This window comes from Amycolatopsis sp. NPDC003676, from assembly GCF_053587275.1.
Genome location: NZ_JBSFNS010000029.1, coordinates 1 through 56,273 on the forward strand (window position 1 = coordinate 1; position 56,273 = coordinate 56,273).

Here is a 56,273-nt window from a genome sequence, read left to right on the forward strand (position 1 = left end):
GGCGACGAGCGCTTTCGGCGCGAAGCCGAGGCCGAACCACAGGATGAAGATCGGCCGCTCTGTGCGCGGGGGTCAGTCTTTCACGCCCTTGACGGCGTCTTTGACCTTTTCTCCCGCCTGCTTGAGGGCGCCCTTGGCCTGCTCGGCTTTCCCCTCGGCTTGCCACTGCTCGTTCCCGGTGGCGTTGCCGAGCGCTTCCTTGGCCTTTCCCTTGATCTCTTCGGCCTTGTTTCCGGCGGTGTCGCTCATCTCGTTTTCCTCTTTCTATTTAAGGTTTCGGGAAAAGCGGTCCCGGCGCTTGCGATAAACGGCGGATACCCGCCTCAGGCACCGGCCAAACCCGTTGTCCCGAGACGGCGGTCGGCCTTCGTCGCGGCGATGTACTGACTGGCCTGGGGGAGAAAGGACAGGACGACGCCGAGCAGCGCGAACACGGCGCTGACGGAACCGACCACCGTCGCCTGGCCCGCCAGCAGCGAGACGACCTGGAGGGCGGTGAGCACTGTGAGCACGATCCTCGCCCAGTTGCGGCCCGCGCGGAGTTTGAACGCGAACAGCAAGTGCAGCAAGGCGAACGCGATCGCGAGCACGGCTCCGACGACGATGCCGATCGTCACCGCCTGGTCGATCTGGGCGTCGGTGAGGCGTGCCGCGTTCTGCCCGTTCGCTCTTCGCATCGCGTCCGCCAGCGCGTCTCGCGAGAAGACCAGGAACACGGCTCCGACGAGGCCGACGAGGGTGGCGGCCACATACGCCCAGAAGGCGCCGGTGACCGCAGCCGGACGCGGCCGCGCTCCGGCGGGATCGGCGGAAGGGGACGGATAAGCAGGGAGATCAGTCATGACGAAAAAGGTGGCACAGCTCGGGGAATCCCGCACGGCAAAGAACGGTAAAGCGGGCCGGAAAACCATGCGGAAGGCCCCGTGGATCTTATTTACCGCAGTTCTGGTTTGCCGCCTCCGCGCGGCGGGTATCCGTTAATATCGCACAGGGGGGAGGTCAAGCGTGAGTGTCGACGAGGCTCAGCACAGCCGTTCGCCCGCGGGAGCGGCGCTCCTGCGCTTGGCGTTGGAGCAGGATTTCGCCATGCTGCGACGGATCCGGGATCGGGCGGCGGCGTTCGTGCGCCGCCATCTCCCGCACGCGGGCGCGGACGCGGTGGCCGACGTGCGCCTGGTGCTCGACGAGATCGCCAGCAACGCGCTGCGGCACGCCCGTCCGCCGTGCGAGCTGACGCTGTCGTTGCGCGGAGACCGGATCCTGATCGAGGTTTCCGACTCTCTCACGGACCTCGCCAGGCACCGGGACGGCTACGAAGGCGGAGGACGCGGTTTGGCCTTGATCGACGCTGTCGCCGACCGCTGGGGCCAGACGCCGCTGCCCTGGGGGAAGACCGTCTGGGCCGAACTGGCGCTTTGCTCCGATTCCCGCCGTCCGGGGTCGCCGGAGCCGAAGTGAAACACGCGCCGTACGGGACAGCGGAATGTCGATTTCGGTCGTGGTTTCCGCCTGCCCTGACTGTCCACAGTGGATTTCGAGGTTAGGCAAAGCGGCTGCGGACTGCGTCGTCGGCGGTCGTCTGCCCGGTTCGGCCCGGTTGGACCGTTACGCCGGTTCAGGGGCGGGTAGCGGAAGCATGACGGAAACATTCCGGTAACACCGCGCGGTTAGCTTGATCGGCCGGACGAGGCGACAAGGAGAGTCCGACCGTGGTCGATACCGGAAGCACGGCGTGGTTGCTGGTCAGCGCGGCGCTGGTCATGCTGATGACACCGGGTCTCGCGCTGTTCTACGGCGGGATGGTGCGCGCCCGGAGCGTGCTGAACGTGATGGCGATGACGTTCGTCTGCCTCGCGACCGTCGGCCTGGTCTGGGTGGCTTACGGGTATTCGCTCGCGTTCGGCTCCGACTGGTTCGGCGGCCTGCTCGGCACGGTGCGGCTGGCCGGGCTGCACGGGCTGGCCGAGCAGACGATCGGGCTCGCCGGGACCCAGGTGCCGCTGTTCGCGTTCGTCGCCTTCCAGATGATGTTCGCGGTCATCACGGTGGCGCTGCTGGCCGGCGCGATCGCCGAGCGGGCCCGGTTCTGGACCTGGACGGTGTTCTCCGTCGTGTGGGTCACCGTGGTGTACCTGCCGGTGGCGCACTGGGTCTTCGCGCCCGACGGGTGGATCGCGGCGAAGCTGCACGCGCTGGACTTCGCGGGCGGCACCGTCGTCGAGGTGAACTCCGGGGCGGCCGCGCTGGCGCTCGCGATCGTGCTCGGCCGCAGGCACGGCTGGCCGAAGCAGGCCGTCCGGCCGCACAACCTGCCGTTCGTGATGTTCGGCGCCGGGCTGCTGTGGTTCGGCTGGTTCGGGTTCAACGCCGGTTCCGCGCTGGCCGCGAAGAACCTCGCGGCCACCTCGTTCCTGAACACCACCGTCGCGGGAGCGGCCGCGGTGCTGGGCTGGCTGGTCGTCGAGCAGTTCCGCGACGGGAAGCCGACCACGCTCGGCGCCGCTTCCGGCGCGGTGGCCGGGCTGGTGGGGATCACGCCGGGATGCGCTTACGTCGAACCGGTCGGCGCGATCGCGATCGGCGTCGCGGCGGGCGTCGTGTGCTCGTTCGCGGTGGGCCTGAAGTACCGGTTCGGCTTCGACGACTCGCTCGACGTGGTCGCGGTGCACGGCCTCGGCGGGTTCGTGGGGACGCTGCTGATCGGCCTGTTCGCGACCGTGAGCGTGGCTCCCCAGGGCGCGAACGGCCTGTTCTACGGCGGCGGATTCGACCAGCTGTGGCGCCAGGCGGTCGGCACGCTGGCGGTACTAGGGTATTCGCTGGCGATGACCTTCCTGATCGGCTGGGTCATGCACAAGTTCATGGGATTCCGGATCGACCGCGAAGCCGAGATCGACGGTGTCGACGAGGCTGAGCACGCCGAAGGCGCGTACGAGCTGGCAGTCCAGGCCGGACGCCGGGGGAGCGCGCCCGCCGGCGTGCCGGGATCGCACCGGCCGGCGCGCGAGGAGAACCGATGAAGCTGCTGACCGCCGTCGTCAAACCGTTCGTGCTGGACGACGTCCGGATCGCGCTGCAGGAACTCGGCGTCGCCGGGATGACCGTCAGCGAGGTCCGCGGATACGGCAGGCAGAAAGGCCACACCGAGATCTACCGGGGCGCGGAGTACGCGGTCGATTTCATCACCAAGTACCGCCTGGAAATCCTCCTCGACGACGACCAGGTCGACGCCGCGCTGCGGACGGTGCAGGACACCGCGCACACCGGCAAGATCGGCGACGGGAAGATCTGGGTCACGCCGGTGGAGACCGTCGTCCGCGTCCGCACCGGAGAGCGCGGCCGCGACGCGCTGTAGGCCCGTGAAGGACTCCTCGATTCCCTCGAGGAGTCCTTCACGGACAGCAGGTCAGGAGCGAGCGAGGTATTCCGCGGCGGCGCGCAGGCTCACGTAGGAGCCGCTGAAGGTGTCGATCCGCGGCCCGGTGCCGGTTTCCGGCCCGGGAACCCCGGTTTCGACCCGGATGTAGTCCACAGTGGACAGACCGGCCAGGAACTCCCGCACCGCCGGATGCCGGTGCGCCTCCCGGGTCACCACGACAACGCTCTCCACCGACGAGGCCTCCGCCAAGACCGTCGAGACGTCGTCGGGGGAGACCGAAAGCGTCCGAGTGCCCGGCACCAGCTCCGCCAGGTGCGCCCCCAGCCCCCACGGCATCGGCCCGGCCGCGATACCCGGTTCGGTCTGCACGTCGACCACGAGCGTGCGGCCCGTGAGCTGCGGCGTACCGGTGACCCGCAGGGCGGCCCGAGCAGCGGACAGCCCGAGCGAGTAGTCCACCGGCTGCACCGTCGCCGCGGCCGGGGCGGTGCCCAGCGAAGCCGTCCGGACCGCGGCGTCGGCCAGCCGCTCCAAGGGAAGCCGGCCGCTGGCCACCGCCGCGACGATCGCCTCCGCGATCCGGTCGAGCGTCTCGGCGTCGAACGGGGCCCCGCCGAGGCACAGCGCGTCGGCGCCGCCCAGGAGAGCCCGGACCGACGCCTCGCCGATCCCGTCGTGCCGCCCGTACGCCCCGGAGATGGCCCCCATCTCCAACGCGTCCGTGATGACCGTCCCGGTGAACCCCAGTTCGCCGCGCAGCACGTCGACCAGCGCGGTCCGGTTGAACGTCGCCGGTTCCTCTCCCCATTCCCGGACCACGAGGTGCCCGGACATGACAGTCCGGACACCAGCCTCGATCGCCGCGGCGAACGGGACCAGTTCGACCTCCCGGAGCTCGGCCGCGGTGCGCGGCAGCACCGGCAGCGAGAGGTGCGAATCCTCGGTCGCTGCGCCGTGCCCGGGGAAATGCTTCGCGCACGCGGCGACGCCGTATTTCTGCATGCCGGTCACGAACGCCGCGACGTGCGGCGAAGCCGTCACCGGATCCGAGCCGAACGCCCGCACGCCGATACCCGGGTCCTCCGCGGCGAGCGTGAGGTCCGCGCACGGCGCGAGGTTGACCGTGACCCCGCACGCCGCGAGCCGTTCGCCGAGCGCGGCGGCGACGGAGGCGGTCAGCTCCGGATCCCCGGCCGCGCCCAGCGCGAGCGGGCCGGGCACGAACGAACCCTTGCCGACGTCGAGGCGGGTGACGTCGCCGCCCTCCTCGTCGATCCCGACGACCACGTCGTCCCGTTCGGACCGCAGCGCGGACGTGAGCGCGGCGACCTGTTCGTCGTCGACCACGTTGCGGCCGAACAGGATCACGCCGCCGAGACCCTCGGCGAGTCTGCGGCGCACCCAGTCCGGCGCCGTCGTGCCGGCGAATCCGGGCAGCAGCACGGCTTCGGCGAGCCTGCGGGGGTCGGACACCTCGGACAGGGGAGCCACCGTCATCCCTTCACCGCGCCGGCGGTCATGCCGGACACGAGTTTCCGTTGCACGATCAGGAAGAAGATCACCGCGGGGATCGCGTAGATCACCGACGCGGCCATGACGCCGCCCCAGTCGATCGAGAACGCCGTCTTGAACGACGACAGCCACACCGGCAGCGTCTGCTTCGACTGGTCCCGCATGAACACCAGCGCGAACAGGAATTCGTTCCACGCCGTAATGAAACTGAACACCGACGTCGTCACGAGGCCCGGTCCGAGCAGCGGCAGCGTGACCCGGCGGAACGCTCCGACCCGGCTGCAGCCGTCGATCATCGCGGCCTCTTCGAGATCGTACGGGATGCCGTTGACGAACCCGTAGAGCATCCACACGGTGAACGGCAGCGACGTCGCGAAGTACACCAGCAGCAGCGACGGCAGCGTGTTCAGCAGCCCGATGTCGCGCATCAGCAGGTACATCGGGATGAACAGCGCCGAGAGCGGGGCCAGCTGCGCCACCAGGATCAGCAGCAGGAACCCCTTGCGGCCGCGGAAGCGGAAGCGCGCGAGCGGGATCGCCGCGAGCACGCCCACCACCAGCGCGGCCAGCACCGCGCCGAGCGTCACGATCAGGCTGTTGGTCAGGTACGTGACGAACCCGGGTTTGGTCAGCGCCGACGCGAAGTTCGACAGCGTCGCCGAGGTCGGGATCAGGTCGTACTTCGGCGACAGCACGTCGCCCGGGGTCTTCAGCGACGTCGTGAACATCCAGTACGTCGGGAAGAGGAACAGCAGCGCCACGAGAATTCCGGCGACCGACACCAGAATCCGGGCGGGCAGGGACTTTCTCACGCGATCTCCCCGTCCTTCGTCCGGACCAGCAGCTGCACGTACCGGCCGGTGACCAGCAGGAGCAGCACCAGCATGATGGTGGCGATGGCCGCGGCGGAGCCGAAGTGGCTGCCCGCGATGCCCTTGAGGTACTGCATGATCGCCAGCGTCGTGCTCGCGCCGTCCGGGCCGCCCTGGCGGATGGCCCACACCTGGGCGAACATGTTGAAGTCCCACAGCATCGACAGGAACGTCACCATCGTCAGGATCGGCCGGATCGCCGGCCAGCTGACCGCGCGGAACGTCTGCCACGGCCCGGCTCCGTCGATGCCCGCCGCCTCGTACTGCTCGCGCGGCACGCCGATGAGGCCCGCGTAGAGCGTGAACGCGACGAACGGCACGGCCTGCCACAGCACCAGCAGCCCGATCACCACGAGCGTGCTCGTGCCGGTGGAGAACCACGAGTACCCGATGAACGAATGGAAGCCCAGTTTGTCCAGCGTCTTGTTGAGGATGCCGTACTGCTGGTCGAAGATCCACTGGAACACCGTGGTGGTGGCGATGACCGGCACCGCCCACGCGAGCACCAGCGAGACCTGCACGAAGATCCGCAGCACCGGGTTGAGGTGGCGCATCAGCACCGCGATCAGCAGTGCCACGAGCAGGGTCCCGGCGACGAGCGCGCCGGTGAAGAGGACCGTGCGGAGCGCGACTGCCCAGAACTCGGGGTCGGACAGCACGTCGGTGTAGTTCTTGAAGCCGATCCACACCATCTTGCCGGTCACCAGCTCGCGCAGGTCGAGCTGACGCAGGCTGATGCCGAGCATCTGAATGGTGGGCCAGCCGAGCAGCACCAGCACGGCGGCGAGCGCGGGAAGGATCAGCAGGTACGGCATGAGCCGCTCGCTGAACCAGCCGCTGCCCCGCTTCCGCGCCGCCCCGACGTGCGCCGGTGCCGGCGGGGTCGCCCCCGCCGGCACCGGAGTGTCCTTCGTCGCGGTCATCCGCCGATGATCTTGTCGAGGGCAGTGTTCGCGTCAGCCGCGGCCTGGTCGAGAGTCTTCTTCCCGGTCAGGTAAGCGGTCAGCATGTCCTTCAGCGGGTTCTGGCCGGATTCGACCTCGCCCCACTTCGGGCTGGCCGGCATCGCGTGGCCGTTCTTCGACGCCTTCGCCATCACCGAGCCCAGCGGGTCCTTGTCGAGCGCGCTGAGGTCGGTGGAGGTGCCCGGCACGTAGCCGCCGGCGGCGAGCTGCGTCATGTACTTGGTGCTGGTCAGCAGCTTCAGGTAGTCCTTGGCGAGGTCCTGGTGCTTGCTGTTGAGCGGGACGACCAGGTTCGAGCCGCCGAGGAACACCGGAGCGCCCTGGCCGGCGGTCTTCGACGGGATCGGGAACGCGCCGGTCTTGGCGGTGATGCCCGGGTCGGTCTTGGCCGCGGTCGCCACTTCGTTCGGGGTGCCGATGAACATGGCGACCTTGCCGGCGGCGTAGATGCCGGCCTGCTGCGGGGTGGCCTCGTCGTTGTCCTTGGGCGCGGTGGTGCCGGAGGTGTCCACGAGCTTCTTGTAGAACTCGAGGCCCGCCTTGGCTTCCGGCGTGTTCAGCGAGGACTTGAAGGACTTGCCCTCGCCCTTGGCGATGTCGCCGCCGTTGTCCCAGATGAACGACGACAGCGCGTACCAGTTCTGGCCGGGCATGTAGAGCGGCTGGAACTGCGGGTCGCTGCCGAATTTCGTCTTCAGCTTGGCGATGTCCGCGAGCCATTCGTCGTTCGACGTGGGCGGCTGGGTGATGCCGGCCTGCTCGAACATGTCCTTGCGGTACATCACGACGCGGTTCGCGGCGTAGAACGGCACGCCGACGGTTTTGCCGTCGTACTGGCCGGACGCCTTGAGCCCGGCGAGCCACTGCCCGCCGTTGAGGTTGTTGACGTCGCCGGAGAGGTCGGCCAGCACGCCCTGCGCGGCGAACGCGGGGGTCTGGGTGTTGCCGACCTCGATGACGTCCGGCGGCGTGTCGCTCGCCAGCGCGGTGGTCAGCTTCTGCTGGATGCCGTTCCACTGCTGGATCTGGTAGTCGACCTTGACGCCGGGGTGGGCGGCCTCGAATTCCTTGTTCAGGGCGGCGGTCAGGCTGTCCGGCGCGGAGCCGGTCATCAGCCAGACCGTCAGCTTGCCGTCCTGCGCGCCCCCAGCGCTCGAGGCGTTCTCACTCCCGCCGGAGCCGGCGCACCCGGCCGTGGCGAGCGTGATGGCGGCGGCTCCCGCCGCCAGCTTGAGCCAGCGCTTCACGTGTCTCGTCCTTTCGGTGCCCGGTCGTCGGCGACCGGGGCTGAATGACAAATGGTGTAGACCAATGTCCTGCAGGGTGGTCCGGACCACAGCCGGTGTCAAGCCGGTTGCCAAGATGTTGCGAAGACGTCTGCCTGGTTGACGCTGTGTGGCCGGGCGATTACCGGCGTCCGGGCGGAAAGTGCTGGTAGCGGCCGGTTTCCGCAGTGCGGGCAAGGGTTTCCGGCGCGGGGGAGTTGTTCGTGAACGGCTCGCCGGGCCGGGCGTGTCGCACCGCCCGGGCGGGTCTCCGGCGGTGCCGGAAGACCGACCTTCGGCCCTTGCGCGATGACAAAACCGGGGTGTCCGCCATTCGGCTCTGCTGCGGTGCTCCGTTCCGGTGGCGGCACTCTGATTACCCACTGCGACGAGTGCCGGGCCCGCTGCCGACAGTGACCCGGGGTGGGTGAGTTTCATCCCGCCCCCGAGCGGCCGTAACCCCGGTGACCTCGGAAAACCTCTTGTGTACCACGCGTCACATCACTCCCAGTGGTTTACAGGCGTCCCGCGTGTCACACACACTGGGGCTCGCCCAGGTGATCCGGTTCCGCTCTTGGGGAAGAGACGCGGACGGCCGGAGCGCTCCCAGGGCGGGAAAAGACGAGGGAGTAGAGGATGACGGGCTCCGGGCGGATAGCGGCTCGGGCGGGTGCGATCGTCGCGGCGGCAGCGGTGGCTGCGGTCGGAGCGCTGGGGCTGCTGCACGCGCCCCAGGCGGTGGCGGCATCCGCCGAGGTGCCGGGCATGGACGTGTCCGGGCACCAGGGCAATGTGGACTGGAAGGGCGCCTGGAACGCGGGCGCGCGCTTCGCCTATGTCAAGGCGACCGAAGGCACCGGGTACCTGAACCCGTACTTCGCGCAGCAGTACAACGGTTCTTACGACGTCGGGATGATCCGCGGCGCGTACCACTTCGCGCGTCCGGACGTGTCCGACGGCGCGACGCAGGCGGACTACTTCGTCGCGCACGGCGGCGGCTGGTCCGCGGACGGCCGCACCATGCCGCCGATGCTGGACATCGAGTACAACCCGTACGGCTCGACCTGCTTCGGCCTGTCGCAGTCGGCGATGGTGTCGTGGGTGCGGTCGTTCTCCGAGCGGCTGCACGCGAAAACGTCGCGCTGGCCGATGCTCTACACCACCACTGACTGGTGGAAGACCTGCACCGGCAACTCGAACGCGTTCGGCGACACGCATCCGCTGTTCATCGCCCGGTACGCGCAAAGCGCTGGGCCGCTGCCCTCGGGCTGGCGGTACTACACGGTGTGGCAGTACTCGGACTCCGGCAACAAGCCCGGCGACCAGGACTCGTTCAACGGTTCGATGGAGCAGTTGATCAAGTTCGCCGGCGGCGACGCTCCGAAGAGCGAGGCCCCGGCCCCGCCGAAGCCGACCACGTCGACGAAGCCGCCGACCTCGACGCCGACCACGAGCGCGCCGCCGAACTCCTCGGCGACCAAGACTCCGACCAAGACTCCGACCAAGACGCCGACGAGTTTGCCCACCACGTCGCCGTCGACGACGACGAAGACGAGCCCGACGACGTCCGGCAGCCCGACGTCTTCGAGCTCCTCGGCGACCAAGCCGCTGACGTCGACTTCCTCGACCACGCCGAAGAAGGACATCAGCGGTCTCGTCTGGGCGGGCGGCAAGCAGGCCAACCCGCCGGGGTCGCTGTCGGACGCCAAGCACGCCGACTCGCTCACCGCCCGGGTCCACGAAGTCGCGAAGGTGACGCCGAAGGCCCCGGAGAAGGTCACGACCAGCCAGCCGACGCAGACCTCCGCGCCGGAAGCTGCCCAGCCGAAGCAGCAGGCCCTGGCGAAGACCGGCGTGAGCACCCCGCGGCTCGCCGTGTTCGGCGCGGCGCTGCTGGTGTTCGGCGCGATCCTGATGACGCTGTCCCGAATGGTGGCCCGGCGCTGATTCCGGCCGGGTCCGCGACTCCGCGCACGGAGCGCGGGCCCGGCCGTTAGGCTCCCAGCGTGACCACCACTCGACCCGAATTGCGCGGTTTCCCCGGCGCGGTGCTCGTCATCCGCTTCCTGACCGAACTGGCGCTGCTCGCCGGTCTCGCGGTCGCCGGTGCGCGGCTCGGCGGGAACGTGTTCCTCGACATTCTCGCGGCGGTGCTGTGGCCGGCGCTGGCGGCGGCGATCTGGGGGCTCGTGATCGCGCCCCAGGCCAAGCGGCGCTGCCCGGAGCCGACGCGGTTCTTCCTGGAGTTCGGGCTGTTCGCGGTCGCGGCGCTCGGGCTGATCGCGTCCGGGCTGCTGGTCGCGGGGATCGTGCTCGGCGTCGTCGGGATCGCGGTCGCGGTGGCCGTGCGCGTGTGGGCGAAGGACGGCTGAGCGGATTTCCGGCGGGGATCGCTTGTCCGGGCAGTGCCGCGATGCGCGACTGACCGGCCGTCTGTCCACTTGGGACAGCGCAAGCTGCCGGCCCGCACCGCGCCGGGGTCTTGCCGCTGCCGGTCCTGCTTGCGCACGCCGCGCCGGTGGATGAGACTCCCGCTATGCCGAGCCCGTTCAGCGCCGAAACGGCGGAAGCGATCCAGCACGCCCGCCAGCATTCCGTCGGGGATCTCCTGCGGCGCACCGCGTTGCGCCTCCCGGACAAGCTCGCGATCGTCTCCGGGCAGCGGCGGGCGACCTACCGCGAGTTCGACGCGGCGGTCAACCGCTGCGCGCACCGGCTCGCCGAACGCGGCCTCGCGAAGGGCGACCGGCTGGCGCTGCTCAGCCGCAACTGCTGGGAGTACGCGGTGCTGGTGTTCGCCACGGCCAAGCTGGGCGTGGTGCTGGTGCCGGTGAACTTCATGCTCGGCGCGGAGGAGGTCGCGTTCATTCTCGGCCACGCCGGAGTGTCCGGGCTGATCGCCGAGGACGCGCTGCTCGACACCGCGGCGGAGGCGCTGAAACGCTCCGGCCGCACCGATGTCCTGCGCGGGCGGATCGGCGGCAAGGGCGACTGGGAGAGCGTCGCGGACTGGATCGACCAGCCCGGTGACGAAACGGCCCCGGCGGTGCTCGTCGAGGACGACGATCCGCTGCGGCTGATGTACACCTCCGGCACCGAATCGCGGCCCAAGGGTGTGCTGCTGTCGAGCCGGTCGCTCATCGCGCAGTATGTATCGTGTGCGATCGACGGCAGCATGACCGGCGACGACATCGAGGTGCATTCCCTGCCGCTCTACCACTGCGCGCAGCTGGACTGTTTCCTGTCGGTCGACGTCTACCTCGGCGCGACGAGCGTGATCCTGCCCGGCCCGGACCCGGCGGCGCTGCTGGCCGCGGTGGAACGCGAACGCGCGACGAAGCTGTTCGCGCCGCCGACGGTGTGGATCTCGCTGCTGCGGCACCCGGCGTTCGACACGACGGACCTGTCCAGCCTGCGGAAGGGCTACTACGGCGCGTCGCCGATGCCCGCCGAGGTGCTGCGCGAACTGTCGCGGCGGCTGCCGGACGTGCAGCTGTGGAACTTCTACGGCCAGACCGAAATGGCCCCGCTCGCCACGATCCTGCGCCCGCACGAACAGCTCGCGAAGGCGGGTTCGGCGGGCCGGGCGTCGATCAACGTCGAGACCCGGATCGTCGACGAGGACGGCCGCGAACTGCCGCCTGGCGAGGTCGGCGAGATCGTGCACCGCAGTCCGCACGCGACGCTCGGCTACTACGAGGACGAGGAGAAAACCGCCGCCGCCTTCGAGGGCGGCTGGTTCCACTCGGGCGACCTCGGCGTGCTCGACGACGAGGGCTATCTGTCGGTCGTGGACCGGAAGAAGGACATGATCAAGACCGGCGGCGAGAACGTCGCGAGCCGCGAGGTCGAGGAAGCGCTGTACCTGCTGGACGGGATCGCCGAGGTCGCCGTGTTCGGGGTCTCGCATCCACATTGGATCGAGGCGGTCACCGCGGCGATCGTGCCGCGCGAAGGCGTCACGCTCACTGAAGCCGAGGTTCTCGCGCACGCCCGGGAACACCTGGCGGGCTACAAGTGCCCGAAGTACGTGGTGTTCGTGGACGCGCTGCCGAAGAACCCGAGCGGGAAGATCGTCAAGCGCGCGCTGCGGGAAGGGCACGCCGGACTGGCGCAGGGGTGAGGTCCGGCCGCGAAAATGAGCTGTGCGCCAGGCGCGCGGCAGGAAGACTGGGCCGATGATCCGTCTCGTCGAGCCTCCTCGTCTTGTCCTGCCCACGGTTGAGGTGCGGACGTCGTACCTGGTCGGCGAGCAGGTGGACTGCCTGTACGAAGGCCGCCCGACCGAATGGCTGGACGCTGCGAGCGTTGACTTCGCCGGGTTCGTCGCCGCGCGGCGCGAGGTGCAGCCGCGCTGGGGAGTGCCTTCCACGCTCTTCTGGTACGTCTCCGGCGAGTACTACCTGGGCACCCTGGTCGTCCGGCACGAGCTCACGCCTGACCTCGCCGAGGCGGGCGGTCACGTCGGGTACCACGTGGTGTCTCCGTGGCGCGGACAAGGCCACGCCACGCGGATGCTGACGGCCGGGCTCGCGGAGTGCCGCCGCCTCGGGCTCGACCGCGTGCTGCTGACCTGCGAGGCGGACAACGAGCGTTCCCGTCGGACGATCCTGTCCAACGGCGGGGTGCCGGACGGCCGGAGGCGCGGCGAGGACCGGTTCTGGATCGAGCTCGACTCGGACGCTGCCGCGTAACCGATTAACGGATGTCTCCCGCTGAGGCACGCGCTGGCACTGGTGCGCGGTTGTCGTACGTGAGGGGAACCCTGAGGCAATCAGATTCCCTCAGGGTTCCCCTCACGGACCCGAAGATCAGGCGAGCGTGGCCCCGTAAGCGGCGAGCACCGGCGGCAGCGGCTGGAAGAAGCTGACCTGGTTGTTCCCGCCGGACAACACCCCGTACCCGACCCCGGCGTAGAACAACGGGCCGCCGCTGTCCCCGGCCCCGACCGGGATGTCGGTGGCGATCGTGCCGACGACCTGCTTGCCGTCGCCGAAGTTCACGGTCTGGTTGAGGCCCAAGACCTTCCCGCACGTCTTCTTCGTGGTCATGCCGCTCCGGCACACCAGCTGTCCCACCGCGGGCGTGCCCGCGCGCAGGATCCGCTGGGTGCTGCCGTCGTAGAGGTCGACCTGGCTGTGCCCGGAGCCGGACGGGTCCTCGACGCGGCCGTAATCGGCCACCGGGAAGTGGCTGTCCACGTTGCGGCCGATGTCTTTCCAATCGAGCCCGTGCTCGGTGCAGTGCCCCGCGGTGAGGATGTACCGGACCTCCTTGACGAGGATCGCGAAACCCGCCGAGCAGTAGTAGGGCTCGCGGCCAGGCCCCGGTGACACGGTGTACATCGCGTCGCCGCCGTTCACCGCCGCACCGGCCGCCGAGGCAGGAGGGCTGACCAGCAAAGCGGCCGCGGCGATCAGCACTCCGGTCAGCGTGCGGCGCGAGCAGCGAAACATCGGCAGGTCCTTCCGTCCACAGGAGACTGGCTACGTGCGGCCAGTCCAGCGCCGGGCGGACGGCGGCACAAACCGAGTCAGCCGACCGTCCCGGGACTGCCTCCGAACGGGTGACAACAACGCTGGCCGGACGCCTGTCCGCACGGCACACTGGCCCGGGCCGCGCGACCGCCGGTGACCTGCGTGAACAGCACGAATGCCCGGGGGAGGTATGACATCGGCGATGTCTCACGATCCGGGACGGGCGCCGCCGTCGTGGTGAATTTCCTTCGGGTTCTTTACTGTCACGTCGTCAAGTAACGCTGATCTGCATAGGGAACCGTTGTCCGACATCCTGTCCCCGGGCGGCGCTGGGGTCCCGGCGGCCGCACCGGCCTCCCGGAATCTGTGGCGCGCGCTGCGGCACGACCGCTGGGCGCAAGCCAGCGCGGTCGTCATCGTGCTGGTGATCGTCACCGCCCTAGCGGCTCCTCTGCTCGCCCTGATCGAGGGCCAGGATCCGTACACCTACCACACCGAACTGCTCAATCCGGCCGACGGCACGGGCGCGGGATTCCTCGGCGGGATCAGCGGAAGCCACTGGTTCGGCGTCGAACCGCTGACCGGACGGGACCTCTTCGCGGTCGTCGCGTACGGCGCGCGCACGTCGTTCCTGATCGGGCTCGCCGCGACCGCGGTGTCGATGCTCCTGGGCGTGCTGCTCGGGGCGAGCGCCGGATACGTCGGCGGCTGGTGGGACACCGTGGTGAGCCGGGTGACCGACGTGCTGCTCGGGTTCCCGCAGCTGATCTTCATGATCGCGCTCGGTGCGGTCGCCCCGCAGTCGATCCCGCGGCCGCTGCTGCTGATCGCGGTGATCGGCCTGTTCGGCTGGCCGCGCGTGGCCCGGGTGGTCCGCGCGCAGACGCTGAGCCTGCGCAACCGCGACTTCGTCAAGGCGGCCCGTGCGCTCGGCGCGGGCGGCGTGCACGTGTTCCGCCGTGAGCTGCTGCCGAACCTGTGGGCGCCGATCATCGTGCTGGCGACGGTGAGCATCCCGGCCAACATCGGCCTGGAAGCCGCGCTGTCGTTCCTCGGCGTCGGCATCCCGCCGCCCACGCCGAGCTGGGGCCGTTCCATCAGCGACGCGATCAACTGGGTGCAGACAGATCCGATGTTCCTCATTTTCCCCGGCGCCGCGCTGTTCATCGCGACGCTGGCGTTCAACATGCTCGGCGACGGGCTGCGCGACGCGCTCGACCCGAAGACGGCGGTGCGCCGGTGAACCGCACTCTGCGTTTCGTGGGCATCCGCCTGCTGGGGATGCTCGGCGTGCTGCTCGTGGTCAGCTTCGGCACCTTCGCGGTGTTCTACCTGCTGCCCACCGACCCGGCGTTCATGTCCTGCGGCAAGCCGTGCACGCCGGAGAACCTGGCGCTGGCCCGGGAGTTCATGGGCTTCGACAAACCGTGGATCCAGCAGTACTTCGACTTCCTCGGCGGCATCTTCACCGGCCGCACGTTCGGCACCGGCGTGACGGCGATCGTCTGCTCCGCGCCCTGCTTCGGGTATTCGTTCCAGCAGAGCGAACCCGTGCTGGCGCTGATCGGGGACCGGCTGCCGATCACGGTCTCGCTGGCGATCGGCGCGTCGGTGATCTGGCTGATCGCCGGCGTCGCGACCGGTGTGTTCTCCGCGCTGCGCCGCGGCAAGTTCGCCGACCGGGCCGCGATGACGGTGACGCTCGCCGGGGTGTCCGCGCCCGCGTACCTGGTGGGGCTGCTGGGAATTCTGCTCTTCGGCTTCACGCTCGACGTGGTGCCGGTGAGCGGGTACGTGACGTTCGCGCAGAGCCCGGTCGACTGGGCGTGGCACCTCGTGCTGCCGTGGCTGGTGCTGGCGTTCATCAACGCCGCGGTGTACGCCCGGCTCTCGCGCGGCCAGATGCTCGAAATCATGGGCGAGGACTTCATCCGCACCGCGCGGGCGGTCGGCCTGCCGGAGCGGACCGTCGTCGGGAAATACGCGCTGCGCAACGTGTTGCTGCCGGTGGTGACGGTGTTCGCGGTCGACCTCGGCGCGCTGCTCGGCGGCGCGGTGATCACCGAGCGGGTGTTCGCGCTTCCCGGTCTCGGCGGGCTGCTCGTCGACGCCGTGCACCAGGTGGACCTTCCGGTGCTGATGGGCGTCAGCCTGTTCGCCGCCTTCTTCGTCGTCCTCGCGAACTTCGCGGTGGACGTGCTCTACGGGGTCCTCGACCCCCGCGCTCGGCTCGGTTCTTGAGAAAGGGAACGGAAAAACGATGGATCGCAGGGACTTCCTGAAGGCGCTGGGCATCACCGCCACGGTCACCGGGGCAGGGGCGTTCCTCGCCGCGTGCAACGCGAACGAGCAGTCCGCCGGCGGCGGCGCGGTCGAGGTGGCGTCCGGCGGGACGCTGTACATCCTCAGCGACACCACGTCGCAGCACCTCGACCCGGCGAAGAGCCAGAACCTGGCGATCACCACGATCAGCCTGATCCACCGGCGGCTCACCGCGTGGAAGACCGCCGCGGACGGCCCGGCCACCGTGGTGCCGGACCTCGCCACCGACACCGGCCGGGCGAGCGCGGACGGCAAGACCTGGACGTACACGCTCAAGGACGGCCTGAAGATGGCCGACGGCACGCCGATCACCAGCGCCGAGATCAAGTACGGCATCGAGCGGTCGTTCGACTCCGCGTTCTCCGGCGGCCTGAGCTATCACAAGAACCTGCTCGCCGGCGGTCCCGACTACAAGGGCCCGTTCAAGGGCGGCGAACTGGCGTCGATCGAGACGCCGGACCCGAAGACCATCGTGTTCCACCTCGCCCGCCCGTACGGCGACTGGCCGTGGATCGCGAGCATGCCCGCGTTCGCCCCGGTGCCGAAGGGCAAGGGCACCGACGCGACCTACGACACGAAGCCGGTCGCGTCCGGCCCGTACCAGGTCGAGTCGTACCAGAAGGGCGTGCAGGTCAAGTTCGTCCGGAACCCGAACTGGGACGGCAAGACCGACCTCGCGCGCACCGGCCTGCCGGACGCGGTCGTGATCCAGATGGGCCAGGACACCGGCGTCGTCGCGAAGCGGCTGCTGGCGAGCCAGGGCAACGACGCGTTCGCGTTCGGCTCGTCGTTCGTGAACCCGGCGCAGCTGGCGCAGATCCGCACGAACCCGGCGGCGAAGAACCAGCTCGTCACGTCGAAGTCCGGCGCGCTGGCCTACCTCGCGCTGAACACCAAGCGCGGCCCGCTGGCGAATCCCAAGGTGCGCCAGGCGTTCCAGTACGCCGTGGACAAGGTCGCCTACCAGGTCGCCGCCGCGGGCAGCGCGGATCTGGCCGGTCCGATCGCCACGACGCTGATCACCGAGGGCATCGCCGGGCGCGAGGTGTACGATCTCTACCCGGCCCCGCCGAACGGCGACGTCGCGAAGGCCAAGCAGCTGCTCGCCGAGGCGGGCTTCCCGAACGGCATCGACAACCTGGACTTCCCGGTGTCGACGGCGAACAACGAGGCGGACAAGGCGCAGGCGATCCAGGCGGCGCTGCAGCGGGCCGGAATCCGCACGAAGCTGCGCCCGCTCGACGACGAGGCGTGGACGACGCTGGTCACCGGCAACGACGGCAACTACGACCTGACGCTGGGTTCGTGGCAGCCGGACTTCCCGAGCGCCAACGCCAACATCGAGCCGCTGTTCGGCACCTCGGAGATCGGCAACGGCGGGTACAACCAGGCGCGCTACTCGGTGCCCGAGGTGGACGCGCTGATCGCGCAGGCGCAGGGCACGGTCGACCCGACCGCGGCCGGGAAGCTGTGGGCGAAGGCGGACAAGCGGATCATGCAGGACTCGCCGGTGGTCCCGCTGATCTACACGCGCAACTCGTTCCTGCACGGCGCGAAAGTCGGCAATTTCGCGATCGGCGCGTTCCCGGCGTACCCGAACTACCTCCAGATGGGCCTGGCGAAGTAATCCCGTGTCCGAGCAGCTGCTGTCCCTGCGCGACGTCTCGATCCGGTTCGGCGACGCCGCCGCCGTTCGCGAGGTGAGCTTCGAGGTGCACCCCGGCGAGGTCGTCGCCCTCGTCGGGGAATCCGGTTCCGGCAAGTCGGTCACCGCGCTGTCGCTGCTCGGCCTGCTGCCGGACACCGCGACGGTGACCGGTTCCGCGGTGCTCGACGGCCGCGATCTGTACACAGTGGACGGTCCGGCGCTGCGCGCGGTGCGCGGCGGCGAGATCGGCATGGTGTTCCAGGAGCCGATGAGCGCGCTGAACCCGGTGTTCCGGATCGGCACGCAGCTCGTGGACGCGGTCCGGGCGCATCGGAAAGTATCCCGGGCGGTGGCGCGGGAACGGGCCCGTGAGCTGCTGGAACTCGTGGAACTGGACGCGCGGCGCGTGCTGCGCGCCTACCCGCACGAGCTGTCCGGCGGGCAGCTGCAGCGGGTCGTCATCGCGATCGCGCTGATCCACGACCCGAAGCTGCTGATCGCCGACGAGCCGACCACCGCGCTGGACGTCACCGTGCAAGCCGGGATCCTGCAGCTGCTGCGGTCGCTGCGGGACCGGCTCGGCACGGCGATCCTGCTGGTGACCCACGACATGGGCGTGGTCGCGGACGTCGCGGACCGGGTCGTCGTGCTGCGCGACGGGCAGGTGGTCGAGCAGAACACGGCGGCCGGATTGTTCGCCTCGCCGCAAGCCGACTACACGCGGGAACTGCTGGATTCGGTGCTGTCACTGGGTTCTGCGCCTGCTGGTGCGGTGCGCCCGACGTCGGCTCCGCTGGTCTCCGTGACAGATCTGGCGGTGACCTACCGGGTCGGCGGCGGCGCTCCGCCAGTGCGCGCGGTCGACGGCGTGTCCTTGACCATCGGAACCGACGAGGTGCTCGGCCTCGTCGGCGAATCCGGTTCGGGCAAGAGCACGATCTCGTCCGTGCTGACCGGATTGGTCTCTCCGTCGGCGGGCACTGTGCAGGTCGACGGCGTGGACATCGCGCGGGCGTCGGCCCGGCAGCGACGGGAAATCCGGCGGCAGATCGGGATCGTGTTCCAGAACCCGGCGTCCGCGCTCAACCCGCGCGCGACGATCGGTGCGAGCATCGCCGAGCCTTTGGTGGTGCACGGAGAACGCGGCGAACACCGGGAGCGGGTCGCGGAACTTCTCTCCGCTGTACGCCTGGATCCGAGCTGGAGCGGCCGGTACCCGCATGAGCTGTCCGGCGGGCAACGGCAACGGGTCGGGATCGCGCGGGCGTTGGCGCTGCGGCCGCGGCTGCTGATCGCGGACGAGCCGACGAGTGCGCTGGACGTCTCGGTGCAGGCTTCGGTGCTGGACTTGCTGGCTGATCTGCAGCGGGAGCTGGCGTTCGCGTGCCTGTTCATCAGCCACGACCTGGCGGTGGTGGAGCGGGTCGCGGACCGGGTTGTGGTGCTGCATCACGGCAAGGTGGTCGAGGAGGGTCCGGTGGCGTCGGTGCTGGGCTCGCCGCGGGAGGACTACACGCGGCGTTTGGTCGCGGCGGCGCCGGTCGCGGACCCGGAACGGCAGCGGGAACGCCGGGAGGCTTGGCGCGCGCTGGCCGGCTGACCGATGAGTTTGCGCCCTTCCGGGAGTCGGTACGGAAAACGGAAGGGACTGACATGGGAAAGCTGCTGTACTCCGCCGCGATGTCGCTGGACGGGTTCATTGCCGGACCGGGCGGGGATATGGGATGGCTCGCGCCGTACACCGAGGACGCTTCGCACGACCTGGCTGCGGAGGTCGGCGCGCTGCTGGTCGGCCGCCGGACCTTCTCCGGCGACGACCCGTATCGCGGCACCGAGGCCGAGGGCAAGGCCTTCGGCGGCATGTGGGACGGGCCGCAGGTGGTGCTGACGCGGGGTGTCGCGCCAGCGGTGCCCGGGGTGACGTTCTGCTCCTCGCTGGAGGAAGGCGTCGCGGCGGCTAGGGCGGCGGCGGGGGAGAAGACGGTCAATGTGCTGGGCGCTTCGGTCGGGCTGGCTTGCATCGACGCTGGTCTGCTGGACGAGATCGAGGTGATGGTGATGCCGGTGCTGCTCGGCGGCGGGGTGCGGCTGTTCGAGCGGCCGGGACCGCCGGTGCGGTTGGAGTTGCTGTCGCAGGAAGGAACGAGCCTTCGGTACCGCGTGCTGCGCTAGCGGTTCTCGAACCGGGTGATCGCCTCGAGAACCGCCGTCCCCATCGACGGGCTCCCGGTGTGTCCGGCGTCCTCGATCACCACAAGCTCCGCGTCTGGCCAAGCCTGGGCGAGCTGCCACGCCTTCCGCAGCGGCGCGCTCAGATCCGCCCGGCCGTGGATCAGCACCGCCGGAATCCCATGCAGCAGATGGATGTCGCGCAGCAGTTGGTCGTCCTCGAGGAACGCGTGGTGGCCGTAGTAGTGCGCGCAGAGGCGGGCGAGCGTGATCAGTTCGTCGTCGGTGCCCTCGCTGAACTGGCCAGTTCGGCCGCCGACCCACTCGTGCGAGATCACCGCGTCTTCCCAGGCGCACCAATTCCGCGCGGCGCGGAGCTGCACGGCGCGGTCCGGGCTGGCGAGGAGCTGCGAGTACCCGGCGAGGAGGTCGCCGTCCGGGTCGGGGGCGCCCGCTCGGAACGCTTCCCATTGCGCGGGCAGCAGCCGCCGGAGGCCGCGGTAGAGCCAGTCGACCTCGTCCGGCGAGGACGTGAACGCGGCGACCAGCAGGATGCCGCCGACGCGTTCCGGATGCCGCTGCGCGTAGGCCAGCGCGAGGGTCGTGCCCCAGGAACCGCCGTAGAGCAGCCATTTTTCGATGCCCAGGCGGACGCGCAGCTTCTCCATGTCGGCGATCAGCTGCTCGGTGGTCTGGTGCGCCAGGCTCACCGCCGGGTCCGCGACGTTCGGCGTGCTCCGTCCGCAGCCGCGCTGGTCGAACACCACGACGTGGAATTTCGCCGGGTCGAAGCCGTTCCGGCCGAAGTCGCCGCCGCCTCCGCCGGGGCCGCCGTGCACGCACAGGACCGGTTTGCCCGCGCCGCTGGCGTCCCAGTAGATCTGCTGGCCGTCGCCGACATCGAGCATGCCGGTCGCGTCGGTTTCGACCGAAAACGGCCGCATCGCGGGCCTCCTCCCCGTGGCGGAAACCCGTCGAGCGTACGGGATCACGCTCGAGGCGGGTTTACAGCGCGGACCGGGGGTCCCTAGGATCTGCGGCGCCGGGAGCGCCGCGGACGCGCGGCCCCGGCGGGGTGGAGGTCTGGATGGGGAACCCGGAGTCCGGCAGCGACCTCGAGTCGGTCGCGAATCTCGTGCGGCTGTCCGAGACGGCGCCGATGCCCCGGATCGACGGCAGCGAACCCCCGCCGTTGGTGCGTCCCCGGGCCGAGAGCGCTGAGGAAACGACCTCGGCGTTCGGCGGGGTCCTCGACGTTTCGACCGGCTCGCCGACCGAACAGCTCGCCAAACGCGGCCCGCTGCCAGCGGCGGACCCGCCCGCGCAGACCGCGCCGCCGCCCGAGCGACGGCCGGTGCGCTACGGCGTCTTCGCCGGTGCGGCGGTGGTGCTGTGCGCGGGGCTGGGCTCGTGGGCGTTGTGGCCGTCGGCGTCCGGGCCTGGCCCGCAGCCGGTACAGCCGCCGCCTGCTCCGGTCCACACTTCGTCGTCGGCGCCGCCCGCGGTGAGCACGCTGAGCGCGTCCCCGGCCCCGGCCAGTGGCCAGGTGCGCGACACGATCGTCCGGGCCAGCAGCCGTCCGGCGACGACGGCACCGCCGCCGCGCGTTCAGCCGACGCAGAATCCGCAGCAGGACAGCGAGAACCAGCCGCGCGACCCGATGGGAGACGCGTTCCGCTCGGCCGTCAGCTCGTATATGGAGCAATGGGGCGACGACAGCGGCGACCGGCCGCGCCGCTGGCACGGCTGAGCGGCGGCAGTACTACTCTGAGTAGGTCACTGCCGACCGACTGCTCCGCGAGGTGTCCATGACCGGCTCGTCGTCCCCGTTGTCGCCCAGCCAGGTGCCGGTGGGGGTGGACCCGAACCGCCCGAGCATCGCGCGGATCTACGACGGGTTCCTCGGCGGGAGCCACCACTACGAGGTGGACCGCGCGGTGATGGAGAAGATCAGCACCGCGGTACCCGAGGCGGTGCACATCGCGCGCGGCAACCGCGGCTTCCACAACCGCGTGCTGCGGATGCTGGCGAGCCAGACCGACATCCGCCAGTTCCTCGACTGCGGTTCCGGCCTGCCGACGGCCGAGAACACCCACCAGATCGTGCAGCGCTACCACCGCGACGCGCACGTGGTGTACGTCGACAACGACCCGGTGGTCCTCGCGCACGGCCGCGCGCTGCTGGAGGACAACGACTTCACGCACATGGTCGAGGCGGACATCTTCGAGCCGCAGGCCGTGCTGCAGCACGAAACGGTGCGCGAGTACCTCGACTTCTCGGAGCCGATCGCGCTGCTGCACATCGGCACGATGCACCACTACGAGGGCGACGGCGCGATCGACGTGATGCGCGAGTACATCGACGCCCTCGCGCCCGGTTCGTACGTCGCGATGGCGCATTTCTACGACCCCGAGGTGCCCGAGCTGACCGCGGTGGCGAAGCGGATCGAGGAGATCCTCGTGTCCGGCCCGCTGGGCGCCGGGCGGTTCCGGACCCGTACGGAGATCGAGGCGATGCTGCCCGGTCTGGAACTTCTCCCGCCGAGCCGTACGGACGGCCCCGGCCTGTCGGTCGCGGACGAGTGGTGGCAGGACGGGCCGAGGCTGAAGCCGCTGAGCGACGCGGCCCGGTGCGTGGCGGGTGTGGTGGGCCGGAAGGTCTAAGCCGTGGTCGGTTGCGGGACTTCCGCGACCGGCGCGGGCTGTCGACGGGCGATCAGGTAGCCGACGAACCCGAACCCGATCAGCACCGCCAAGGTCCCCGCCGTGAACAGCTCGAAGGTCAACCTCGACACGCCCCACGTCGCCTCGAAGTCGTACGGCACCCCGAGCGCCCGGTCGAGCACCCCGGGCACCACGGTCTGCCAAGCGCCGAGCAGGATCCACGCGTAGATCAGCACCGAACTCACCCACAGCCCGATCCGTCCGCCCGGCACCCGGAACGGGCGCTCGACCGACGGGTACTTCCGCCGCAGCACCAGGATCGTCGGGAAGATCAGCAGGTACGACAAGAGCAACGTGCTCACCGCGATATTGAGCACCACCGCGAACACCGCCGAAGCCGAACTGCTCTGCACGATCGTCGCCACCACGGTGAACACAGTCGCGACCACGCCGGAAAGCAGGTTGACCCGCAACGGCGTGTTCAGCTTCGGGTGAAAAGCCCCGAACCACCGCGGGAACGCCCCGTCGACGGCGGCCATCGCCTGAATGCGGTCCGAAGCGATCATCCACGAGCAGCCCTGGTTCAGCAGGACGAATACGAACACGACAGCGGCGATCGTCAGCATCGTGCCCGAAGCGCCGCCGTAGACGGAGAACACCTGGCGCACCGCGTCGAGGAAACCGCCCAGTCCGTTGATCTTGTCCGCGGGCATCACCAGCACGATGCCGAACACCGGCACCAGATAGCACAACGCCGACACGAGGCCCGAAACCCCGACCGTGACCGGGACATCGCGACGCGGGTTGTGCATCTCCTCGGCGGCACCGTTGGGCGCTTCAAAACCCACCAGGGCGAACATCAAAACCGGCACCACAGCGAGGAATCCGCCGATAGTCGGCGAGAAGGCCAGCGAGCCGTGGACGCCGTGGCGAGCCGCATAAATCGCGGCGGTGACCGCGAAAAGCACCACCAAACCCACCTTCAGCAGCGCACCCGCGGCGATGAACCACTTCCCGTACCGCAGGCTCACCACCGCACCGAGGATCGCCAGCCAGATGAAAACCAGCTTGAACGCGTAGTCCGCGAACCCGCCCGGCGACGCGGGAACCAGGTACTGCTGCCAGGTCGCCGCCGCGAGGAAGGTGATCGATCCGCCCAGCCACACCGGATTGGTGATCCAGTACAGCAGCGTGCCGAGCGCGGCGGGCAGCTTCCCGAAGGCGAGCCGCAGCCAGACGAACGGCCCGCCTTCAGCCGGGAAAGCGCTGCCGAGTTCGGCCATGACCAGCCCGTACGGGAACAGGAACAGCACTAGGAGCACGGCGGTCCAGGTGACCGCCTCCGCCCCCGAAGTCGCGATCTGGCCGATGGTGTCCACCGAGATGATGGCCGCGATCGCGAGGAAGATCGAGTCGATCCGGCGCAGATTCCGCCGCAGGTTTCCGGATTCGCTGTTGACGAAGGTGGGTTCGGACACGCTTCACCGCCTTTGGTGAATCGAGAGGGGGAGTCAGGCTTCGGTGTTCTCCAGGTCTTCCTTGTGCAGCAACGGAGTTCCGACGGTCTCGCGCATCGAAAACGCGGCGATCAGACCGACGGCCGCTGCGACCATCAGGTACGGCCCGGGCACGAGAGTGCTGCCGGTAGCGGAAATCAGGACAGTCATCAGATACGGCACAGTGCCGGCGAACAGCGCGGCGGTGATGTTGTACGCGATCGAGAGTCCGCTTTGCCGGGTCCGCGTCGGGAAGATCTCCGCGGACCACACCGCGTAGGTACCGAGGATCGCCGCCAGAATGGCGCCGAGCGCGAGACCGCCGATCCAGGTGCCGACCAGGCCGGTGCGCATCAGCAGGTACGCGGGAGTGGCGAGGACGAACAGCGCCACACCCGCGCCGATCAGGATGGGCCGCCGGCCGACCCGGTCGGAAAGACGGCCGAAGAACGGCACGAGGAACAAGCCGACGAGCGAGATCACTGTGGACAGTGCCGCCGCGCTGCCGGACGAGTGGCCGAGGTAGTCGGTCTCGTAGGTGACCAGATAGGTGAGCACGGCGTAGAACGGGACGTGCATCATGGTCATCAAGCCAGCGGCCTGGAGCAACTGCTTCTTGTTGTGGCGGAACAGTTCCCGGACCGGGCTGCGGGGCACGTTGTCGGTCGCTTCGAGCGCGCGGTACTCGGGAGTGTCCTCGATCTTGCTGCGGATGACGAACCCGATGATGCCGAGCGGCGCGGCGATCAGGAACGGGACGCGCCAGCCCCACGACGCCAGCTGCGCGTCCGTCAAGCCGACCGACAGCAGCAGGAACACGAACGAACCGGCGAGGAATCCCAGCAGCGAACCGACTTCCAGCCAGCTGACGCCGAACCCGCGCCGACGCCGCGGTGCGTACTCGGCCAGGAAGCTGGCCGCGCTGCCGAACTCGCCGCCCGCCGCGAGGCCCTGCAACAGGCGCAGCAGCACCAGCAGGATCGGGGCCGCGATGCCGATCGTCGAGTAGCCCGGCAGCAGACCGATCACCAGGGTCGCGCCGGACATCACGAAGATGACCACCGACAGCGTCCGCTTGCGGCCGATCTTGTCGCCGAGCGGCCCGAAGATCAGCGCGCCGATCGGCCGGATCCCGAACGACACCGCGAAGACGCCGAACACCGCGAGCAGTCCGGCGGTCGAGTTCCCCGCCGGGAAGAACACCGACGCGATGGTGCCGGCGAGGTAGGCGTAGGCGGCCCAGTCGAACCAGTGCACGAAGACGCCGACGGCACCGGCCGCGACACTGCGGCGCAGCGTGGCGGGATCGGCGCTCTGGTCGGCCAGGTCTGGCGCCGGAGAGGCGTCGGGTGCGGTCATGAGTGGCCTCCTTGGACCGGTTCTTCGGGAGGACGCTAAGAGCGGCCCACGGCATCTAACAAGAAGTAATAAGCAAAGCAATGCATCTGTTCGAGTTATGCAAAAGCGCTGAGCTGTGCCGACACGAGGGTCTGACGGCGGCGAAACCCAGCCTTTACGTGCGGGACAGCCCGCCGGTGAGGGCTTGCGGTGTCGTCAGCGCCAGGACCTGGGCGTCGGTCAGCAGTTGCCGTTCCCGCACCAGTTCCAGTGCCGGACGGCCGGTCTGGTGCGCTTCCAGCGCGAGCGTGCACGCGGTTTCGTAGCCGAGCGCGGGGCTCAACGCGGTGACCAGCCCGGTCGAGGTAGCGACGAGGTCGGCCAAGTGTTCTCTGCGCGCGGTGATACCGCGTACGCACTGTTCGGCGAGCACTCGGGCACCGGCCGTGAGGTGGTCGAGCCCGGCGGTCAACGCTCGCGCGATGATCGGTTCGAAGGCGTTGAGCTGCAGTTGCCCGCCTTCAGCGGCGAGCGTGATCGTGACGTCGTTGCCGATGACCTCGAAGGCGATCTGGTTGACCGCCTCCGGGATCACGGGGTTGACCTTGCCCGGCATGATCGACGACCCGGCCTGCCGGGCGGGAAGCATGATCTCGCCGAAGCCAGCCTGCGGTCCGGACGAGAGCAATCGGAGATCGTTGCAGATCTTGGACAATTTGACCGCCACGCGTTTCAGCACGCCGGACAGTTGCACGAACACGCCGACGTCCTGCGTCGCCTCGATCAGGTCGGGCGCGGAGACGAGTGTCGCGATCCCGGTCAGCTCCCGCAGGTGCTCGACGGCTCTCTCCCGGTACCCAGGACGCGCGTTGAGCCCGGTGCCGATCGCCGTGCCGCCGAGGTTCAGTTCGTGCAGCAGAAGACGTGCTTCGGCGAGCCGCTGTTCGTCCTCGCGCAGCGTCGCGGCGAACGCGCCGAACTCCTGGCCGAGCGTCATCGGGACAGCGTCCTGCAGCTGGGTGCGGCCCATCTTGAGGACGTCGGCGAACTCGATCGCCTTGTCCGCGAACGCTTCCCGCAGTCCGGCGAGCGCGGCGAGCAGTTCGGCGAGATGGCGGTCGAGCGCGAGTTTGACCGCGGTGGGGTAGACGTCGTTGGTGCTCTGGCCGAGGTTGACGTGGTCGAGCGGATGCAGACGCGCGTAGTCGCCGCGGGCGTGGCCGAGCAGCTCCAGGGCGCGGTTGGCGACGACCTCGTTGGCGTTCATGTTCGTCGAGGTCCCGGCCCCGCCCTGGATGAGGTCGACGACGAACTGGTCGTGCAGGCTCCCGGCCCGGATCTCCGCACACGCCTGGACGATCGCCGCGGCCCGCTCCGGGGAGAGGACGCCGACCTCCGCGTTGGCGCGCGCGGCGGCTTCCTTGACGGCGGCCAGCGCGGTGACGAGGTGCGGCCGGTCGGCGAGGGTTTCGCGCGTGATGGGGAAGTTGACCAGCGCACGGGCGGTGTGCGCGCCGTAGTAGACGTGGTCGGGCACGCTGATCTCGCCGAGCATGTCGTGCTCGGAGCGGGTGCTGGACATCGGTGTCCTTCCCGGTTCAGGAGGGGCAAGAAGTACGGTCTACGCCGGTCCACGCCAGCGCGATCGCGCCGTCAAGCAGGGCCCGTTCCGCGGTGCCGCCGACGCAGTGCGCGGCGAATTCGCGCTGGTGGTTGATCGCGGGCAGCGACCCGATGCCGATGTAGGGATGAATCGCGGGCACGACCTGCGAGACGTTGCCCATGTCGGTGGACGCGCGGTTCATCCGGGACGCCGTGCCGTCCGAGGCGAACTCCCGGCCGAGTTCGAGCGCGTTCGCACGATAAGCGGCCAAAGCGGTTTCGTCGGCGCGGAATTCGGCGTAGGGCTTGCTTTCCGGCTCCACGCTCAGCTCGCAGCCAGTCGCCAGCGCGCCGGCCTCGAAAGCCCGCATCACGCGTGGCTCCAATTCGGACAGTTCCGCCAGCGTTTCGGCGCGCACATACCACCGGCCGGACGCGTGCTCGGGGATCGCGTTGGGGGCGTCTCCGGCGTGCGTGACGATGCCGTGCACCCGCGCCGAGGCGGGAAGTTGTTGCCGCAGAAGGCCGATGGCGACCTGCGCGACGGTGAACGCGTCGGCCGCGTTGACCCCAGCTTCGGGGTAAGCGGCGGCGTGCGCGGACTTTCCGGTGTAGGAGATCTTCGAGTGGCTGACGGCGAACGGCCGCGCTTCGGCGACGTCCACCGGTGCCGGATGCACCATCATCGCGAGGTCCACGCCAGCGAAAGCGCCGCGTTCCAGCAGTTCGATCTTCCCGCCGCCGCCCTCTTCAGCTGGGGTTCCGTAGACCTCGACGGTGATCCCGAGGTCGTCGGCGACGGTGGCGAGTCCTAGGGCGGCGCCGATGGAACTGGCCGCGATGAGGTTGTGCCCGCAGGCGTGGCCGAGGCCGGGCAGCGCGTCGTACTCGGCGCACAGCGCGATCCGCTGGGGACCGGAGCCGAAACTGGCGTGGAACGCGGTGTCCAGGCCGAGGTACTTCGACGTGACGGCGAACCCGGCCCGGTCGAGCAGCTCCGGAACCGCGGCAGCGGCGCGATGCTCTTCCCACGCGGTCTCCGGGTCGGCGTGCAGCCGCTCGGACAGCTGGATCAGCTCGTCGGCGTGCCCTTCGACCGCGGCGCGGGCCGCCGCTTTGGGTGCGGCCATCACTCGTCTCCCGGCACGCCGTAGGACGGCGCGGCGGCGGGGTTCAGACCGCGGGTGACGTAGTCGTCGCGCTGGGGGAGCCAGACGTCGACGAGTTCGGCGAGCTGCTCAATCGGCTCGTCCGCCCAGTCCACGCGCAGATCCGTGACCGGCCACTCCGCCGCGGACACCACGACGAGCCCGGCGGACCGCACCGGGCCTTCCTCGCCGCCCGCCGCGAGCCCGGCCCGCATCGCCGCGACGAGGCGCTGTTCCAGCTCGCCGGTCGCTTCGGCGAAAGCGTCCACCATGGACTGGGGAATGTGCTCGCCAGCCAGCATATTGCCCGCCACGACCACGCCGTCCGCCGTCGCCGACGCGTGCGTGCCCAGAGTTTTCGAGCCGCTGTAAGCGAAACCAGGCCCGTTCTGGCCGAGAACAGTCAGCTGCCGGTACTCGATGTGGTCCGCTGCCGACGTGACTTCGGCAAGCGCCTTCTCCGGATCTCCGTGCTCGGCGAGCCGGTCCAGCAGGCGTCCGCCGAGGCGCGGGTCGGTGACGTTCTGCGAGGCCGCCGCGCCGAGACCCGGACGCAGGTGCGCGACCCGGGCGACGACTGCGGGACTGGACGAACTGGCCGCGATGCCGAACCGGACGGTGCCGCCGGACGTGTCGCGGGCGACTATCGAAAAGGTCACTTCTCCTCCTCCGGGATCACCGCGATGGCGTCGATCTCGCACAGCCATTCCGGTCGGGCGAGCGCGGACACGACCACGCCGGTCGAGATCGGGTGCACGCCCTTGGTCCAGCGCCCGACGGTGCGGTAGACGGCCTCGCGGTAGCGCGGGTCGACCAGGTAGATGGTGAGCTTGACCAGATGTTCCATCCGGCTGCCCGCTTCTTCGAGCAGCATCTTGATGTTCGCCATCGCCTGTTCGGCCTGCGCGGCGACGTCGCCGATGCCGACCGATTCGCTCGTGTCGAGGTCCTGCCCGATCTGGCCGCGCACGTAGACCGTGCCGTTGGCGACGACGGCCTGGCAGAGGTCGTTGTCGAGGTTCTGCTCGGGGTAGGTGTCCCGCGTGTTGAACGGGCGGATGCGACGGTGGACAGTCACTGCGTGGCCTTCCCTGCGGCGGTCGTCGGACGCCTCAGCCTGACCGCGCGGCCGAGGTTCTGTCCAGTAGATCTTTCCGGACCAATGCATCGGTTCTTCTGATGCACGTTGCATCGCGAAAACAGATCTTGAGTGCCGGAAACATCTGTTGGACACGAGCAGTGCGGGCCGTGAGGATCCGGAGAGACGGCGCTGAACCGCGCCGGAGCCGGAGCGGAGGTCTGGGATGTCGAGCGAACAGGTGGAGGCCCTCGTCGTGGGCGGGGGGCAGGCCGGCCTGGCGATGAGCGAGCACCTGAGCGAATGCGGCGTGCCGCACGTGGTCCTGGAACGGAACCGGATCGCCGAACGCTGGCGCTCGCAGCGGTGGGACTCGCTCGTCGCGAACGGCCCCGCGTGGCACGACCGGTTCCCCGGCCTGGAATTCCCGGACGTGGCTCCCGGCGAATTCGCGTCGAAGGATCAGGTCGCGGACTATTTCGAGGCATACGCGGAAAAGATCGCCGCGCCGATCCGCACCGGAGTCGAGGTGACGTCCGTGCGGCGGCACGAGGGCAGGCCCGGATTCCGCGTCGAAACCTCGGACGGAACCATCGACGCCCGGTTCGTCATCGCGGCCACCGGTCCGTTCCAGCGCCCGGTGATCCCGCCGATCGTGCCCGCCGACGCCGGTCCCGTGCAGCTGCACTCCAGCGGCTACCGGAACCCCGAGCAGCTCCCCGAAGGCGCGGTGTTGGTGGTCGGCGCGGGCTCGTCGGGCGTGCAGATCGCCGAGGAACTCCGCCGCGCCGGACGCGAGGTGTACCTGTCCGTCGGCCCGCACGACCGTCCGCCGCGCAGCTACCGCGACCGCGACTTTTGCTGGTGGCTCGGCGTTCTGGGCAAGTGGGACGCCGAAACGCCGCCCGCCGGGGCGGAACACGTGACCATCGCGGTCAGCGGCGCGCGCGGCGGGCACACCGTGGACTTCCGCGCGCTCGCCGGACTCGGCATCACGCTCGTCGGCATGACCGGCGCGTACGCCGACGGCAAGCTCAGCTTCGCGACGGACCTGGCGAAGAACATCGCGGCGGGCGACGAGAATTACCTTGCCCTGCTTGACGAAGCCGACGCCTACGCGGCGCGCAATGGGCTCGACTTGCCGGAGGAACCGTCCGCCCGCGAGCTGGGACCGGACCCGGCATGTGTCACCGATCCGGTGCTGGAACTGGATCTGGCCGCGGCCGGAGTGACGTCGATCGTGTGGGCGACCGGCTTCGCCGTCGACTACAGCTGGCTGCAGGTCGACGCCTTCGACGAGAACGGACGGCCGAAGCACCGGCGCGGGGTCTCTGTGGAGCCTGGGGTGTACTTCATCGGCCTGCCGTGGCTGGCGCGGCGGGGGTCGAGTTTCATCTGGGGTGTGTGGCACGACGCGAAGTTCGTCGCCGACCACGTGGCGATTCAGCGCGGGTATCAGAGCCATTCCGTGACCGCGGACAGCCAGCGATCCGGTGCCCTGGAATGAATCCGGTGCCCGACGCCGATCGTCACCGTTTTCGCCTCCGGTAATGCCTGTTCGAGCAAGGCGTACCGGGATTGGTCGAGGTGACTCGTTGGTCCGCCCGCCAGGATCAGGGTCGGGGCGCTGATCGACCCGAGGCCGGTCCACCACTCGGGCTGCGGAGCGCGAAGGCCGGCGAGCACGTCCCTCAGCATCGCCGGATCGAACTGCTTGCGGCGGAGGAAGGCGAGCGCGCGCAAGGCAGTCCGGCGTCGCGACGGCGGCAGGTCGTCTCCGTCGCGCGGGGGTACCGGCATCTCTTCGAGGACGAGCCGCTCGATCCGGTCCGGCTGTTCGGCGGCCACCATGGATGCGACGAACGCGCCGAGCGAATGCCCGACGAGGGTGAACCGCGCGAGTCCGTCCAGTGAGCGCAGGACTTCGTCCCGGAACGACGTCAGCGGATAGGACCGGAGCCGTGCGCCGCCGCGATGGCCGGGCAACGCCGGGGTGTGCAGGCGGAACCCGAGCTCGGCCAGCCCGGGCCGCAGCGGCTCCCACGTCGCCGGGCTGCTCGCGGCGGCATGCAGGCAGACCAGGTCTTTCACGGACAGGCCACGACCTGGCCCGCCCACGAGAGCCCGCCGCCGAAGGCGAAGAGCAGCACCGGCTCGCCCGGCGGCAGCTCGCCGCGCGAGACCATTGTGGACAGTGCGAGCGGGACGGACGCCGCCGACGTGTTCCCCGAATCGACCACGTCCCGGCCGATCACCACGTCCTCGCGCAGGTCGAGGCGGCCGGTCAGCGCCTCGATGATGCGCAAGTTGGCTTGGTGGGTGACGACTCCGGCGAGGTCGGTGGTGGCGATGCCCGCGCGGCGGCAGGCTTCCGCCGCGACGGCGGGCAGTTCCTGCGTGGCCCAGCGGAACACCGCCTGGCCGTCCTGGGCGAACGCGGGCTGCCATTCGTCCACGAGCCGGACCAGGTTCCGGCGTGCCGGGTCGGAGCCCCAGACGACCGGCCCGACCGCCGGGACGTCGGCCGCGCTGAGGATGGCGGCACCCGCGCCGTCGCCGAGCAGGACGCAGGTGCTGCGGTCGGTCCAGTCGGTGACGTCGGACATCTTCTCCGCGCCGACGACCAGCGCGTGCCGGGCGGCTCCGGCCTGGATGGCGTGGTCGGCGGTGGCCAGCGCGGTGCAGAAGCCGGCGCAGCCGTTGTTGAGGTCGAAACAGACCGGGGCCGGGATGCCCAAGCGGCCCGCGACCTGCGCGGCGATCGACGGGCAGCGGTCGATCGCGCTGCAGGTGGCGACTACGACCAGGCCGATCTCGCCGGGTTCGAGCCCGGCCGCGGCCAGCGCCTTCGCCGCGGCCTCGGTGGCCAGATCGGCGACCGACCCGTCCGCGAGGTGCCGGGTGGCGATGCCGGTGCGGCGGCGGATCCACTCGTCGGTCGTGTCGACCATGCCTTCCAGGTCGGTGTTGGTCAGAACGCGGGCGGGCCGGTGGTGGCCGAGCGCGGTGACGCGGGAGCCGGGCATCTGTCCCTCCTCAAGGTCTGGTCGCACTATAGCGACCGATCGTTCGTAATCTATAGTGATGCCATGAGTCCCCGGAAGTCCGTCGCCGAGTCCCGTTCGACCCGCCAGCGCATCCTCGACCTCGGCCTGGTGACCGCCTCGGCGGAGGGCTTGGAGGGACTGACCATCGGGCGCCTCGCCGCCGAACTGGGGATGAGCAAGGCGGGCGTGATCGGGCACTTCGGCACCAAGGAGAGCCTGCAGCTCGCGGTCGTCGAGGCCGCGGCCGAGCTGTTCGTCCGCGAGGTGCCCGAACACGCCCGCGGAGTGCCGCGCGGCCTGCCGTATCTCCGCGCGGCCTGCGAGGCGTGGATCTCCTACCTGGAACGCGAACTGCTGCCCGGCGGCTGCTTCTTCACCGCGGCAGCGGCCGAGTTCGACGGCCGCGACGGACCGGTGCGCGACGCCGTCGTGAGGATGAGCGCGTTCTGGCAGCGGGAGCTGCGCGTCAACATCTGGCGTGCGGTGAGCCTGGAAGAGCTGCCCGCGGACACGGACATCGACCAGCTGCTCTACGAGATCGTCGCGATCATGTTGGCGCTCAACCATTTCCTGCAGCTGCACGGCGACCGCCAGGCCCCGGCCCGCGCGCGCCATGCGCTGGAGCGGCTGTTGTGATGCCGGATCAGGCTCCCGGGTCGGAGTACAGCACGCGGCACAGCTCCCGGAATTCCTGCGCCCGCCGAGTAAGCCGCACCCCGCGCATAGCGGCCAGGACGATCTCCAACGACGGAACGTCATCCGTCAGCGCAAGCGGCACCACGCTCGCCCCCGCGTAAGTCGTGTCGTCCGGCGGACGCTGGTTGAGCAACGCGAACCCGTGCCCGGAAGCCACCAGCGCCCGCACCGTTTCGTACCCGCTCGTCCGATGCCGAACCCGCGGCGCCACCCCAGCGTCGCTGAGGATCGACTGCAGATACTCCCGGCTGTGCGGCAGATCGAGCAGCACCATCGGCTCCTCGGCCAGCTCCTGCAGCGACACCTTCCGGCTCTTCCGCCGAGCGAGCCGGTGGTCCTCGGAGACAAGCGCGTACGGCGCGGCAGTCCCGACCACCTCGCGGTCGATGTCGTCGTCGAGGTCGTAACCGTACAGCATCGCCAGCTCGGTCTCGCCCGCCCGCAAAGCACTCTTGAGCGCCTTGTGCTCACCCTCGCGCAGCGACACGTGGACGCGCGGATGCCGGGACTCGAACTCGGCCAGCAGGCTCGGCAGGCGGAACGGCGCGAGCGTGGTGAAGCAGCCGACGGTGAGCGTCCCAACCAGATCGGTGCCGGATTGCCGGGCCGTTTCGACCAGCTCCGCGCCGTGTGCGAGGAAATCCAGCACCCGCTTGTAGAACTCCTCGCCGGCGGTGGTCAGGCTCAGCCCGCGGGCGTGGTGGCGCAGCAGGAACTGCACGCCCATTTCCTTCTCCAGCTGCGCGATCGCCGTCGAAACAGCCGACTGCGACACCATCAGCTCCTTCGACGCGGCAGTCATGCTCAAGTGCCGCGCCGCCGCCTCGAAATAGCGCAGCTGCACGAGGGTGAAGGAAGGCTCGCTCATGCCGACATCCTGCCTCAGTGACAGCAATCCGGATGCTGCGGTTTCGGCGCGGGCGTGTCCAGCGCGGGGTTGGCGTCGAAGAATCCGCTCGGCTTGAGGGTGAATCCGGTGTGGTCGACGGGCATGATCGGCCAGTCCTCGGTGCGCGGGTAATGCGTGAGGCCGAAGGTGTGCCAGACGACCAGGTCGGTGCCGTCGAGGTTGCGGTCGGCCTGGATCCAGGTGTCGATGCCGGTCTTGCCGTCGTTCTGGTTGACGTACTCGCCCGCCGGGAAACGCTCGTCCTCGGCATACGCGGTGACCCACAGGTGCTTGCGCGTGAAGGCGGCGCGGCGGGCGATGGACGACGCGTCGTCAGCCAGCAGCGGCGGCAGGCCCTCCGGGTGCAGGGTGTAGCCAACCGGCTGGCCGAGCGCATTGCGGGACTCAGGGTTGCTGATCCGCCAGGTGCGGCCGAGGTTGCCGTCGGCGAGCCGGGCGGCCTCGGATTCCTTGGCCAGCCTGGTGATCTTGCGGGTGAAGGCGTTGCCGTACGGGTTGTCCGGGCCGATCGGGACCCGCTGCACGTCGATCTCGTCGACGGCGTTGGCGAGACCGTCGACCATCATGTCCAGCCGCGCGGAGAACAGGTGCTGATGGAACGGCGCGCCGATGCCCGGGGCGATTTCGGTGGCCCACGGATACTCCGGGTCATCAGCGGGGAACGCCGAAGTGAAGACGATGCCGGTGGCCTTGCACTCGAGTTCGATGGTGCCGTCGAGGTACAGATACCAGTAGAAGCCGTAGTCGTAATTCCCGACCGTCACGAAGAACGAAATGACCAGCCGTCGCTGCCTGCGGGTCGAAACACTCCCGTTGTAGTGGTCAGTGTGTTTCCACAGCACGCCAGCGTCTTCCTCGTGCAGGCAGATCGCGTTCGTGATGGTGTGCGGCTGCCCGTCGTCGTCATGCAGGACCGCGTCGAAATAGCGGATCTCGCCGAGACAGTCGCAACCCAGGGTCAGCGAGTTGGCTTCCTTGCCCAGCGAATACTCGCCCGCGTCGAAGTAGTTCTGCCAGAACCGGACCGGGCTGGGATCGCCGTAGGGAACGACCATCTCGGCCACCGAAGCGCGATAGACCACCGGACGCAGCCGTTCGCCGTCCTGAAAGCCGATTTGGTGCAGGGTAAGGCCTTCGACCGCGTTGAAGCCGATCCGGAACTGCCATTTCTCCCACGTGACGACGTCGCCGTCGACGGTGAAGCTCGGGCCCTCGGGCTGGGTGATCACGATGGGCTTCTGCGTGTCTCGGGTCGGACCGTCGAGGTGGTAGTCGTAGGCGGCGCGCGGGATGTCGGCCGGACCGTCGTCGATGAGGTCGTGCACGCGGCCAGCGATCAGGTCGACGTAGGCCACGACGCCGTCGATTGGGTGCGCCCAGAGATTGTCGTCCTTGTTCAGCTGCAAGAACGCGAGGCAGCGGACGAGCCGGAGCCCGGTTTCGCCGGGGATGTCGAAGCACCCGGCGCTCAGCGCGGAGATCCGGACCGAGCGCGGTTCGTCGATGCCGCGGCGACGCATGGCCGCGTTCCACGCCTCGTCCTCCCACAGGATCTTCTCGACCAGGTCGAACTCTTCGTGCAGGATCGGCGGCTGCCCCTCGGCCACGACGTCCACCGCCCGATCGGCCGCGACTTCGCCGCTGGTCAGCGACACGACCACCTCGCGCACGGCCCCGGTCTGCCGGTCGAGCAGCAGTGAACGGACACGCCGGTCCACCGGGTCGCCCGGCTGCCAGGCGAGCACGGCCGCTTTCGCCGGTTCGAGCAGCGAAACGAGCGCGAACCGGGTGCTCTCGGTCGCGATCCCGGCCTCGGCCAGCAGCGCGCGGTTGCGGGCGACCTCGTCTTCGGTCAGGCGCGAGAGGGGGTGGGCCATGCGCGTCTCCTCATTCTTTGCGGTCTGTCGCAAAGAATGCGTCCTGCCGGTCCGCCTGGCAAGGCCCTTACGGGGTGGGTTCTCCGGAACCAGTGCTGGGTTTTTCGATGCACGTCATCAATAATCCTGGACGTGGCACGACCCAAGGACCAAGCGCAGCGGCGCGACGAGCTGGTGGCGGCGGCCGGGCGCGCGATCCGGACGCGCGGGCTGGCCGGCCTCCGCGTGCGCGACGTTGCCGAGGAGGCCGGGCTGTCGGCGGGCTCGGTCAGCTACTACTACCCGGATCTCGACGACCTGCTGTTCGAGCTGCACCGCGACGCGGTCGACCGGTTCTACTGGGCGCGAGCGCGCGCGGCGGAGGCGGAGGACGACCCGGTCCGGCGGCTCGTGCGGCTGGTCGACGCGGGGCTTCCGGCCGGGGAGGCGGATCCGCTGAGCCGGGTGCTGTACGAAATGCACGTCCACGCGGCGCGCAATCCGGCGCACGCGGTGCTGATGACGGCGCTCTGGGATCGCGAGGTGTCGCTGTACTCGGCGGCGCTGGCGCACGGCCGGGACACGGGCGCGTTCCAGTTGCGGTCACCTGCGGCGGACATCGCGGCGAACGCGGTAGCCCTGGAGGACGCGTACGGTTTGCACCTCGCCGGGCGCAACACCAGTTTGTCCGCGGCCAGGGTGCGGGCGCTGGTGCTGGGATATCTGGCCGCGGAAACCGGGCGGGACCTCGGTCAGTAGGCCGTCCAGACCGTCTTGAGGCCGGTGTACTTGTCGAACGAATGCAGGGAAAGGTCGCGGCCGAAGCCGGACTGCTTGAAGCCGCCGAACGGGGTCGCGGTGCTGAGTGCGTCCACTGTGTTCACCGAGACGGTCCCGGCGTGGATTTCATCGGAGACGCGGTGCGCGCGGGCAAGGTCGCGGGTCCAAACTGACGCGGCGAGGCCGTACGGAGTGTCGTTCGCCAGCCGGATCGCGTCCGCTTCGGATTCGAAGGTTTGCGTGGTGAGCACCGGTCCGAACAGTTCTTCGGTGACGAGCGGGTCGTCGGCGGCCAGATCGGTGACGATGGCCGGGTCCAGGAACGCACCCCGGCGGGTGCCGCCTGCGACGACAGTTCCGCTGCTCGCTTCGACGGCGGCCAGCACCCGGGCGGCTGCGGCCTCGTCGATCATCGGACCCAGTTTCGTGGCCGGGTCCAGCGGATCCCCGGGCACCCACGCGGCGGCTTTTTCGCGTAGCCGGACGAGGAATTCGTCGGCGATCGGCGCTTGGACAAGCAGGCGGGTGGTAGCAGAGCAGACCTGCCCGGAGTTCGCGCAGAAACCGAACGCGACCAGATCGGCCGCGGCGTCGAGATCCGCGTCGGCGAACACGACGACCGGGCTCTTGCCGCCGCATTCGAGCCAGACCTGCTTGAGGTTCGACTCCCCGGCGTAGCGCAGGAAGAGCCCGCCGACCGGCGTCGATCCGGTGAAGGCGAGGACGTCGACGTCCGGATGCCGCCCGAGGGCCTGTCCCGCGGTCTCGCCGAAGCCCGGCACGACGTTGAGCACCCCGTCCGGAATCCCGGCCTCCACGGCCAATTCCGCCAACCGGAGCGCGGACAGCGGGGATTGCTCGGCGGGTTTGAGCACGACGCTGTTGCCCGCGGCCAGCGCCGGGGCGAGTTTCCACCCGGCGATGTCGAGCGGGAAATTCCACGGCACGACCGCGCCCACCACCCCGAGCGGCACGCGCCGGATCGCGGCGAAGTTGCCTGGCGGAGTGGGCGCGACCTCGTCGTAACGCTTGTCGAGAGCTTCGGCGTACCAGGCGAAACACTCGGCGGTCGCGGGAACGTCCATGCCGAACGTGTCGGAGATCGGACGGCCTACGTCGAGGGTGTCGCAGAGCGCCAGTTCCCGTCCGTGCGCACCCACGAGGTCGGCCAGCTTCAGCAGGCGCTTCTTGCGTTCCGCCGCGGCGAGCCGGGACCAGCGTCCGTCCTCGAACGCCCGGCGAGCGGCCGCGACGGCGGCGTCGATCTCGTCTTCGCCGCCCTCGGCCACGTGCGCGACTGGGTGCCCGGTGGCCGGGTTGACGTCGGCGAAAGTCTTGCCGGACTTGGCATTCAGCCAGTCACCGTCCACAAAGGCCGCGGTACGGGGCCGCAGCTGCGCGGCCTCGCGCACCCAGTCGCCGTGGTTCATTCTCGGAACCGCCTCTCGTCGATTCCGTTCACTATCGCCAGCCGCAGTGGTCCGCGAAAGCAGAGCTTTTCGCTGCGCTGCATCTGGCGGATCGATGCAAGGTCACTGCGTCAGGTTCCAGAGGGAGGCCCACTGTTCGGCGGTCAGATCGCGAGGGAGCGCTTGCGGCGACAGTCGTTGCCGGGCAAGCCAAGCCCGGGCCGCGCGGCCGCTGAGGCGCCCGGTGCGCGGCAGGATCCCGCCGAGTCCGCGACCGCGTCCGGTGAAGACTTCGCGGACGAACTCCTGGTAACTGGCCTGGTTGGGGACAAGCGGCTTGGGGCGGCGGGTGATCACGAGGATCCCGCCGTCCACGGCCGGACGCGGCCGGAACGCGTGCGCGGGGACCCGGGCGGGTACCGCGAACTCGAACCACGGCCACCAGGCGGCGGTCATCTGGGACGCGCCGCCGATTCCGGCGCGGCGGCGGGCGACTTCCCATTGCACCAGCAGCACCGCGAGTTCCCAGTGCTGCTGCCGGAACAACCGGCGCAGCGTCGCGGTGGTGAGGTGGAAAGGAAGGTTGCCGACGACCGTGTGCGGGACCCCGGGCAATCGGTGCCGGAGCAGATCGCCGTGGACGACCTCGACGTTCTCCCCGGTCCGCTGCGCCAGGCGGCGGGCGCGGCGGGGATCGAGTTCGACGGCGGTCAGCGCACGGCCGGTGCGGCTGAGCGGGACGGTCAGCGCGCCGTCGCCCGCGGCGAGTTCCACGAGGGGACCGTTCGTGCGGTTGGCGGCGGTGCAGACAGCGGCGATGACGGCGGGGTCGGCCAGGAAGTTCTGGCCGAGCTCGTGCCGTCCGCCGAAGGGCTGGACAGACATGGGGGTGCGGACTCCGCGCATGAGGAAGCGACCCGGGCGCCAGGAACGGCGGCCCGGACGGACAACGGGAGAGCGCGACGGAGCGGTGAGCTTCCGGCGCTCAGGCGTTGCGCAGGCGAGTCAATGCGTACGCGGCGAAAGTGGCACCCATGGGCGGGAGCCTAGCCGACCGGCGCGTCCGGCCGCATCCTGGTTTTCCGGCGGTGTCCCGAAATACGCCGCAGCCTTTCCTGATCCGGCGGCCGGGCAATTCTTCTCCCATTTCGCCGGACCGAGTCGCGAACGGTCCTCTTGCGACAGAAGTACCCGCCGATTCCGGGTCGCAAACTGACACGAAACGGGGTCGCTCGGCTGAGGGGCATGAAGCTTGCGCGGCCCTGTGACCAGCCGGACAGTGGGACCCGGAGAAGTGATTCCGATTCGGGGAAATGGAGTGGATCCATGGTACGCGCAATGCAGCCGCAAGATCTCGTCGACAGCACCGTGGTGGACAATTCGGGCAGCAAAATCGGCAAGGTCGGCACGGTGTATCTCGCCGACGACACGCGGCGGCCGGAGTGGGTGACGGTGAAAACCGGGCTGTTCGGCCAGAAGGAGAGCTTCGTGCCGCTGTCGGGGGCGGGCATGGAGAACGACGGCTTGCACGTGCAGGTGGCGAAGGACCAGGTGTCCGACGCGCCGCGCATCGACGCCGAAGGCCACCTGTCCGAAAAGGAAAGCGTCGAGCTGTACAAGTACTACGGCTTGCCGGCTCCGCGGGCCGGGAACGGCGAAAACGTCGGCGGCGGCCGGAACACCGGGCGCGACATGGCGGCCGGCGGTATGGCTGCTGGCGGTGCGGCAGGCCAGGGCCGCGATGCGGCGGCAGGCGGCACCGCGGGCAAGGAACACGCGACCGGCCATGACACCGCCGCGGCCAAGGGCGGCCGCCACGAGACGACCGACACCGGCGACGTGGTGCGCTCGGAGGAGCGGCTGAGGGTCGGTACCGAGGAGGTCGAAACCGGCCACGTCCGGCTGCGCAAGTACGTGGTGACCGAGGACGAGCAGGTGACCGTGCCGGTCACGCACGAGGAAGTGCGCGTCGAGCGGGAGCCGATCACCGACGCCAAGGCCGCGGGCAAGGCCGAGATCGGCGAGGCGGAGCAGGACGTCGTGCTGCACGCCGAGAAGCCGGTGGTGCAGAAGGAAACCGTCCCGGTGGAGCGGGTGCGCCTCGGCACCGAGCAGGTGACGGAGGAACAGACCGTCCAGGGGAAGGTCCGCAAGGAGCAGATCGACATCGACGACGACACGCGACGGGGCAAGAAGTCCTGACCCTGCCCGCGCTGCTGCTGTCTCCCGCCGGAGCGTTTCCGGGCGGGAGACAGCAGCGCGGTCACCGCCGCGAGCGGCTGGCTTTCATGAACTCGCGGTTGAGGTTCGCGATGCTCGTCAGCGGAATCCCCTTGGGGCACGCGGCGACGCATTCGCCGGTGTTCGTGCAGCCGCCGAAGTCCGCCGCGTCCATGGTTTCCACCATGTCGAGCACCCGCTGGGCGCGTTCGGGCTGCCCCTGCGGAAGCGAGTTCAGGTGCGCGACCTTCGCCGAGGTGAACAGCATTGCCGACCCGTTCGGGCAGGCCGCCACGCACGCGCCGCAGCCGATGCAGGTCGCGTTGTCGAAGGCGAGGTCCGCGTCCGGCTTGGGCACCGGCGTCGCGTGCGCTTCGGGGGCGCTGCCGGTCGGGGCGGTGACGTAGCCGCCCGCCTCGATGATCCGGTCGAACGCCGAGCGGTCCACCACCAGGTCCTTGATCACCGGGAAACCCTTGGCGCGCCAAGGTTCCACGTCCAGCACGTCGCCGTCGCGGAAGGACCGCAGGTGCAGCTGGCAGGTCGTGGTGCGTTCGGGGCCGTGCGCCCGGCCGTTGATCACCACGCCGCACGAGCCGCAGATGCCCTCGCGGCAGTCGTGGTCGAACGCGATCGGCTGCGCGCCGTCCTCGATGAGGTGCTGGTTGAGGACGTCGAGCAGCTCCAGGAAGGACATGTCCGGGCTGGCGTCGTCGACCGGGTATTCGACGAGCCTGCCGTCGTCGTCCGGGCCGGACTGGCGCCAGACCCGCAGGGTGAGTTTCACGTGTAGCTCCGCTGGGTGGGGTGGACGTGCTCGAAGTTCAGGATTTCCTGGTGCAGCACCGGCTTCTCGCCGTATTCCCAGGCCGAGACGTAGGAGAACCGCTCGTCGTCGCGCTGGGCTTCGCCGTCTTCGGTCTGGTGTTCCTCGCGGAAATGGCCGCCGCACGATTCCTCGCGCACCAGGGCGTCGAGGAGCAACAGCTCGGCGAGTTCGAGGAAATCGGCGACGCGACCGGCCTTCTCCAGTTCCTGGTTCAGCTCCGCCCCGATGCCCGGGACGCGGACGTCGCGCCAGAATTCCGCCCGCAATTCCGGAATCCGGTCGAGTGCTTTCCGCAGGCCCTCGGCGGAGCGGGACATCCCGCAGTGGTCCCACATGAGGTGGCCCAGCTCGCGGTGGAACGAGTCCACGCTGCGGGTGCCGCGCACCGACAACAGCCGTTCGAGCCGGTCGCGCACGGCGGTTTCCGCTTGCGCGACGTCCGGATCCGCCGGGTCGAGCGCGGGGAAGCTGCCGCGGGCGATGTAGTCGTTGAGGGTGGCCGGGAGCACGAAATAGCCGTCGGCGAGGCCCTGCATCAGCGCGGACGCGCCGAGCCGGTTCGCGCCGTGGTCGGAGAAGTTCGCCTCGCCGATCACGAACAGGCCGGGCACGGTGCTCTGCAGGTCGTAGTCGACCCACAGACCGCCCATCGTGTAGTGGATCGCCGGGTAGATCCGCATCGGGACCTCGTACGGGTTCTCCGCGGTGATCCGCTCGTACATGTCGAAAAGGTTGCCGTACTTGGCTTCCACCGCCGGACGGCCCATCCGCTCGATCGCGTCCGCGAAGTCGAGGTACACGCCGAGCCCGCCGGGGCCGACGCCGAACCCGGCATCGCAGACGTTCTTCGCCGCCCGGGAGGCGATGTCGCGCGGCACCAGGTTGCCGAAGCTCGGGTACATCCGCTCGAGGTAGTAATCCCGCTCTTCCTCCGGGATGTCCTGCGGCGGCCGAGGGTCGCGCGGCTGTTTCGGAACCCAGATCCGGCCGTCGTTGCGCAGCGATTCGCTCATCAGCGTCAGCTTCGACTGGTGTTCGCCGGACCGCGGGATACAGGTCGGGTGGATCTGCGTGAAGCACGGGTTCGCGAAGTACGCGCCGCGCTTGTGCGCCCGCCAGATCGCGGTGGTGTTGGAGCCCTTCGCGTTGGTGGACAGGTAAAAGACGTTGCCGTAGCCACCGGTCGCGAGCACGACGGCGTCCGCGAGATGCGTCGTCACCTCGCCGGTCACCAGGTCCCGCGCGACGATCCCGCGCGCCTTGCCGTCGGACACGATCAGGTCCAGCATCTCCGTTCGCGGGTGCATTTCCACGCCGCCGGCGTCGATCTGCCGGGCCAGCGCCTGGTACGCGCCGAGCAGCAGCTGCTGACCGGTCTGGCCGCGCGCGTAGAACGTGCGCTGCACCTGCACACCGCCGAACGAGCGGGTGTCGAGCAGCCCGCCGTACTCCCGGGCGAACGGCACGCCCTGCGCCACCGCCTGATCGATGATCTGGGTGGACACCTGCGCCAGCCGGTACACATTGGACTCCCGGGACCGGAAGTCGCCGCCCTTCACCGTGTCGTAGAAGAGCCGGTAGACCGAATCGCCGTCGTTGCGGTAGTTCTTCGCCGCGTTGATGCCGCCCTGCGCGGCGACCGAGTGCGCGCGCCGCGGCGAGTCCTGGAAGCAGAACTGGACCACGTGGTAGCCCTGTTCGGCGAGTGTCGCCCCGGCGGACGCGCCCGCGAGACCGGTGCCGACCACGATGATCCGGTGCCGCCGCCGGTTGGCCGGGTTGACCAGCTTCGCGCCGAAGCGGCGGCTGTCCCAGCGGTCCTCGATCGGGCCGTCCGGCGCCCGGGTGTCGGCGATCGGCTCGCCGAGCGTGTAGTCGCTCATGTCAGGCCACCCATCCCGCCATCACGGCGATCGGCACGATCAGGAAGCCGCCGGTGATCACGACGGCGAGGACGGAGCCCACGGTTTTCAAGGCGCGGTCGCGGGTTTTGCTGGTGATGCCGAGGGTCTGCGCCGCGCTCCAGAAGCCGTGGTTGATGTGCAGGCCGAGCATCAGCAGCGCGACGATGTAGATCAGGTTGACCCACCAGACCTGGAAGTCCGCGACGATGTTGTGGTACGGCTGGCCGTCGCGGAAGTCCTGGTTGGCCACGCCGACCGTGAGATCCAGGATGTGCCACACGATGTAGAGCGCGAGCGTCGCGCCGCCCCAGCGCATGGTGTGCGTCGCGAAGCTGGCCTTGCGTCGCTGGCCGTGCGCGTACTTCACCGGGCGCGCTTGACGGTCCCGTTTGGACAGTTGCACCGCGGCGACCACGTGCAGCACCAGCGCGATCAGGAGCACGGTCCGCTGGATCGAGAGGTACCAGGCGTTCTGCAGCACGGGTTCGCCGATGGTGCGCAGCCAGGCCGCGTAGTCGTCGAAATGCCGCGGTCCCAGGAAAACCTTCAGGTTCCCGGCCATGTGCACGAACAGGAACGCGACGAACATCAGCCCGGTGACGGCCATGACGGCCTTCTTGCCGATGGTCGAACGCCAGAACGTCACGAGCGCCGGGCGACGGCGGGGCGGAGCGGGTGCGAGTGCCACGGAACCGACGGTAAGTCGGCGCTGACGAGAGGGCAAACACATGATTTCTCTCGACAAGATAGCCACCGCCTATGATGGCTCTCATGCAGTTCCAGCAGCTGGCGTATTTCCTGGCAGTGGCCGAGACGCGGCATTTCACGCGGGCCGCCGAACGCATGCGTGTGGCGCAGCCCTCACTGTCCCAGCAGATTCGCGCGCTGGAACGGGATGTCGGCGCGGGGCTGTTCCACCGGATCCGCGGCAACGTGACGCTCACCGAGGCGGGGGAGACGCTGCTGCCGATCGCGCGCCGGATCCTCGCCGAGACGGAGACCGCGTACCGGGCGATCCGCGAACTGGACGAACTGGGCCGCGGCCGGGTGCGGCTCGGCGCGACCCCGAGCCTCTGCACCGGCCTGCTGCCGGCGATGCTCGCCGCGTTCCGCCGGGACTATCCGGGAATCGAGCTGGTGCTGCACGAAAGCGGGTCGCGGGATCTGCAGACCGCGCTGTCGGAAGGCGGCCTGGACCTCGCGATGATCGTGGACAGCCGCGTCCACGACGATTCCCGCCTGGAGAGCCGGGCGCTGTTCGTCGAAGACCTCGTGGTGATCTCGCCGAAGGACGCGCCCGCCCCGGTGCGCGGCCGGATGCCGATCGCCGCGCTGCGGGACCGGCCGCTGGTGATGTTCCGGCAGGGCTACGACCTGCGCGAGGCGACTGTGACCGCTTGCCGCGCCGAGGGGTTCGACCCGCTCTTCGCGATCGAAGGCGGTGAGATGGACGCGGTGCTGGAGCTGGTGCAGGCAGGGCTGGGCTTGGCGGTGGTGCCGAGCACCGTGGTCGGGGACCGGTTCCGCCGCACGCGGTTCACCGAACCCGGGCTGAGCCGGGTGGTGCGGCTGGCGTACCGGCGGGACGTCGAGCAGCCGCGCGCCGTGCGGGCGCTGCAGGAGGCGGTGGTGCGGTATCTCGGCGGCGGGGAGGCGCAGCTGCCGCCGGGCACGCGTCCGCTCGTCGGCGGATGATCAGCAGGCCAGCGAGTCCAGCACTAGGTCGATCAGCCGTTGTGCCTGCGGTTTTTCGCAGTGCTGCGCGGAATACGCGACGCCGCCGATCAGGAGCAGGACGTCCTCGGCAGGCACATCGGACCGGAGCGTCCCGTCTTCCGCTCCTGCTTCGAGGAGGTCGCCGACGGCGTCGAGGAGCATTTTTCGGCTGTCCGAATACGGATCGACGCCGGACGCGATGACCGCGTTGAGTGCCTCGGACATTCCGTGCTTCGCGCTGACGTACGCGAGGAAATGCGTCAGCCACTCCCGCAGCGCTGCTGCGGCCGGGTGCTGCGTCAGGAGGGCTGCCGCTTGCTCGCAGACTCCCGCGAGCTGATGCCGGTAGGCGGCGTCGATGAGCGCTTCGCGGGTGGGGAAGTGCCGGTACAGCGTGCCGACGCCGACCCCGGCCTGCTTGGCGATCGCGGCCGGTGCCGCGTCGAGGCCTTGTTCGGCGAAGGCCTGCGCGGCGACCTCAAGGAGCCGGGCACGGTTCTCGAGCGCGTCTCTCCTGGTGCGGCGCGGGGCGTCGGCCATCGGTTCCCTCCGAGGTTGCTAACCGGAATTCATTCCGGTTACGCTAAGCGGAACGAATTCCGGTTAACCTTACCTCGGGGAGATCCCGTCATGGCCGCACGGCATTGGTTCGTCACCGGCGCTTCCGGCGGTTTGGGCCGTCAGCTGGTCGAAGAGGCGCTTCGCCGCGGCGAATACGTCACCGCGACCGTCCGGCGGCCGGACGCGCTGCCCGCTTCGCCACGCCTGACCGTGGAGCGACTCGACCTCACGCACCCGGCCGACGTCTCCGCGGTGATCGAGCAGACCTTGCGGCGGCGACCAGTGGACGTGGTTGTGAACAACGCCGGGTACGCCGTCGTGGGCGCGGCCGAGGAGATGACGCCCGAGCAGATCCGGGACCAGATCGAGGTGCTGCTGCTCGCCCCGATCCTGATCACCCGCGCGTTCCTCGGCCCGATGCGCGCGCGGGGCGGCGGGCGGATCATCCAGATCTCCAGCATGGGCGGTCAAATCGGCTCGCCGACGCACAGCGCCTACCACGCGGGAAAGTGGGGGCTGGAGGGGTACACCGAGAGCGTCAGCCGGGAAGTCGCCGAATTCGGCATCCACCTGACCTTGGCGCAGCTCGGCGGGACCCGGACCGGATTCGCGTCCGCGCTGCGGTACACCGCCGAAACGGTGCCCTATCGCGACAACGCGGTCGGCCGGACCCGCCGCTATCTCGAATCTCTCGACGACAGCGCCCTTACCGGCGACCCGGCCAAAATCGCCGCGCTGCTGTACGAGACCACCCTCCAGCCGGATCCGCCGCTGCGCCTCTCGCTGGGCTCGGACACCTACGACGCCGTCCACAATGCGCTCACCGAACGGCTGAACCGACTTGAGTCCCAACGGGAACTGGCCGCTTCGATCGCTTTCTGACTACATCCCCACGGACTGCCGTTCCGGCTCGATCAGGCCGACCACGCGCACCTGCTCGCGCGTATACGGCTGCCCGATGTACTTCTTGGCGACCGCGTCGACGATCTCCCAGGCCGGGTCGCCCTCGATCCATTCGGCCACCCGGCCGCGGATGGTGACCGGCTCGAACGGATTGTCCGGCGGGGTAAGGGAAATCGCCACGCGGGGGTCGTGGCGGAGGTTGCGGGCCTTGCGGCTGTCCGGGCCGGTGAGGAAAACGATCCGGTCGCCGTGCGTGCCGATCCACACCGGCACGACGTGCGGCGAGCCGTCCGGGAGGACGGTGGCCAGGTGGGCGATCGGAGTGCCGTCGAGGATGCGGCGGACATCGGGGTTCAGCATGGGGGTTTCCTTTCAGCGGATGATTTCGTAGTGAAGATGAGTGACGCCGGGTGCCGGGACGGCCTCGACCAGCCTGAGCTGGACGTGCTCCGGCAGCTCGCCGAAGAAGCTCCGCCCGCCGCCCAGCAGAACCGGGACCTGGTGGAGGACGACTTCGTCGACCAGCCCGGCCTTGATCGCCTCGGTGACCAGAACCCCGCCCATGAGCGCGACGTCCTTGTCGCCCGCCACCGCCCGCGCGCCGGCGACAGCCTCTTCGACGCTGGTCGCTTGCGTCTGCGCCGGGCTCAGCTCCGGCACTGGCTGGTGGCTGACCACGAACAACGGAGCGGTCGGATGCGGACCACTACCGCCGAAGTGGCTTGAATGGTCGTAGGTCGTGTGCCCGACCACCGACGCCCCGACCCGCGCGGCGAGCGTGTCGAAAACCCGCGCACTGGGTTCGGACAGGGTGAACCCGTCGAGGACTTTGCTCGGCGTGTCGCCGGTGAAGTACCAGTCGAACAGCTCTCCCGCGTCGCCGAGCCCGCTTCCGACCTCGTCGGCCCCCTCCGGGAGGAGGCCGCTGATGTAGCCGTCGACCGAGACGGAGAGGGCGCTGAACACTTTGGTCATGACGATCCTTAATAGTCGCTTACAGTGCCTGGGGAAAGTCGAAAACCCGATGCGGGTCGTACCTTTTCTTGAGCGCCGCGAGCCTGGGGTAGTTGCCCGCGTGATACGCCCCGGCCGGATCCTCGAGCGCGAGATCGGGAAAGTTCGCATACACCCGGCCGGACCCCTCCGCGTGCGCCGCGCGCCACGCCTCGTCCACCCACGGATCGCCCGGATCGCCAGCCTGCTCCAGCAAAAACCGCGCACCCCGATGAGCGAACGCGGTCTCCGCCTCCGCGACCCGGTTGTACGCCCCGCCCATCGCCGTGAACGCCAGCCGCCGATTGCCGGTGAGCCCCTTGAGTAGTTCACCCGTCGTGCACTCCGACATCGCGCCCGCGAAGAACTCCGACCGGCTCCGGCTCGTCGCGCCCGGGTCGATCCCGCTGAATGTCGGCTTCACCATGCTGTAGGGAACATCCAGTCGGATGTCTATTGCATACAGAACACCGGCCCGCGCGGTGAACTCCCTGAGCAACTCCCGGGTCACCCCTGACGGCAGGGTGGAGGCCCCGAAAAGCCTGGCGTGTCCGGCTTGGACATCGAGGTTCACCGTCATCCCGTCAGGCACGTCGGGTGCCCAGTCCTGCCACGCCTTGACGACGACTTCTTGGTCTTCCCAGCGCCCCTCGATCCGGCAGACCGACGGCTCCGGCACAGTCGCGAACCGCAACTCCGTGACGATGCCGAACTGCCCGCCGCCCGCGCCGCGCAACGCCCAGAACAGGTCAGATTCCCGGTGCTCGTCAACCTCCACGACACTCCGGTCCGCGAGCACCACCTGCGCGCCCACCAGCCGATCGCAAGTCAGCCCGTACTGGCGGCCGAGGAGCCCGATCCCGCCGCCGAGCGTCAGCCCCGCGATGCCGACGGTGTCGCCGCACCCGGCCGGAATCGTCCGGCCGCGCTCGTGCAACGCCGCGTACACCGCCCCCAGCCGCGCACCGGCACCGACGGTTGTCACTCCGTCGTCGTCGACCGCGATCCGGTCCATCCCGGACAGATCCACCACGATCCCGCCGTCCGGGCACCGGTCCACGAAACAATGCCCACCACCACGCGGCACGATGGGTTTGCCGGTCTCGGCCGCGTAAGCCATGACCTGCACGACATCCGAGACCGAATGACAACGAACGACCAGGCTGGACCTCGGACTGGCCTCGTAACCCGGCGAACCGGGGGAGATGACGTCAAGCGCGGTCAGGTCGATCACGGGGACGACGCTACGGAGTCCGAGGCCGCCGTTCTTGAACAAAACGCGCACAGGAGGCGGTCAGGTCTGGACGACTCCGAGGGGCGCGGGATGGGGAATGTGCGTGCAAGTGCACCGGGGTGGGCTAGCGCCGAAGCCTTGGAACCGCATCGCCCGTCGGAGGCCACCCTTGGGATTCCTTCTCGCCCGTCGGAGCCCCCTCGGGATTCCTTCTCGCCGGGCGCAGACACCGCCCCGCGCGCGTGAGGGATGGCGGGTTGGTCGTGCCTGCACACTCCGGGCGGGCCGGGGCGTGAGCTCCGGGAGCCGCATCGTCCGCCGGAGTCCCTTCGGGACTGACTCCCGCCGCGCGGAGATGCCGCTTTGGTGAACACTTCAGGGTGGCTGCGAGTGTCGAATTGATCGTGCCTGCGAGTGTAGGGAGGGTCAGTGCGTGAACTCCGGGAGTCGCATCGTCCGCCGGAGTCCCTTCGGGACTCATTCCCGCAGCGCGGAGACACCGCCCGCGCCGGAGAACGCCTCTAGGCGTCAGGCGACAGTGGGTTGATCGTGCCTGTGCGGCTCCGGGTGGCCCAGTGCGTGAACCCCGGGAGTCGCATCGTCCGCCGGAGCCCCCCCAGCGCTCATCCCCACCGCGCGGAAACACCCGCATGCACCGGAGAACGCCTCCGCGTAGCCAAAAACGGCGCGTACGAAGCGGAATGATCATGCCCGCAAGCACACCGGTCAAGGTCGCCCCCGAGCAGCTGTCTCGGCGTCACCCCGGTCAGCCGAAGACATTCGCGGCTGAGATGAGCCTGGTCGGCATAACCGGCGTCGACCGCCAGGCTCGCCATCCCGTCCGCGCCCCGCCGTCCGGACGCGATCGCACCAGCCTGGGCCAGCGCGAGAAAACCTTGGAACCGCAACGTCCGCTGGAGCACCTTCGGGCTCATCCCGACCGCCTGCAGACACCGTCGGCGCAGCTGGCTCGCCGAGAGCGCGAGGTGCGCGGCCACCGCGTCGACGCCGACCGGATCCCACGGCATCAGCACCTGCACCGCTTCCCCGACCAGCGGGTCCAGCCCGCCGGTCCGGCGGAATTCCCGCACGAGATGCGCCTGCAGCGCGGCCAGCCCGAGTTCGGGCGTCGCGGCGAGGGCGACCGCCTCCACGAGCCGGTCCGCGGTCCGGCCCCACAAGTCGGCCAGTCCGAGGTGCTGATCGGCCAGCTCGTCGAGCCCGGCGGGCAGGGGCGGCGCGGCCCCGGGCCGGAACCGCACCCCGACGACAGTCGTGTGCGCCGGAATGACCTCGATCCGCGGCCCGGTCAACGGCCCGAGCAACTGCGGACGCCCACCGACCGGGAAATGGATCTCGACACCGCCGGTCGGCAGATGCCGCTGCACGTACGGCGCGTCGCCGGTGCGCTGGATCCACACCGTGCGCACGACTCCCGCCAGCCCCGGCACCGGCGGACGCTCCACATACGCGTTCATCCCCGTACCGAAGCGTCCCGCCGGACGCACGTCAAGCACCGGCCGGGATTGTCGGCCCCTTCTTTTGTCCGGAAATGCTTTTCCCAGTGAGAACGCAGTTCGGGAAAGTGTCGCCGAGGTGGTCGTTCGCCCGCAGGCGCCGGGTCACAAGTCCCTGGACCGGAAGACCTTCTCCCGTAGTCGCCAGACGCCCGGCCCGGGATTCTCGCTGTCTAAAGCTGGGAAACAGCGTGCTACCGAAGGAGGCGCCCGGTCATGCCGACGTTGCTTATCATTCTGCTGGTCCTGGGCGCGGGTCTGTTCGTGGGAGGACTGCTGGACAGAGTGAGCCAGACCCACGCGCGGTACAGCAGCTACCGGCAGCGCACCGCCACCGGCCTGGTCACCTGGGTGCGCAGCGCGGTCGCGGCTGTCTTCGGCGTCGCCGGGCTGCTGGTTTTCCTTTATGTCGTGGTGACTTTCTCCTCCGCGCGGTGACCGCCCGCCCTGACGCTCACAGCAAGCGACGGCGTCAGCCCGGGTTTCCCGCCGACCGGCGAATCCGGCACCGGGACGCGACGGCCCCAGCACCGGGGCAGCCGCTGTCCCGCTGCTGCGCCCGGGAGGTCCGGGCCCGGGACGCGACCGGCTGGGCACCGTCGCCACCCCGCGACCGTCCCGGCGTCGGCACCAGGCCCTGCGTCAGCACCGGGACCGGTTCCGGGCGCCTGCGTCAGCATGGGGGCCTCGCATCGGCATCAGTGCCAGGCGCCCGCATCGGCACAGTCACCGACATCGGCTTCACCGCGGGCATCTGTGCCGGGCATCTGCATCAGCATCGACACCGGCCCCGTCGCTGGCATCTGCTCCAGCACTTCCACCGACACCCGCCCTGGCACGGGCGTCGACACCTGCTCCGGAATGGACCCCGTCACGCAACTGCCCCGGAGCCCAAACCCCGGAACCCGGAACCCCGCATCTCCGGAGCCCAACCCCCCGGACCCCCGGAACCAAGACCGCAGAGAATCCTGTCCACTGTGAACCACAGCCACCATTCAGCCGACCGGCACACCAGCGACTAAATACTGCATACAAAATTCTGCCGAACGAAGACCGTAGACCCGCCTCAGATGTACCCGCAGACGTCCATCGCCGCGACGACCTTCCGGAACCCGGCGATATTCGCCCCGCTCACGTAGTCCCCGGCGACCCCGTGCTCGTCGGCGGTTTCGAGGCACGTCCGGTGGATGTCGGTCATGATGTCGCGCAGCGTCCGGTCGGTGCGCTCGAACGTCCACCGCTCGCGCGCCGCGTTCTGCTGCATCTCCAGCGCCGACACCGCGACGCCACCCGCGTTCGCCGCCTTTCCAGGGCCGACCGCGACCCCAGCCTCGCGGAACACCTGCAGCGAACCAGGCGTGCACGGCATGTTCGCGCCCTCGGCGACCGCGCGGACGTTGTTCTTCACCAGCCGCAACGCCGACTGCTCGTCCAGTTCGTTCTGCGTCGCGCACGGAAGCGCCAGATCGCACGGCACATCCCATGGCGTGCCATCCGTGACAAATTTCGCCGACGGCACATGATCGACATACTCCGAAAGCCGCCCGCGCCGCGCGACCTTCAAGTCGTGCAGCACTTCCAGGTCGATCCCGCGCGGATCGTGGATGTACCCGCCGGAATCCGAGCACACGATCGGCCGCGCCCCGAGTTCCTGGAGCTTCGCGATCGCGTGATAGGCGACGTTGCCCGAACCGGACACCACCGCGGTGCGGCCGGAGAACGAGTCGTCGCGCGCGCCGAGCATCGCTTCGAGGAAGTACACCGTCCCGTAACCGGTGGCCTCCGGGCGCGCCGGAATGCCGCCCAGCAACGGGTTCTTGCCGGTGATCGTGCCCGCGTCGTAGCGGTTGGTGAGCCGCTTGTACTGGCCGAACAGGTAGCCGATCTCGCGCCCGCCGACGCCGATGTCGCCCGCCGGCACGTCGGTTTCCGGGCCGATGTGCCGGACCAGTTCGGTCATGAACGCCTGGCAGAACCGCATGATCTCGCCGTCGCTGCGGCCGGCCGGGTCGAAGTCGGACCCGCCCTTGCCCGCGCCGATGCCGAGCCCGGTGAGCGCGTTCTTGAAAATCTGTTCGAAGGCGAGGAACTTGACCGTCCCGAGCGTGACGTCGCCGCGGAAGCGCAGCCCGCCCTTGTACGGTCCGAGCGCCGAGCTGAACCCGACCCGGAAACCGCGGTTGACGTGCACCGCGCCCGCGTCGTCGGTCCAGACCACCCGGAACATTACTTGCCGCTCAGGCTCGCACAGCCGCTCCAGCATCGCCGCGTCGCGCAGGTCCGGATCCCGCTGAAGAGCGGGCCGGATCGCTTCGAGCACCTCGAACACGGCCTGGTGGAACTCCGGCTCGGCCGGATTCCTCCGGACGATGTCCTCGTACACTTCGCGCGATGTCTGGTCGAGAGCCATCCGCCGATGATGCCGTCCGGATGCCGGATTTCGCACCCCCAACGGGGTTTGCGAAGTTAGGGGTGACGAGGCTCACGCATCGAGCACTACATCGGTAGTGGGTACTGCCTGGCAGGCGAGGCACTGGTCAGCGGGCACATCGTCGGCGACAGCGACCAGGTGCGCGACCGTTCCGTCGAGCACCGGCACCGCGCAGCTTTCGCACTGTCCGAGCCGGCATCCGCTGGGCAGCGCGACGCCGGAAGCCTCGGCGAACCGCAGCAGATCGCCATCGCCCGCCCGCCAGGTGACCTCGCGGCCGGACCGCGCGAACCGCACGGTGGCCGTGGCGCCGTCCGGGATCTGGACCGGGGCCGCCGCAGCGTGGAACTTCTCGGTGAAGATGTCGAAGCGCGGCACGCCCCGCTCCACCAGGTCCGCGGTGAGTTCGTCCAGCATGTTTTCGGGGCCGCACAAGTAGAACCGGGCCCGCCGCCGGATCAGGTCGGCGTCGACCCGGTCAGCGGTGATCCGGCCGGTGAAAGCGCAGTGCTCCTCCGGACCAGGACGGCTGTAGTGGTCCACGATCTGGACACTGGGCAGACGGCCCGCCAGCTCGGCGATGCGCTCGCGGAAGGCGTGCCGAGACCGGTCGCGGCTGCCGTGGTGCAGCACGATCTCCGGTGCCGACGCCGCGTCGAGGGTCTCCAGATAGCTCAGGAACGGCGTGATCCCGATCCCGGCGGCCAGCAGCACGATCGGTCGCGAATGGACAGTCGGCAGCGCGAACCCGCCGGACGGAGCCGTGACCAGCAACCGCGTCCCCGGCTCAACCCGGTCGTGCACCGCGGGCGAGAACTGCCCGCCCGGCACCCGCCGCACCGCGATCGCATACCCGTCGTCCGGCGCTTGAGCCGACCCGGTGAGCGAATAACTGCGGGTCAGCCCAGGTGCGTCCGGCCAGGCGACGGTGATGTGCTGCCCGGCGCGGAACTCCGGCACCGACTGGCCGTCGACCGGCTTGAGGTGCACCGACCGGATGTCCTCGGTCTCGAACTCCGCGCGCTCGACCGCGAACTCCCGCTGCCCGGTCCACGGCTCCGCCTCGTCGGGCTGGACGTCGCAGAACGTCGAGCGCAACGGGACCGACCCGCTCACCGGGTCGTGGGCGTCGTCGCCGACCAGCAGGTTGTAGTTGGTCCCGCCGTCCTCGAGCGGGTCCGAACCGGGCAGGGCGAGGTCGGGTGCCGGCTGCCACCAGCCGTACTCCGCCACGACCACGTCGCGATGCAGCGCGGGGTCGATTCGCGCCCGCATCCGGACGTCCGCGGCGGCCGTCGTGATCCGGACCCACTGTCCGTCCTCGATGCCGCGCTCGGCCGCGAGTTCCGCGCTCAGGTCGACGGCCGGTTCGGGAGAACGCTTGCGCAGCGACGAAATCCCGCGATGCTGGCTGTGGCAGAAGTACCCGTTCTTCGCGCACGTCAGCACCAGCGGATGCCGAGGATCCGGCGCGGGCGGCTCCGCGTTCGGGACCGCGGGCTGGCCATGCTCGGCGAGCCGCTCCGAGTACAGCTCGACCCGACGGGTCGGCGTCGCAAACCCAGTCACCGCGCCATTTTCCGCGCACCGAGCGTATTTGCGATACTCAGTCTGCAACGGCAGATCCAAGCCGCCAGGCCGCTCGCGCAACTCCGCAGCGGTGAGGCCGAGCGGGGCCAGCTGATGATCCCAGCCGTCCTCGATACGGCCGTCGAAAAACTCCGCCCCCAGTCCGAGCCGCTCGGCCAGTTCGAACACGACCTCAGTGTCCGAACGCGACTCGCCGATCGGATCAGTCATCCGCGGTCGCAGCTGCACGTGCTCCTGCGCCGCCCGCGTGATCTCGAAACCCGCCTTGACCGCCTCGTGCTCCCAAGGCGTCTGGACCGGCAGCAGAAGGTCGGCGAACCGCGCCGTCGGATTCTCGAACAAGTCGAGATGAACCGCGAACTCCAAGCGCCGCAACGCCTCCGCAGTCCGCCGGGGATCCGGTTGCGACAACAGAAGATTCCCGCCGAACGACACCAACGCGCGGACTGGATAAGGCTCCTCATCGAGAACCGCTCGGCAAAAGTCGCGCGCAGTCACCCAGCCCTGCGCAGGCGGTCCGAGCGGAAACTCTTGAATGCCAAGGGCTTTCGCGCGCTGCTCAGGCGCGAGCTGATCCGGCGAGGTGACCGGAGCGACCGGCAGTTTCGGCAGAACGACGTTGCCGCCGGGGGAGTCGTAGCTACCGGTGAGCGCGTAGAGAGTGGCGATCGCGCGCTCGGTCTGCGTCGCGTTCGCGTGCTGGCCGACGCCCGACCACGCCGCGTACGTCACGGACTTCGCCTCGGCAAGATCAGCCGCGAACGCTTCGATCGCCGCGCCCTCGACGGTCGTCACCGCCTCGGTCCGGGCGAGCGGCCACGCGGCACAAGCCTGCGTGTAATGCTCGAACGCGGGAACACACTCGACCGAACCGGCCAACGTACGCACGTGGCGTTTTCCGTGCAGCGCAAACCTTTCCGGCCCGTTTGCTGGATAATGCGTGTCGTACGGCTCAGCTTGACCCGCTGCTTCGTCCCACACCGCGAACCCGGCCGCCGCGGGGTCAATCTCGGCCGCCCGGAGAAATCGCCCCGTGTCGACGCGGACCAGCAACGGAGCGTTCGTCCACGACCGCACGAACGCCTCGTCATGCCCACGACGCTCAAGCAACGCCCGGGCGACCCCGAGCGCGAGCGCACCGTCGGCGCCCGGCCGGACCCGGAGCCAATGTTCGGCCTGCACAGCGCTGGCGGTTCGCCGCGGATCGACAACGGCAAGCCTCGGCGTCCGCGCCCCGGCCAGCGCGGCAGACTGCGCGAGCCACGCCTTGGCCGGATTGTGTCCCCACAGCACCGCGAACTCCGTGCCCGTGTAATCCGGCGCGGGCAATCCCGAACCGAACGTGAACGCGTGCGCGAAATCCTTGTGCCAGTTGCAGATCTCGGTCGAGTACAGCGTGTTGGGGCTGCCGAAGAGCCGGATGAACCGCTCGACCCAGTCGATCGAATCGGACATCGGCGTGCCACTGGGGGAGGTCACTGAAAACGCGACCGCCTCCGCCCCGCTGGCCGCGCGGATGTCGCCGAGCCGCGCGGCGATCTCGGAAAGCGCTTCGTCCCAGCTGATCTCGCGCCACTTCGGATCCGGATCGGACTTCGGCGTCGTGCGCCGCAACGGCCTGCGCAGCCGTTCGGGGGAGTGCACCAGTTCAGGCGCCGCCCGCCCCTTCGGGCACAGCGCGGCCCCGGTCGGATGCGCGGAATCCGGCCGGACGCCGCGCAGCGAGCCGTTCTCGATCGTGTAGACCGCGCCGCAGCGCGACCGGCACAACGTGCAGTAACCCCGGACCTCAGGCATTAGTTACTCCTTAGTAACCGGCTACCGGTTACTCCGGTACGATGCTGGACGGAAGCGGGCGAAGTCAAGCCCGCGAGAGCGGAGGAGCGCCCCGTTGACGCAGCTGCAGCGCACTAACCTGCGCGAACAAGTGCTCGAAGTGGTGCGGCAGGCGATGGTGTCCGGCGAGCTGCGCCCCGGCGACATCTATTCGGCCGCTGCCCTCGCGACGCGCCTGGGCGTGTCGAGCAGCCCGGTGCGCGAGGCACTGCTGACGCTGGTCAACCAGGGCCTCCTGGAGCCGGTCCGCAACCGCGGCTACCGAGTCGTCGCGATGACCGAACGCGACCTCGACGAAATCTACGAAATGCGGCTGCTGCTCGAGGTCCCGGCGACACTGTCCGCCGCCGCAGCCGCAGGCCCCGACGACCTCGCCCGGCTGGACGGCCTGGCCGCCGAGATCGAGGCCGCAGCTGAGGACGGTGACGTGGCGCGCTTCCTGGAGGCGGACCGCCGGTTCCATCTGGACTTGCTGTCCCTGGCGGGGAACGGACGGTTGACGGACGCCATCGCGAACCTGCGCGACCAGACACGGCTGTACGGCTTGGAAAAGCTCGCCGAGCATGGCCGGTTGACGGATTCGGCCCGGGAGCACCGGGAGATGCTGGCGACGGTGGCGGCGCGGGATTGGGGCCGGTTGGAGGGGCAGGTGCGGGCGCATCTGAAGCATATTCGGGCGGATTGGGCTTCTGGCTGAGCCAGGTTTGCTGGGCATCGCTGGGTTTCTAAGGCAGCCGGATGCGGGTGTCGTTGCGGTTGCGAGGAGCGTTGGCTCGGGGCGGCTCGCTTGGCACCGGGGCCTGGGCTGGACGATGCGAAGCCGGGATTGCCGGGGGAGGTTTAGCGTCTGCGAGCGAAGCGGTGGAGGCAGAGTCGGGGGTTGCCAGGTGTGGCGTTGTGTCTGCAA

At 69.5% G+C, this 56,273-nt stretch carries 53 protein-coding genes; 22 read left to right on the plus strand and 31 right to left on the minus strand.

Annotation, left to right across the window (positions count from 1 at the left end; all coding sequences use genetic code 11):
• Positions 1-72 precede the first annotated feature (72 nt).
• Together ACWDNU_RS19065 and ACWDNU_RS19070 are read right to left on the minus strand one after the other, a co-directional pair.
• Positions 73-249: a CsbD family protein gene (locus ACWDNU_RS19065; RefSeq protein ID WP_354734829.1), complete on the minus strand. Its 177-nt coding sequence runs from the start codon at positions 247-249 to the stop codon at positions 73-75.
• Positions 250-323: 74 nt separating this feature from the next.
• Positions 324-842: a hypothetical protein gene (locus ACWDNU_RS19070; protein WP_449669839.1), complete on the minus strand. Its 519-nt coding sequence runs from the start codon at positions 840-842 to the stop codon at positions 324-326.
• A 163-nt stretch (positions 843-1,005) separates the two neighbouring features.
• Here ACWDNU_RS19070 and ACWDNU_RS19075 point away from each other — a divergent pair, with 163 nt between their 5' ends.
• The 3 genes from ACWDNU_RS19075 (at position 1,006) to ACWDNU_RS19085 (ending at position 3,355) form a co-directional block, all read left to right on the plus strand.
• Positions 1,006-1,458 (plus strand): ATP-binding protein, encoded by a 453-nt coding sequence (locus ACWDNU_RS19075; protein WP_370936838.1) that lies wholly within the window; start codon positions 1,006-1,008, stop codon positions 1,456-1,458.
• Between the two features lie 251 nt (positions 1,459-1,709).
• Positions 1,710-3,020, plus strand: a complete 1,311-nt coding sequence (locus tag ACWDNU_RS19080) for an ammonium transporter (protein ID WP_449669840.1) — start codon at positions 1,710-1,712, stop codon at positions 3,018-3,020.
• Positions 3,017-3,355 (plus strand): P-II family nitrogen regulator, encoded by a 339-nt coding sequence (locus ACWDNU_RS19085; RefSeq protein WP_344275778.1) that lies wholly within the window; start codon positions 3,017-3,019, stop codon positions 3,353-3,355. The genes ACWDNU_RS19080 and ACWDNU_RS19085 overlap by 4 nt, the downstream gene beginning before the upstream one ends.
• 51 nt (positions 3,356-3,406) lie before the next feature.
• On the opposite strand, the gene ACWDNU_RS19090 is transcribed toward ACWDNU_RS19085, so the two are convergent.
• Genes ACWDNU_RS19090 through ACWDNU_RS19105 form a run of 4 tightly spaced genes read right to left on the minus strand, consistent with a single transcriptional unit; the run spans position 3,407 to position 7,975 of the window.
• Positions 3,407-4,876, minus strand: coding sequence for a glycoside hydrolase family 3 protein (locus tag ACWDNU_RS19090; RefSeq protein ID WP_449669841.1), 1,470 nt, complete (start codon positions 4,874-4,876; stop codon positions 3,407-3,409).
• The gene (locus ACWDNU_RS19095; RefSeq protein WP_370936841.1) at positions 4,873-5,703 is read right to left on the minus strand and encodes a carbohydrate ABC transporter permease; all 831 of its coding nucleotides are present in this window, start codon (positions 5,701-5,703) and stop codon (positions 4,873-4,875) included. Before ACWDNU_RS19095 ends, ACWDNU_RS19090 begins: the two co-directional genes overlap by 4 nt.
• Positions 5,700-6,686, minus strand: coding sequence for a carbohydrate ABC transporter permease (locus ACWDNU_RS19100; RefSeq protein ID WP_370936842.1), 987 nt, complete (start codon positions 6,684-6,686; stop codon positions 5,700-5,702). The genes ACWDNU_RS19095 and ACWDNU_RS19100 overlap by 4 nt, the downstream gene beginning before the upstream one ends.
• Positions 6,683-7,975: a sugar ABC transporter substrate-binding protein gene (locus tag ACWDNU_RS19105; RefSeq protein ID WP_370936843.1), complete on the minus strand. Its 1,293-nt coding sequence runs from the start codon at positions 7,973-7,975 to the stop codon at positions 6,683-6,685. The genes ACWDNU_RS19100 and ACWDNU_RS19105 overlap by 4 nt, the downstream gene beginning before the upstream one ends.
• A gap of 654 nt (positions 7,976-8,629) precedes the next feature.
• Between ACWDNU_RS19105 and ACWDNU_RS19110 the strand changes: the two genes are divergently transcribed.
• From ACWDNU_RS19110 to ACWDNU_RS19125, 4 genes are all read left to right on the plus strand, one after another.
• Positions 8,630-9,940, plus strand: a complete 1,311-nt coding sequence (locus tag ACWDNU_RS19110; RefSeq protein WP_449669842.1) for a lysozyme — start codon at positions 8,630-8,632, stop codon at positions 9,938-9,940.
• A 59-nt stretch (positions 9,941-9,999) separates the two neighbouring features.
• Positions 10,000-10,365, plus strand: a complete 366-nt coding sequence (locus ACWDNU_RS19115; RefSeq protein ID WP_370936845.1) for a YrdB family protein — start codon at positions 10,000-10,002, stop codon at positions 10,363-10,365.
• Positions 10,366-10,529: 164 nt separating this feature from the next.
• Positions 10,530-12,116 (plus strand): acyl-CoA synthetase, encoded by a 1,587-nt coding sequence (locus tag ACWDNU_RS19120; protein WP_449669843.1) that lies wholly within the window; start codon positions 10,530-10,532, stop codon positions 12,114-12,116.
• Between the two features lie 55 nt (positions 12,117-12,171).
• Positions 12,172-12,687, plus strand: coding sequence for a GNAT family N-acetyltransferase (locus ACWDNU_RS19125; protein WP_370936847.1), 516 nt, complete (start codon positions 12,172-12,174; stop codon positions 12,685-12,687).
• Positions 12,688-12,804: 117 nt separating this feature from the next.
• Here ACWDNU_RS19125 and ACWDNU_RS19130 read toward each other — a convergent pair whose 3' ends face one another.
• Entirely contained in the window at positions 12,805-13,449 is a 645-nt protein-coding gene (locus ACWDNU_RS19130) for a S1 family peptidase (RefSeq protein WP_449669844.1), read from the minus strand.
• 322 nt (positions 13,450-13,771) lie between these two features.
• Between ACWDNU_RS19130 and ACWDNU_RS19135 the strand changes: the two genes are divergently transcribed.
• From ACWDNU_RS19135 to ACWDNU_RS19155, 5 genes are read left to right on the plus strand one after another with little or no spacing between them, the layout of a single operon-like run.
• Positions 13,772-14,713 (plus strand): ABC transporter permease, encoded by a 942-nt coding sequence (locus ACWDNU_RS19135; protein WP_449669845.1) that lies wholly within the window; start codon positions 13,772-13,774, stop codon positions 14,711-14,713.
• Positions 14,710-15,711: an ABC transporter permease gene (locus ACWDNU_RS19140; RefSeq protein ID WP_344275740.1), complete on the plus strand. Its 1,002-nt coding sequence runs from the start codon at positions 14,710-14,712 to the stop codon at positions 15,709-15,711. Before ACWDNU_RS19135 ends, ACWDNU_RS19140 begins: the two co-directional genes overlap by 4 nt.
• Before the next feature lie 19 nt (positions 15,712-15,730).
• Entirely contained in the window at positions 15,731-17,419 is a 1,689-nt protein-coding gene (locus tag ACWDNU_RS19145) for an ABC transporter substrate-binding protein (protein ID WP_449669846.1), read from the plus strand.
• Positions 17,420-17,423: 4 nt separating this feature from the next.
• Positions 17,424-19,040, plus strand: a complete 1,617-nt coding sequence (locus ACWDNU_RS19150; RefSeq protein ID WP_370936852.1) for a dipeptide ABC transporter ATP-binding protein — start codon at positions 17,424-17,426, stop codon at positions 19,038-19,040.
• 53 nt (positions 19,041-19,093) lie between these two features.
• On the plus strand, positions 19,094-19,612 hold the full coding sequence (locus ACWDNU_RS19155) for a dihydrofolate reductase family protein (protein ID WP_449669847.1): 519 nt from the start codon (positions 19,094-19,096) through the stop codon (positions 19,610-19,612).
• Here the strand turns inward: ACWDNU_RS19155 and pip are convergent.
• The gene (gene pip / locus ACWDNU_RS19160) at positions 19,609-20,553 is read right to left on the minus strand and encodes a prolyl aminopeptidase (RefSeq protein ID WP_449669848.1); all 945 of its coding nucleotides are present in this window, start codon (positions 20,551-20,553) and stop codon (positions 19,609-19,611) included. The genes ACWDNU_RS19155 and pip overlap by 4 nt on opposite strands.
• A gap of 143 nt (positions 20,554-20,696) precedes the next feature.
• Between pip and ACWDNU_RS19165 the strand changes: the two genes are divergently transcribed.
• Positions 20,697-21,359 (plus strand): hypothetical protein, encoded by a 663-nt coding sequence (locus ACWDNU_RS19165; protein ID WP_449669849.1) that lies wholly within the window; start codon positions 20,697-20,699, stop codon positions 21,357-21,359.
• 58 nt (positions 21,360-21,417) lie between these two features.
• Positions 21,418-22,272: an SAM-dependent methyltransferase gene (locus ACWDNU_RS19170; protein WP_449669850.1), complete on the plus strand. Its 855-nt coding sequence runs from the start codon at positions 21,418-21,420 to the stop codon at positions 22,270-22,272.
• Here ACWDNU_RS19170 and ACWDNU_RS19175 read toward each other — a convergent pair.
• The 6 genes from ACWDNU_RS19175 to ACWDNU_RS19200 all read right to left on the minus strand — a co-directional run bounded on the left by ACWDNU_RS19175 (position 22,269) and on the right by ACWDNU_RS19200 (position 28,934).
• Positions 22,269-23,750 carry an APC family permease gene (locus ACWDNU_RS19175; protein WP_449669851.1) on the minus strand — a complete coding sequence of 494 codons (1,482 nt, stop codon included), beginning with the start codon at positions 23,748-23,750 and terminating at the stop codon, positions 22,269-22,271. The genes ACWDNU_RS19170 and ACWDNU_RS19175 overlap by 4 nt on opposite strands.
• A 33-nt stretch (positions 23,751-23,783) precedes the next feature.
• A complete protein-coding gene (locus ACWDNU_RS19180; RefSeq protein WP_449669852.1) occupies positions 23,784-25,127 on the minus strand; it encodes an MFS transporter in 1,344 nt (447 codons plus the stop codon).
• Between the two features lie 154 nt (positions 25,128-25,281).
• Complete coding sequence (locus ACWDNU_RS19185) at positions 25,282-26,688, minus strand: aspartate ammonia-lyase (RefSeq protein WP_449669853.1); 1,407 nt, start codon at positions 26,686-26,688, stop codon at positions 25,282-25,284.
• 16 nt (positions 26,689-26,704) lie between these two features.
• A complete protein-coding gene (locus tag ACWDNU_RS19190; RefSeq protein WP_449669854.1) occupies positions 26,705-27,838 on the minus strand; it encodes a M20 family metallopeptidase in 1,134 nt (377 codons plus the stop codon).
• A complete protein-coding gene (locus ACWDNU_RS19195) occupies positions 27,838-28,515 on the minus strand; it encodes a DUF1028 domain-containing protein (protein ID WP_370936861.1) in 678 nt (225 codons plus the stop codon). Before ACWDNU_RS19195 ends, ACWDNU_RS19190 begins: the two co-directional genes overlap by 1 nt.
• Entirely contained in the window at positions 28,512-28,934 is a 423-nt protein-coding gene (locus tag ACWDNU_RS19200) for a RidA family protein (protein ID WP_037805786.1), read from the minus strand. The genes ACWDNU_RS19195 and ACWDNU_RS19200 overlap by 4 nt, the downstream gene beginning before the upstream one ends.
• Positions 28,935-29,160: 226 nt before the next feature.
• Between ACWDNU_RS19200 and ACWDNU_RS19205 the strand changes: the two genes are divergently transcribed.
• Positions 29,161-30,441 carry a flavin-containing monooxygenase gene (locus ACWDNU_RS19205; protein ID WP_370936862.1) on the plus strand — a complete coding sequence of 427 codons (1,281 nt, stop codon included), beginning with the start codon at positions 29,161-29,163 and terminating at the stop codon, positions 30,439-30,441.
• On the opposite strand, the gene ACWDNU_RS19210 is transcribed toward ACWDNU_RS19205, so the two are convergent.
• Together ACWDNU_RS19210 and ACWDNU_RS19215 are read right to left on the minus strand one after the other, a co-directional pair.
• Positions 30,390-31,025, minus strand: a complete 636-nt coding sequence (locus ACWDNU_RS19210) for an alpha/beta fold hydrolase (protein ID WP_449669855.1) — start codon at positions 31,023-31,025, stop codon at positions 30,390-30,392. The genes ACWDNU_RS19205 and ACWDNU_RS19210 overlap by 52 nt on opposite strands.
• Positions 31,022-31,960 (minus strand): beta-ketoacyl-ACP synthase III, encoded by a 939-nt coding sequence (locus ACWDNU_RS19215; RefSeq protein WP_449669856.1) that lies wholly within the window; start codon positions 31,958-31,960, stop codon positions 31,022-31,024. The genes ACWDNU_RS19210 and ACWDNU_RS19215 overlap by 4 nt, the downstream gene beginning before the upstream one ends.
• Positions 31,961-32,023: 63 nt before the next feature.
• Here ACWDNU_RS19215 and ACWDNU_RS19220 point away from each other — a divergent pair, with 63 nt between their 5' ends.
• The gene (locus ACWDNU_RS19220) at positions 32,024-32,617 is read left to right on the plus strand and encodes a TetR/AcrR family transcriptional regulator (protein WP_449669857.1); all 594 of its coding nucleotides are present in this window, start codon (positions 32,024-32,026) and stop codon (positions 32,615-32,617) included.
• A gap of 7 nt (positions 32,618-32,624) precedes the next feature.
• Here ACWDNU_RS19220 and ACWDNU_RS19225 read toward each other — a convergent pair whose 3' ends face one another.
• Positions 32,625-33,545 carry a LysR substrate-binding domain-containing protein gene (locus tag ACWDNU_RS19225; protein WP_370936866.1) on the minus strand — a complete coding sequence of 307 codons (921 nt, stop codon included), beginning with the start codon at positions 33,543-33,545 and terminating at the stop codon, positions 32,625-32,627.
• A gap of 14 nt (positions 33,546-33,559) precedes the next feature.
• On the minus strand, positions 33,560-35,497 hold the full coding sequence (locus ACWDNU_RS19230) for a primary-amine oxidase (RefSeq protein WP_449669858.1): 1,938 nt from the start codon (positions 35,495-35,497) through the stop codon (positions 33,560-33,562).
• A gap of 99 nt (positions 35,498-35,596) precedes the next feature.
• Here ACWDNU_RS19230 and ACWDNU_RS19235 point away from each other — a divergent pair, with 99 nt between their 5' ends.
• Entirely contained in the window at positions 35,597-36,202 is a 606-nt protein-coding gene (locus ACWDNU_RS19235) for a TetR/AcrR family transcriptional regulator (RefSeq protein WP_449669859.1), read from the plus strand.
• On the opposite strand, the gene ACWDNU_RS19240 is transcribed toward ACWDNU_RS19235, so the two are convergent.
• Together ACWDNU_RS19240 and erm are read right to left on the minus strand one after the other, a co-directional pair.
• The gene (locus ACWDNU_RS19240; RefSeq protein ID WP_449669860.1) at positions 36,196-37,653 is read right to left on the minus strand and encodes an aldehyde dehydrogenase family protein; all 1,458 of its coding nucleotides are present in this window, start codon (positions 37,651-37,653) and stop codon (positions 36,196-36,198) included. The two genes, ACWDNU_RS19235 and ACWDNU_RS19240, sit on opposite strands and share 7 nt — an antisense overlap.
• Positions 37,654-37,755: 102 nt before the next feature.
• Positions 37,756-38,517: a 23S ribosomal RNA methyltransferase Erm gene (erm, locus tag ACWDNU_RS19245; RefSeq protein WP_449669861.1), complete on the minus strand. Its 762-nt coding sequence runs from the start codon at positions 38,515-38,517 to the stop codon at positions 37,756-37,758.
• Between the two features lie 441 nt (positions 38,518-38,958).
• Here erm and ACWDNU_RS19250 point away from each other — a divergent pair, with 441 nt between their 5' ends.
• On the plus strand, positions 38,959-39,834 hold the full coding sequence (locus tag ACWDNU_RS19250) for a DUF2382 domain-containing protein (RefSeq protein ID WP_449669862.1): 876 nt from the start codon (positions 38,959-38,961) through the stop codon (positions 39,832-39,834).
• A 61-nt stretch (positions 39,835-39,895) separates the two neighbouring features.
• Here the strand turns inward: ACWDNU_RS19250 and ACWDNU_RS19255 are convergent, their stop codons facing one another.
• The 3 genes from ACWDNU_RS19255 to ACWDNU_RS19265 are packed head-to-tail and all read right to left on the minus strand — an operon-like array spanning position 39,896 to position 43,273.
• A complete protein-coding gene (locus ACWDNU_RS19255; RefSeq protein WP_449669863.1) occupies positions 39,896-40,639 on the minus strand; it encodes a succinate dehydrogenase/fumarate reductase iron-sulfur subunit in 744 nt (247 codons plus the stop codon).
• A complete protein-coding gene (locus tag ACWDNU_RS19260; RefSeq protein ID WP_449669864.1) occupies positions 40,636-42,564 on the minus strand; it encodes a fumarate reductase/succinate dehydrogenase flavoprotein subunit in 1,929 nt (642 codons plus the stop codon). The genes ACWDNU_RS19255 and ACWDNU_RS19260 overlap by 4 nt, the downstream gene beginning before the upstream one ends.
• 1 nt (position 42,565) lies before the next feature.
• A complete protein-coding gene (locus ACWDNU_RS19265) occupies positions 42,566-43,273 on the minus strand; it encodes a succinate dehydrogenase cytochrome b subunit (protein ID WP_370936873.1) in 708 nt (235 codons plus the stop codon).
• A gap of 83 nt (positions 43,274-43,356) precedes the next feature.
• On the opposite strand from ACWDNU_RS19265, the gene ACWDNU_RS19270 reads away from it, so the two are divergent.
• Complete coding sequence (locus tag ACWDNU_RS19270; RefSeq protein WP_449669865.1) at positions 43,357-44,280, plus strand: LysR family transcriptional regulator; 924 nt, start codon at positions 43,357-43,359, stop codon at positions 44,278-44,280.
• Here ACWDNU_RS19270 and ACWDNU_RS19275 read toward each other — a convergent pair whose 3' ends face one another.
• Positions 44,281-44,841 carry a TetR/AcrR family transcriptional regulator gene (locus tag ACWDNU_RS19275; RefSeq protein ID WP_449669866.1) on the minus strand — a complete coding sequence of 187 codons (561 nt, stop codon included), beginning with the start codon at positions 44,839-44,841 and terminating at the stop codon, positions 44,281-44,283.
• Positions 44,842-44,931: 90 nt separating this feature from the next.
• On the opposite strand from ACWDNU_RS19275, the gene ACWDNU_RS19280 reads away from it, so the two are divergent.
• On the plus strand, positions 44,932-45,744 hold the full coding sequence (locus ACWDNU_RS19280; RefSeq protein ID WP_449669867.1) for an SDR family NAD(P)-dependent oxidoreductase: 813 nt from the start codon (positions 44,932-44,934) through the stop codon (positions 45,742-45,744).
• On the opposite strand, the gene ACWDNU_RS19285 is transcribed toward ACWDNU_RS19280, so the two are convergent.
• From ACWDNU_RS19285 to ACWDNU_RS19300, 4 genes are all read right to left on the minus strand, one after another.
• Positions 45,745-46,125: a PPOX class F420-dependent oxidoreductase gene (locus ACWDNU_RS19285; protein ID WP_449669868.1), complete on the minus strand. Its 381-nt coding sequence runs from the start codon at positions 46,123-46,125 to the stop codon at positions 45,745-45,747.
• 12 nt (positions 46,126-46,137) lie between these two features.
• On the minus strand, positions 46,138-46,740 hold the full coding sequence (locus ACWDNU_RS19290) for a dihydrofolate reductase family protein (RefSeq protein WP_449669869.1): 603 nt from the start codon (positions 46,738-46,740) through the stop codon (positions 46,138-46,140).
• A gap of 19 nt (positions 46,741-46,759) precedes the next feature.
• A complete protein-coding gene (locus ACWDNU_RS19295; protein ID WP_449669870.1) occupies positions 46,760-47,992 on the minus strand; it encodes an FAD-binding oxidoreductase in 1,233 nt (410 codons plus the stop codon).
• 623 nt (positions 47,993-48,615) lie between these two features.
• Positions 48,616-49,509, minus strand: coding sequence for a DUF6597 domain-containing transcriptional factor (locus tag ACWDNU_RS19300; protein WP_449669871.1), 894 nt, complete (start codon positions 49,507-49,509; stop codon positions 48,616-48,618).
• A gap of 216 nt (positions 49,510-49,725) precedes the next feature.
• Between ACWDNU_RS19300 and ACWDNU_RS19305 the strand changes: the two genes are divergently transcribed.
• Positions 49,726-49,947 carry a hypothetical protein gene (locus tag ACWDNU_RS19305; protein WP_370936881.1) on the plus strand — a complete coding sequence of 74 codons (222 nt, stop codon included), beginning with the start codon at positions 49,726-49,728 and terminating at the stop codon, positions 49,945-49,947.
• A gap of 260 nt (positions 49,948-50,207) precedes the next feature.
• On the opposite strand, the gene ACWDNU_RS19310 is transcribed toward ACWDNU_RS19305, so the two are convergent.
• The 3 genes from ACWDNU_RS19310 to ACWDNU_RS19320 all read right to left on the minus strand — a co-directional run bounded on the left by ACWDNU_RS19310 (position 50,208) and on the right by ACWDNU_RS19320 (position 55,327).
• Positions 50,208-50,330: a hypothetical protein gene (locus tag ACWDNU_RS19310; RefSeq protein WP_370936882.1), complete on the minus strand. Its 123-nt coding sequence runs from the start codon at positions 50,328-50,330 to the stop codon at positions 50,208-50,210.
• A 245-nt stretch (positions 50,331-50,575) separates the two neighbouring features.
• Complete coding sequence (gene gdhA, locus ACWDNU_RS19315) at positions 50,576-51,919, minus strand: NADP-specific glutamate dehydrogenase (protein ID WP_449669872.1); 1,344 nt, start codon at positions 51,917-51,919, stop codon at positions 50,576-50,578.
• Between the two features lie 72 nt (positions 51,920-51,991).
• Entirely contained in the window at positions 51,992-55,327 is a 3,336-nt protein-coding gene (locus ACWDNU_RS19320) for a molybdopterin-dependent oxidoreductase (protein ID WP_449669873.1), read from the minus strand.
• Between the two features lie 94 nt (positions 55,328-55,421).
• Between ACWDNU_RS19320 and ACWDNU_RS19325 the strand changes: the two genes are divergently transcribed.
• Entirely contained in the window at positions 55,422-56,063 is a 642-nt protein-coding gene (locus ACWDNU_RS19325; protein WP_449669874.1) for a GntR family transcriptional regulator, read from the plus strand.
• Positions 56,064-56,273: the final 210 nt, after the last annotated feature.

Excerpts from the sequence above, each read along its gene's own strand:
- ACWDNU_RS19065 (WP_354734829.1), bottom strand. The coding sequence starts at position 249 with ATGAGCGACACCGCCGGAAACAAGGCCGAAGAGATCAAGGGAAAGGCC.
- ACWDNU_RS19070 (WP_449669839.1), bottom strand. The coding sequence starts at position 842 with ATGACTGATCTCCCTGCTTATCCGTCCCCTTCCGCCGATCCCGCCGGA.
- ACWDNU_RS19085 (WP_344275778.1), top strand. The coding sequence starts at position 3,017 with ATGAAGCTGCTGACCGCCGTCGTCAAACCGTTCGTGCTGGACGACGTC.
- ACWDNU_RS19090 (WP_449669841.1), bottom strand. The coding sequence starts at position 4,876 with ATGACGGTGGCTCCCCTGTCCGAGGTGTCCGACCCCCGCAGGCTCGCC.
- ACWDNU_RS19100 (WP_370936842.1), bottom strand. The coding sequence starts at position 6,686 with ATGACCGCGACGAAGGACACTCCGGTGCCGGCGGGGGCGACCCCGCCG.
- ACWDNU_RS19110 (WP_449669842.1), top strand. The coding sequence starts at position 8,630 with ATGACGGGCTCCGGGCGGATAGCGGCTCGGGCGGGTGCGATCGTCGCG.
- ACWDNU_RS19120 (WP_449669843.1), top strand. The coding sequence starts at position 10,530 with ATGCCGAGCCCGTTCAGCGCCGAAACGGCGGAAGCGATCCAGCACGCC.
- ACWDNU_RS19125 (WP_370936847.1), top strand. The coding sequence starts at position 12,172 with ATGATCCGTCTCGTCGAGCCTCCTCGTCTTGTCCTGCCCACGGTTGAG.
- ACWDNU_RS19130 (WP_449669844.1), bottom strand. The coding sequence starts at position 13,449 with ATGTTTCGCTGCTCGCGCCGCACGCTGACCGGAGTGCTGATCGCCGCG.
- ACWDNU_RS19145 (WP_449669846.1), top strand. The coding sequence starts at position 15,731 with ATGGATCGCAGGGACTTCCTGAAGGCGCTGGGCATCACCGCCACGGTC.
- ACWDNU_RS19155 (WP_449669847.1), top strand. The coding sequence starts at position 19,094 with ATGGGAAAGCTGCTGTACTCCGCCGCGATGTCGCTGGACGGGTTCATT.
- pip (WP_449669848.1), bottom strand. The coding sequence starts at position 20,553 with ATGCGGCCGTTTTCGGTCGAAACCGACGCGACCGGCATGCTCGATGTC.
- ACWDNU_RS19165 (WP_449669849.1), top strand. The coding sequence starts at position 20,697 with ATGGGGAACCCGGAGTCCGGCAGCGACCTCGAGTCGGTCGCGAATCTC.
- ACWDNU_RS19170 (WP_449669850.1), top strand. The coding sequence starts at position 21,418 with ATGACCGGCTCGTCGTCCCCGTTGTCGCCCAGCCAGGTGCCGGTGGGG.
- ACWDNU_RS19180 (WP_449669852.1), bottom strand. The coding sequence starts at position 25,127 with ATGACCGCACCCGACGCCTCTCCGGCGCCAGACCTGGCCGACCAGAGC.
- ACWDNU_RS19185 (WP_449669853.1), bottom strand. The coding sequence starts at position 26,688 with ATGTCCAGCACCCGCTCCGAGCACGACATGCTCGGCGAGATCAGCGTG.
- ACWDNU_RS19190 (WP_449669854.1), bottom strand. The coding sequence starts at position 27,838 with ATGGCCGCACCCAAAGCGGCGGCCCGCGCCGCGGTCGAAGGGCACGCC.
- ACWDNU_RS19205 (WP_370936862.1), top strand. The coding sequence starts at position 29,161 with ATGTCGAGCGAACAGGTGGAGGCCCTCGTCGTGGGCGGGGGGCAGGCC.
- ACWDNU_RS19215 (WP_449669856.1), bottom strand. The coding sequence starts at position 31,960 with ATGCCCGGCTCCCGCGTCACCGCGCTCGGCCACCACCGGCCCGCCCGC.
- ACWDNU_RS19220 (WP_449669857.1), top strand. The coding sequence starts at position 32,024 with ATGAGTCCCCGGAAGTCCGTCGCCGAGTCCCGTTCGACCCGCCAGCGC.
- ACWDNU_RS19225 (WP_370936866.1), bottom strand. The coding sequence starts at position 33,545 with ATGAGCGAGCCTTCCTTCACCCTCGTGCAGCTGCGCTATTTCGAGGCG.
- ACWDNU_RS19240 (WP_449669860.1), bottom strand. The coding sequence starts at position 37,653 with ATGAACCACGGCGACTGGGTGCGCGAGGCCGCGCAGCTGCGGCCCCGT.
- erm (WP_449669861.1), bottom strand. The coding sequence starts at position 38,517 with ATGTCTGTCCAGCCCTTCGGCGGACGGCACGAGCTCGGCCAGAACTTC.
- ACWDNU_RS19250 (WP_449669862.1), top strand. The coding sequence starts at position 38,959 with ATGGTACGCGCAATGCAGCCGCAAGATCTCGTCGACAGCACCGTGGTG.
- ACWDNU_RS19260 (WP_449669864.1), bottom strand. The coding sequence starts at position 42,564 with ATGAGCGACTACACGCTCGGCGAGCCGATCGCCGACACCCGGGCGCCG.
- ACWDNU_RS19270 (WP_449669865.1), top strand. The coding sequence starts at position 43,357 with ATGCAGTTCCAGCAGCTGGCGTATTTCCTGGCAGTGGCCGAGACGCGG.
- ACWDNU_RS19275 (WP_449669866.1), bottom strand. The coding sequence starts at position 44,841 with ATGGCCGACGCCCCGCGCCGCACCAGGAGAGACGCGCTCGAGAACCGT.
- ACWDNU_RS19280 (WP_449669867.1), top strand. The coding sequence starts at position 44,932 with ATGGCCGCACGGCATTGGTTCGTCACCGGCGCTTCCGGCGGTTTGGGC.
- ACWDNU_RS19285 (WP_449669868.1), bottom strand. The coding sequence starts at position 46,125 with ATGCTGAACCCCGATGTCCGCCGCATCCTCGACGGCACTCCGATCGCC.
- ACWDNU_RS19290 (WP_449669869.1), bottom strand. The coding sequence starts at position 46,740 with ATGACCAAAGTGTTCAGCGCCCTCTCCGTCTCGGTCGACGGCTACATC.
- ACWDNU_RS19305 (WP_370936881.1), top strand. The coding sequence starts at position 49,726 with ATGCCGACGTTGCTTATCATTCTGCTGGTCCTGGGCGCGGGTCTGTTC.
- gdhA (WP_449669872.1), bottom strand. The coding sequence starts at position 51,919 with ATGGCTCTCGACCAGACATCGCGCGAAGTGTACGAGGACATCGTCCGG.
- ACWDNU_RS19320 (WP_449669873.1), bottom strand. The coding sequence starts at position 55,327 with ATGCCTGAGGTCCGGGGTTACTGCACGTTGTGCCGGTCGCGCTGCGGC.